Genomic DNA, 49,399 nt, shown 5'->3' with positions numbered 1-49,399 from the left:
TATACCTTGAAAAATGTAGTTTCAAGACTACACTTTTTTAGCTTGAATAAATATTAAAAACCAGGAAAAATATATTTACATATAATTCCTGGCTAAAATTTTATCATCTTAACTTAATGACATTGGTATCTGACTCGTTCTTTCAAACCATTTAAATTTAATCATGAATACGATCAGGAATTACCCTATTCATCTTGCAATGATTTAGGCTTATATGTCCATATTCCTTTTTGTAAACAGCTATGCAGTTTTTGTCCTTATTGTAAGGTTAGATATGAAGAAAGTATCTACCAAAACTATATCAGCGCTTTAATCAAAGAAATTGAATTAGTCGGTAAACAAAGCCAATCAAAAAAATCGGTTACTAGTCTCTATTTTGGTGGTGGTACTCCAGCATTAGCCCTTGATGATTTTAGCCAAATCATTAATATGATCAACCAATATTTTATTATTAATGAAGGAATCGGAATTGAATTACATCCTGATAATGTTACAATTCCTGTTTTAAAACGATTAAAAGAATTAGGGGTTACTAAAATCAGTATTGGCATTCAATCATTTCAAGATAAATATCAAACAATTTTAGAGCGAAAAGAATTTGATGTTGAAAAAATTAAAACCAGTTTGCAAACAGTTCCGTTTGAAACTATTTCAATGGATTTTATCTTTGCTTTACCAAATCAAACTTTCAAAGATTTAAAAAACGATATTGATCTTGCTTTTTCAATTGGGGCTAATCATGTGGCAATCTATCCATTTATTGATTTTACTTTCACTAACAGTAAGATCAAAACGATGGATAAAAAAGCTAAAAGGGAGCTGCTTGATAATATTACCATATATTGTTTAAATAAAGGATATTCAAGAACTTCAATCTGGACTTTTTCTAATTCTAAACAGGCCCAATATTCTTCAATGACTAGAACTAATTATCTAGGATTTGGCTGTTCTAGTGTAACATTATTAAAAGATCAATTTAAAATTAATACTTTTTCACTGGAATCTTATTGTCAAAGAATCAATAATGACAAATTACCGACTGCTTTGACGCTACGTTTTAGCCAAAGACAAAGAATGCTTTATTATTTATTTTGGATGGCTTATAGTACTAAGATCAACAGTTATGAATTTGAGCGCTTCTTCCAAGTACCTTTAAATAGAGCATTCAAACTAGAACTATTTTTAGCCAAAAAATTAAATTATTTAAATGAAGATAATGGAATTTATAGTATGACTTTAAAAGGCGCATTTTACTATCATTATTATGAAAACTATTATACTTTATCTTATATTGATAAGATGTGGAATCTTTTAAGAAACGAAGCTTTCCCAAAAAAGATGACATTATAAAAAGGATGCCTTCTATAGCATCCTTTACTTTTTATTATCACCACCAAGACTGTCGATAATAGTAATAACCAATCCTTTGATTCGGTTTTCAGTTGTTCGATACGGTGCAATACGTAAAGTATAATAACGTCCATTCATGGCCGTAACTTCACGATCAACCGGTACTAACGTTCTTAAAACACTATTAGCATCTTCGACAATATCTTCTTGAGGAAAACTATGAGCGAAAATTTGAATTGAACGGCCAATATCTGGCTCCATCAATTGAAATTCGCGACCAATATATTCAGTGAACTTACGAATATTTAAATTTCCATCAACAAATAAAATACCAATCATTGTTGAAGATAAAAAGTTAGATAAGTCATTAGTCATGATTGTCATTTCATCTAATTTTTGCTGATACTCGGCATTAACAGTATATAATTCTTCATTAACTGATTGTAATTCCTCATTAGAACTCTGCAGTTCTTCATTGGCAGTCAATAATTCTTCGTTAGCAGCCTGTAATTCTTCATTGACCGTCTCTAATTCACCAATCGTTGATTTTAAATCATTTTGTGATTCATGAAGCTCTTGTTCCAAATCAGAAATACGTCGAGCCGCCGAAGCATCAATATCATATTTTTCTTTAATTCCATCAGTTTCAATATTACGTTTATCAACAAATATAACTACAATTAATTCATATTCATCTTTATGTTCCCAATCAATTGGCTCAATAATCAAATCAATCTGTTTAACCCCATCAACATTAGAAACCGGTATACCAGTATAAGTCACTGATCGATGTTCTTCACGACAACGATTCAATGCTGTAGAAGCGGCTAAACCAATATTTTTATCCAACATACTAAATAAATTAAAGGTTGCTTTACCAGGTGCAATCGTTAAATAATCAGAATAATTCCCAAAAAAATGAATGACATTATCTTGATTATCGATAACTACTGAAGCTGGCAAAAATCTTTCAAGATATTGGGTATAGATATTTTCTAGTGAATAATTTATATGTTGCTGCTGATTGATATGACTAGTTTTTCTAAGATGCGGTTGAATATTAGGAACATTATATGATGAAGGTGACCAGGTTTCTAATTTTGCGCCCCCTTTATGAATATAAATTTTTTCTTCACCATGATATGGACGGAAAACATTGGAACATTCATTAGCTGTTTCACTCTTACCCAAAAATAAATATCCGCCGTCTTTTAAAGCTGAATGGAAAATTGCAAACAACCCTCTTTGTAAGACCGGCTGAAAATAAATCATCACATTACGACAACTGATTAAATCCAATTTACCAAAAGGTGGATCAGAAAGCATATTGTGTGGAGCGAAAATAATCATGCGCCGAATACTTTTAGAAATATGATAAGAATCATTTTTCTTAGTAAAATACTTCGCTAACCGCTCAGAAGAAACATCATCTAAGATACTTTCTGAAAAAATACCCTTACCAGCTTTTTCAATAGCACTTACATCGACATCAGTAGCAAATATCTTAATATTTCGTTCTACCTGCAATTCTTCCATTACCTCTTGAAATAAGATGGCAATCGAATATGCTTCTTCACCTGTAGAACAACCTGCACTCCAGACTCTAATCGATTCATTTTCTTTAGTATTTTCTACTAAACGCCGAATTACTGCTTGTTTTAGTTTTTCAAAGGCTGAGGCATCACGGAAAAAATTAGTTACCCCAATCAATATTTCCTTAACTAATATTTTTGCTTCTTCAACATTAGTGTCTAATGAATGGGCATAATCATGAAAACTAGCACTGTGATTAACGACCATTCTTCTTTCAATTCGTCTCAAAACCGTAGTTCGTTTATAGTTAGTAAAATCAATTCCGCTAACTTTCTTTAATACATTACAAATATGTGAGAAGATTTCTTCATCTGAAAAAAATTCTTCTGATTCATGATTTTTAAAAATTGTTGGATAGCTGGAAAAATTTAAAATCTCTTCAGCTATTTCTTTCGGACTTAAGATCCAATCGACAATACCGGTACTAATAGCGCTTTTAGGCATTCCATCAAATTTAGCACATGATGGATCTTGAACAATTACCAGCCCACCATTTTCTTTAATTGATTTAATTCCCTTAGTTCCATCAGTTCCGGTTCCCGAAAGTACTACTGCTGCCGAACGTTCTTTTCTTACCTTAGCTAATGATGTAAAGAAAATATCAATCGGATGATTTAAAATTCCATGAACATACTCGGTCAAAATCAGCTTATTGCCCTGTAACGTCATATTATTTTTAGGTGGTATTAAATAAACAGTATTCGGTTCAATATTCATCTCATTTTCAGCTTGAATAACTTCCATGTCAGTATGTTTACTTAAAATATCTGCCATCAAACTTTTATAATCTGGTGATAGATGTTGGACTACGACAAAACTTAACCCACTATTTCCTGGCATGGCTTCAAAAAACTGCTGCAAAGCTTCCAAACCACCAGCCGATGCTCCAATTCCAATAATCATCGGATAATGTTTAGATGCAACTACCTTTTTTTGTTCATTTGACTCTTCACTATGTAAATTATTCATTTATCTTAATCTCCTCCTGTATTATCCAGCCACTTCTGTTCAAAATCGGTTGGACTAAGTGGCTTACTATAATAATATCCTTGGCAAATGGAACATCCCATCGCTAATAAAGCGCTTACTTGAGCCTTAGTTTCAACCCCTTCAGCTACACAAGTCATCTGTCCATTTTTGCAGATTTGAATAATATTTTTAACTAATAATCGATCAGCTTCATTACTAGCTAATTCATTTATTAAACTACGATCTAATTTAATCGTATCAAACTTGACGTTTGTAAAAATTGACATATTTGAATAATGGGAACCAAAATCATCCAAACCAAATTTCATTCCAAACTGTCTAAAATTATCCAGAATATGTCCTAAAGTTGCTTTTTCAATATCACATGCCGATTCTGTGATTTCCAGTTCAATTAGACCCGATAAAATATCAGGATACCGACTTTGAATTGCAAGGATCGATGCCGGTGCTGCTGAATCTAATAAAGTAACCCTAGAAATGTTAATCGATACATTAAGCGGATCATAACCTTTTAAATACCACTTTTCCAAATAAGCAAAAGTTTGATCTAAGACAAAGAAATCTAAATCTCTAATACTACCATTTTCTTCCATTACATCAATAAACTTGCCCGGTGGTATAATCTCGCCATTATCATCAATTCCACGAACCAGTGCTTCAGCACCAATGATCGTTTCCGTTGTCATATCAATTTTAGGCTGAAAATGAACTATGAACTTTCCCTTTTTTACCCCATTTGCAAAGTTGTCATGGCGCATGCCCCATAAAGAAAGATTTTCAGTAGCCGGAATAGATTTAATTTTTTCACAGCGCATGATTGCTTTTGCTTCTTTGACAAGTTTTTTAGCAAAAAATACCCCACTAGACCATGTATAACCAATGCGAATCTGTTTATAATAACAACGCTGTAAAATATCCCGAACCCAAGTACATTTATCAATAAATACTTCCAGTGTAGTATTAGGGCTTAATACCACAAATTCAGAATCCCAGGTCCTAAACAAATAGGAACGCCCAAATGTCTCAGATAATACTTCAGCAACATGTAAAATTAATTTGCTGCCATATTCAAATCCTTGTATACTATTAATAACTGATAAATCCGGGACATCTAAAGCAACAGCTCCTAGAGAGTTATACATATCAGAATTAATTGAATCAATAATATCAGTATATGAGCGTAGATTAGGAAGATTTGTTAGACTATCCCAAGATGATATTTCTGATTTATTAATGTTAGGTCGATTATGCGAAATATTGAAGATATATTTTATCATCATTGTCGGTAAAGCGATTCTTTCTTGATGAATTTTTGGATTTTCAATACAAAAGAATCCTAGATAAAAGTTTTTTTGAGTAACGATTGGTATTACTGTATAACACCAATCATCACTATTACCATTATTTAAATATAGACCACTTAATTCTTTTTTATTTTTAATAAATGCAGGCTTTTTATCTTGCAGGCAACGACATAAAAAAGGAAATTTTTCAATTCTCACTCCAGAAACAGCCCTTTGAATACTATATTTATTTTCATTCGTCCATTCATACATCATCGTTACAACATGATTATTTTCAGCTAATGCTAGAATATAAACACGATCAGCCTCGTAGTATTGTCCAATATTTTTTAAAATATTTTTGATTGAATTATGAGTTGAGTTAGACATAGCCATAAAAGCTAGACAATTTAAGGCAACATCTTTTTCTTTGCTAGTTAGTTCTTCTTCTAAAAGATTATCTTCACTAATAACTAATTCATCATCAACTCTATTGATACTATTCAAAAATTGTTCATGATTATCTTTATCTAAAAAAACAACGATATCAGACGCTGAGTTTTTCCATAAGCGGCAAATCTCTTCTAGTTGTAAAATAATACTTTCATAATCGCTTACTGGACCGGTCATACAATCCACCCCAGCAATAAATCGTAATAATCGCATAATTTTTGTTCCTGACATAGATGAACGAACGAAAGAAAAGGCATCTTCTAGGCGCTTTTTAACAGATGATGGTGATAATATATCTTTGAAAAATAAAATTAATGTTTCATCATCATAACGACCAATTAATGAATTAGCGCCAAAAGCCAGATTTAATACTGCTGCTATGTATGATTGTTTTTCTGCTGGAGTCCCATATACATCTTCTGTCATCTGCAAAAAGCCATTAATCCGTACTAAGGCAATAGCACATACACTATCACTTTCTAATAAGTTTTTAATTATCGCTAATACTGTAGTTCGTTGATAAAAACCAGTCAACGGATCTAAAACAATATCTACTCCATATTCCCAACGTTTCTTCTGTTCAATATCATTTAAATAATCAAAAAGATACACATCTTGACTAATAGGATCTTTAATTAAATTCACAGTATTCAAGACCCAATGAATCACTCCAGAAATATAAACCCGACGATATTTTAGCGATTTCCAGACAACCTCATGCTTTGCAGCTTGAAACAAAGACTCTAAACTAAGATTATCCATAAAGCTTTTACTGTCATCGCCCAAAAAAAGACGCTCTTTCTCAGCCTCTAAAATATCAGTATACTTTTGCATCTTGGCAAAATCAGTTTTTTCAGCTCCTTCTACCCATAATTCTTTGATTGAATCTTCAGTTAAATTTACTTTAATACAAAATACCAGTGTTGGATATACCGCATCAGGTAATGCTGGCGAGCTAATGATTTCTTGTTTACGCTGTGACGAGTCTGATAAATAATTTTTGACTCCAATTGCTTTTACCGGTGCTCCACTACTATCAAAAATCATCCGATAAGAAAGATTGGCCCAACCATAACTATCAGATGAACGATAACGTAATATAAAGCTGCCACTATCTTGAGTTTTACCATTTAAAAGTTCCGCACCAAATCGACGAAACTGAACAGCCGAATCAGGATGAACCCAGCCAGTAGAGATCAAGGATTCCGGAAAATCAGCTAAGGTATCTGATTGTGAATCAAAACCATTTTTATAATTAAAAAAAGTATATACTTTATTTTCAACATCTACTTCCCACATTGCTCTAGTAGTATTTTCAAAAGCAATCTTCAACATCTTTCCACTTTCAGATAAATACTGTTCTTGCTTTTTTGATTCAGTAATATCTCGAGATATCTCTAAAATGACTGGATATTCACTATCATGATAAGGAATTTTGATCATACGCAACCAGCGCCATTTCCAATCAATTCCATTATCTAATACCCGTAATTCATCTTCAACTGGTTCCATGGTTTCGATTGCTTGTTTAAGCATATTATCATAACGTGAACTATCATGAGGATGAATCTGAATTTCTAGTTTATTACCATCATTTAATTTTTGAGAAAATTTAGGACTTATATAAAGTTGTTTGATATTATTGCTTACTTCAAGTATTCGAATATCTTCATCGATATGATCCAGTAAAAAATTAATCGGTACCGGACTAAATTGCGGTGACATATATTTTTTTTGCTGGTTAATATCTTCTTTAGAAATATCTGATGTAAGATAAACTGGCTGCTTTTGTTGCTTAGCTATTTGCAAATTTGCATGAGTTTTTTGGTACAATTCTTCAAATGACAATGTTTTATTTGTGGTCATATAAATTCCAACCCGAATAGTTAAATTTAATTTAGCAACATTTTCTAATAATTTTATTCTTGTAATACTTTCGCCTTTATTTAAAACCGTTTTTTCACCCAATAAGGGATTAGTAATAAAAACAAGAAACTCATTCGTATCTGTTTGACCAATTACATCAATTGCCCGGAACATATTAGATAACTGGTTGGTAACCGTCATAATTATTTCCGTCTCTACTTGAGTCCCCATTGTATATTTAACCAAATCAATATTATCAATTCCTACCACGAATAACACATAAACACTATTTGAATGAACATGTTTAAAGTATTGATCAACATAAGAAGCTACCAATTGATAATTTAATAAACCTGTTGTTTGCTTTTTACCTAATCCAATAGTTTTTAACGACGTATCTGTGCGATTTTTCAGTTTTCTTTTTTGATTAGAAATATCGATCACCCTCTTACCAAAATCACAAAATTATAACAAAAAGCACCTTTTAATTACATTATATCCTTAACCTATTTAAAAGTGTACAATTAATTTTAAAAATTATGGAAAAAAATCGAAAAATACTGCTATTTGCTTTCAAAATTAAAAGATAAAATTATTCTTTAAATAAAAAAACATCAGTAAAAATAATCTACTGATGTTTAAATTAAACAAACTATTTTTCTAAACGAAACTTTCTTGATAATTGCTGATAAGCTTCATCTAACCATTGATGAACCATTAAAAAACAATGATGATCAAATTGATATTTTAAATAGATGTAGCAGGCGTAATCTAAAGATATTTTTAAAGCCTGACAGACTTTATCATAATATGGTGGCACACCTGCTTGATCCCAGGCTAGTTTATCTGCCAAAAATACTACTTTATCATAATCACTGGCTTGTTTTTTCAATGTTGTATGACATTCAATTGCTGATAAAATCTTTTCATCATCAATTTTAAAATATTCTTTGGCAATAATCCGTGAAATTCTTTGATGTAATAAAAAATGATATTTTTCTTCGGCTGGATCAATTTTTAACTGTCTATGTCTAGCAATTTGATACATTTGATCAGGAGTAATGATAGCACTAATATCGTGCAATAAACTAGCTAGATAACATTTTTTGGTATCTAGCTGATACTTTTTTGCCAGTTTACTAGCAACAATAGCTACTTTAACAACATGGTCATACGTCGCTTGACAGCGATGCTTTAAATATAATTCTTTAATTTCTTTCATTTTATAATAATATCATGTTTAAAAAACTGTTCTTGAAACATAACTGCCTGTTCAATTTCTGATTTTGTCTTGATCGTTCCCGCTCTAGCGACGACCCATTTATTTTCATCATCATCAAAGCGACGAACAATTGCAATAACTTCTCCAGTAAATTTGGTAAGGGGCTCATTAACTCCGATAATATAGGCGTCTTGCATCTCATTATCACCTGCAATAATATTATCAATATAACCATAATTAATTGGATAATATAAATCTGGATGTTTAGGATGAAAAGTCCCTAAAGGACGATCAACAATGACCGTAACCTGTTGACCTAATATTTTTAAATATCCTTGCTTAATAAAATCAACTATATCCTTAGAGTTATTAAATTGATCATAATCACCTAAATGCTTATTTGGATAATGATATAAAATCCCCTGCTGACTATTATTTAAAAGAAACTTTGACAGAGCATCTTCACCATATTCTTTAATAAACTGACAAAATGTTCGAACTCTTAATTTCTTTAAAATACTATCAAAACAGGGAAATTGGGGACATTCAAAACAATATTGATAGCCATTAGTATGGCAGCATTGATAATTTTTACATTCATCCTTTGCCAGGCAGCCACCTGCTTTACAGCCCGGACAGTCACTACCATCATGACAATAATCACAAGCCAAACCACAATAGCCAAAACCTTTTACACGATTTTCACTCAAAAATTTATTAGCCCCTTTGATAAACATTTCATATCTTCTTTTTGTAATTTGACGATTTTCATTTTTCCAGATTAAATAAATATATTCTGGATGTTTAGCGTAGATTTGACATAATTCCTTAGCAGTATAGCTAACAGCCGTCAACTGATATAATTCAATGATTTTTTGATCTAAATAACGATTATATTCATCTTTACTGATTCGATGATCAATTGTATCAACACATACAGTTCGATACTTAAGACATGGTCGACAAATATCATCACCACCAGTAGTTAATTTCAAAATTGTCGCTGGATTATGAATGATCATATTTGCCACTCGATAAAAATCATGTTGCATTTTTAAATCCGGAACAAACTCATTTATTCCCGAACCATAAAGCTTGATAATATCCATAAAATGATGCGGCTTGATTACAACTTCCATTTTCTTCCCTCCACATTTTTTTATTTATTATAATATAATTTGGTTTTTAATTTATGACAAAATTATTACATCTTTCTAACAAAAAACGGATAATTCGATAAATTATCCGTTAAGGCCATTATGGTAATGGTTTCCCACTAGCTAAATACAAATCATACCATTGTTGTCTTGTAAGCTCTACATCAATTGCCGCCACTGTCTCTTGAAGATGTTTTGGTGAAGTAGTACCAACAATCGGCTGCATAATAGCTGGATGTCGTAATAACCAAGCAATAGCAATAGCCGTCTTATTAACCTGATATTCTTGAGCCAGTTCATCTAATTTTTCATTTAACTTAGCATAATCAGGATTATCAATAAATGTTCCTTCAGCCCATGATGCTTGTAAAACACTCCATGGCTGAATCGTAATATCATGCAAACGACAATAATCTAGGACACCACCATCTTTATCTTGTGCCCAGGCTTCTTTCATATTCATATTCAATCCTGAATCAATCATCACTGAATGGACAATTGATAATTGTAATTGATTAATAATGATTGGATATTTACTATATTTTTGTAATAATTCTATTTGTAATGGTGTATGGTTAGAAACTCCAAAATATCTAACCTTCTTACTTTCATATAATTCATCAAACGCCGCAGCTACTTCTTGATAATTAGCCAAAGCATCGGGACGATGCAATAACAAAATATCAATATAATCACAATTTAATCTTTTAAGTGATTGTTCAACACTACTTATAATATGTTCCTTAGAAAAATCATATCGTTTCCCAGGTACAATACCACATTTGGTTTGAATGACCATCTTTTTACGATATTCCGGGTGTTGCTTTAATACCTCACCGAATAATTCTTCAGATTTACCGCCACCATAGATATCAGCATGATCAAAAAAATTAATTCCTAAATTTAAAGCTGTCTCTACTAATTTAGCTACTTCTTCGACTGATTTATCAGCGATTCGCATACATCCAAGAGCAATTCGCGACACCGTCAAATCAGTCTTTGGCAACTTAAAATACTTCATTTTAAATTCCTCCTATCCCAAATATCTATCTGTTCATTAGTTTTACCACCATTATCATTTCAATAAAAGCTACTTAATTTAGAAATTAGCAGCATTTAAAAATACTATTGTCATTAAGCCAAAAAAGATTCCAATATAAAAAGATGCCAGTGGCATCTTTTAACCCAGCTGTAAAGAGTGCTATTATAGGTAAGCGTTATGTGATTTAGAATTTTATCTTTTATTTTATGAATTATTTACTGCTCATATTAATAATTCTATTAAAATATGGATGCACTCTTCACGACAAAAAATATTATAAACTTGTACGTATATGTTGTCAAGTTAAAAGAGATGATTTATTAGTAAAATCATCTCTTATTATTTTATTAGTTAATTTCTAAGATATCACGATCAACTTGATTTACTTCTTTGATATCTTTTAAAGTAATATGTTGTCCACCAGTGAAGACAACTGGAGAAACCACTGATTTTCCATTTTCAACTACATAATCTAAATCAACTTTAGCAATAGTTTGACCAGCTTTTACTTGATCGCCAACTTCAACAAAACTTTCAAAACCTTTACCTTCTAATTGTACAGTATCCATACCGATATGAATCAAGATTTCAACTCCATCTCCAGCTCTTTTTAAACCATAAGCATGTTTAGTTGGGAATGTCATGATAACTTCACCATCAAATGGGGCAACAACTTTACCATCAGTTAATTCAACTGCAAAACCTTCACCCATCATTCCTTGAGAAAATACTTGATCTTCTACTTCACTTAAAGGCATGAATCTACCTTTCATTGGACTAACGAAAACATTTTCACCGTTAGTTTCAATAACCATTTCATTATTTTCAGCCACTTTTGCTTCTTCTTCTTTTTGAGCAGCTCCTAATTTCTTTTTACCAACAATTAAAGTTAAAACAAATGGAATTACGATTGCAACTACCATGGCCATGATAAATGGTGCCCAGTATTCTGGTTTAATTGAAATAATTCCTGGTAAACCGCCAACACCAATACTAAATGCTTCAACCCAAATCCAACTGAGATAACTGCAGCCACACATGAACCGATCATACCACAAACTAGTGGGAAACCATATTTTAAGTTAACCCCGAACAATGCTGGTTCTGTAACCCCTAAATAACATGAAATACATGCTGGTACGTTAACTTGTTGTGCTTTTTCATTATGTTTTTGTAAGATAGTCATAGCAAGAACACTTGAACCTTGCGCAATATTTGATAAAGCAATCATTGGCCATAAGATTGTTCCACCAAACATATTCGACAAAGTAGTATCAATAGCGTTAGTCATATGATGTAAACCAGTCATAACGATTGGCGCATAAACTAAACCAAAGATTGCAGCAAATAATACACCATAGTTAGATGTTAAGCCACCATAAACAACATCAGCAATGAAATTTCCAATTGCCCATCCAATTGGACCAACAACTACGTGAGCGATAATAACAGCTGGTACTAATGAGCAAAATGGAACAACGATCATATTAACGATTGCTGGAGTAATCTTAGTAAAGAATTTTTCTAAATATACTAAGACAAATCCGGCCATCATTGCGGCAATTACTTGACCTTGATAACCAATCATCTGTACTTGAGCAAAACCAAAATCCCATACTGGAATTTCAGATGCTGGAGTAGAGGCAACACTGAAACCATTTAATAATTGTGGCGATACTAATGTTAACCCTAAGATAATTCCTAAGATTTGAGTAGTACCCATTTTCTTAGTAATTGACCAAACAATACCTACTGGTAATAAGTGGAATACTGCTTCACCAATTAACCACAAGAAATTATAAGTTCCTTCCCAGAATTGAGAAATATCAGCTAAACTTTGAGTTCCATTATTGAAGAAATTAATTTCACCAATAACATTTCTAAACCCTAAAATCAACCCACCACAAATCAATGCTGGAATTAACGGTGCGAAGATTTCACCTAAATTAGACATAATTCTTTGAATTAAATTTTGTTGCCCTTTTGAAGCATCTTTAACGGCATCCTTGCTGACTCCTTCGATACCGCTTACAGCAACAAAATCATCATAGAATTCAGTAACTTCATTTCCGATAATAACCTGGAATTGTCCAGATTGTGTAAAAGTTCCTTTAGCAGATGGTAGCGCTTCAATTTTGTCGATATCCGCTTTTTTTGGATTAGCCAAAACAAAACGCATTCTAGTAACACAATGAGTAACGGCATTAATGTTTTCTTTTCCGCCAACATATTCTAACAAATCTTTGGCGTCTTTTTCAAATTTCCCCATTTTTTATCCTCCTGTTATATTTGTTTTATCTAACTAAACCAACCTAATCAATAATCACTCTCTTCGAATATAGATTAAAATGTGTAAAAGGAAATATATATGATAAGAGATATTAATATATGAACAATTGTAAGGTTATTATTGCTCGAAGAGAGTAATTATTTTGTCATTATTATTTATACATTCATTAATTCTTGAATATTTAATTCTTCAAAACTTTTAATTGTCATATCAGCTTGAGTTAATGGTTCGCTTCCTTCAACTCCTACTGCATACATTCCAGCTTCTTTAATACCAGCAATTCCTGCTTGAGCATCTTCGAATCCGATAGCTTCAAATGGCTCTAAATTAATTAATTGGGCTGCTTTAATAAAGATTTCTGGATCAGGTTTTCCCTTCTTTAATGACGCTGGATCAACAATAGCATCAAAGTAATCATAAACACCTAATTTTTTTAGGATGAATGGTGCATTTTTTGATGCTGAAGCTAAAGAGCAAGGAATATTAAGTTCTTTAGCTTGATCTAGAAAATTTTTCACCCCTGGTAATAAATCATCAGGTGTTAAAGCATCTAACAATTTGACATAATTAGCATTTTTATCAGCTGCCATTGCTTCTTTTTCAGCTGCTGAATAGTCGTTTTCTTTACCACCATGAACTAAGATACGATCTAAAGAGTCCATGCGACTAATTCCTTTTAATTGTTCGTTAAATTGTAAATCAATAGCAATACCAATTGAGTCAGCTAATGCTTTCCATGCCTGATAATGGAATTTTGCTGTATCAGTAATTACGCCATCTAAATCAAATACTAAACCCTTTTTCATGACCATTATTTCTCCTTTTTAATAATCCATACTTTTTGTTTCGTTAGCTAATAATTGACATTCTTGATTCATGAAATCTATTACTGTATCTTGACTGGCAGTAATCTTGCAGTTATTAGCTGTAATTTCAAATTGATAATTAATATTATTTACATCGATGTTAAACTTAATTGAATCCCATTTTTCTGGTAAGTTTGGACAAACGTGTAATCTTGATTCCCTAATATCGATCCCCGCAAATGTACTTAAGGTAATATAAATTGTTGCTGCCATTACACCAGCATGAATTCCCTCAGCAGTAGTTCCACCTTGAATATCTTGATAATCTGAATATAAAGCTTCTTGATATAACTTCCATGCCATATCTTGGTTACCAACCATTGCTGCTAATTGGCAATGAACAACTCTTGACAAAGTTGAACCATGTGAAGTTCTATCTAGGTAATACATTAAGTTTTTAGTCAAATAATCTTCTGGTAACTGATAATTTAAATCTGATAAAATCTGATCAACTTTTTCTTTAGCAAAATTGTAGAAGATCATTAATGTATCCGCTTGTTTAGCAACTTTGTAATCATCAGCAGATTTTCCTTCAGCTCTTAAAATACGATCCATTCGGTAAATGTTTCCGTATTTTTCCCGATAATAATCAAAGTCAACTTCTTTTAATTTAAAATATCCTTCATATTGCCCAATGATTCCATCTTGATCAATTTCTAAACCTAATTTAGATTTAATCTCATCCATTGTGGCTAATTCATCTTTAGTTAAAGCAACTTTAGCAACAATAGCAGATAATTTATCTTCATCAACAATTTCTTTAATTTGACTGACGAATTCAAATAACCAGACAACCATCATATTAGTGTAAGCATTATTTTTGAATCCACCTTCTTCGCTACCTGGATAAGTTTCATGGAATTCATCTGGTCCCATCACTTTATCAATATAATAACGGCCAGTCGTTTCATCATATGTAGCAGCACTTTGCCAGAAATGAGCAATTTCTAATAACAATTCCACTCCATATTTTTCCATGAAATCCTGATCATGAGTATTATTCCAATATAACCAGACATTATAAGCAACCGCTAATGATACGTGGCGTTGTAAACGGCTATAATCTTTATCCCATTTTCCACTCATAGGATTTAAATGGATTTCTTGTGATTGTTCTGTCCCCTCTAAACCAGATTGCCATGGGAACATTGCTCCTTGATATCCAGCTTCTTTAGCAGCAACTTTTGCAGCTGGTAAACGATCATAACGATACATTAATAACTGTCTTGCTGTTTGAGGAAAATGCATGATATAAAATGGCAAGATGAAAATTTCATCCCAGAAAATATGACCGCGATAGGCTTCCCCATGTAATCCTCTAGCTGTAATTGAAGCATCTAAATCTTTATTACCATTTGGTGATCCAGATACTAATAAGTGATACGTATGCAAGTGCAATAATTTTTGTGACATTAAATCACCACTTACTTCAATATCAGTTTTAATCCATAATTCTTGCCAGGCATTGGCAGATTCTTCTAAGATTGAAGCAAAACGTTTAGCCAAAATTTCACTATTTTTTACAGTGTCAGTCTGATCAATTTGTTTATTGGTCAAACATAATACATGAACATATTTTTCAATTGAAATTGTTTCATTTTCTTTAGCTGCAACTTCAATTGTTTGTCTTACTTTATTAGCTTGAACATCATTTACTACTTCATTATTAGCTACTACATCCCCCATTAATTCTGTTTGTTGGATAATTGTAAACTTAGATTGTTTTGTTCTTGCAACTAATACTGCTTTACTATCAAGTCCATTAGTTTCTAAGATGTCTAAATGATGTTGTTCCAGACTACGATAACGGGCTACGTTATAGTTATAAACATCACCATCAATTTCAGAAACTAAAGTGATATTGCCACTAAAATTTAAAGGAGTAACTTTATATTCAATAGCATATTCATGAGTATCTTTCATATTGGCAACTTTAGCCGTTTCAACTAATAATTGTTTTTTATTGTTGAATTCAACTACCATTTTTGATTCAAATAACCCATTTTTTAAATTTAAAGTTCTTGTAAGTGATAAGATATTTTGTGAAGTAATATCTAATAACTCACCATCAACAATTACACTTAAATATTGTCCGTTAGGAGCATTAATAAAATCTTCATTAGTAACTGTTGCATCACCAATTTGTGATTTTGCCTGATTGTATAACCCAGCAAAATAAGTAGCTGGATAATGATCATCAGAAATTCTCATTTCTGGAAGAGTTCCCCGTAATCCAAAATATCCATTACCAACTGTTAAAAGCGATTCCACAGAATATTCATCTTTACCAGGATGATATCCTACATATTTCAAATTCCAGATAACTTCTTCTTGAACAGTGCTTAATAATTTTTCAGCATCATCGTTATCATTTTTTAATGCAAATGGTTTATTTAGTGCTTCAATCATTAATTGCACTAAATCAAAAGTATTTTCGCCATCTTTAAAGACAGCATTTTTTAAGCCAATAATTAGCCCTCCATCAAATTCACTGATGTCTTTTAATTTTCCAATAAGTTCATCAGCTGATTTTTTATCAAAGGGACTAGTTATCGTCACTGTATCTTTCTTGATATCTTGATCAAAAATGTCGACTGCTTGATCGTTAAATACCAAATTTAAGATATTCATTTTATCGCCTCTCTTCCTTCCTTGCAACTTGTACGTATACGTATCTTTGACGGCTATTATATTACGCTTGTACGTATATGTTGTCAATATAAATTTTAAATTTTTGTATTTTTCTTTAAAAAAAAGCAAGTGATTAATTTTTACGCATTATCACTTGCTTTTTTAATTAATTGTTACAAATAAAAAAGAACTATATAAAATAGTTCTCTATCATGGCGTTCTTCTGGCAAAATCCACAAATCTAAATTTGTCAGGTCGATGCTTAGATTCCGTATATTGAAATAACGTCGCATCATCTAAATAAGTATATGATTTTACACAAACCAGTAAATCATATTCATGCATATCTAATAATGCTTTTTCCTCGTCACTTGCCGGTACAACAACAATCTCTTTTTTAGCAAAACTAACTTTTAACCCCAATGTACCTTCAATATACTCGTATAATGAGTTTTGAGCATGTTTTAATTCTAATCCTGGTATAACTTGAGCATTTAAATAATCAGTATCTAAAATAACTTTTTCCCCATTAAACTCACGGATTCGAACAACTTCATAAATATCGCCCTCGTCCATATACAATTCTTTTTTCATCTTTGGTGTTACAGGATACTTAACAAACTTATGAACATAAGTCACTACTTTTTCATTCATCGTTGCTTGTAATTCTTTAAAACTCATGACTCCAGAGACCGGAAAATTTATTTTATTTACATCTAATACTAGTGAACCTTTACCTTTTTCTTTTTGAATATAACCATTTCTAAGTAATAAATCCAATGCTTTTCTAATTGTATCTCGAGAAGCATTAAATTCTTTTTGTAATTCACTTTCACTAGGCAAATATGTATTGGCTTCAATCGTGCCGTTCAATATTTCGTCTCGAATATGCTGAAAAATTGACTGATATTTGCTCATAAATTATCCTCCCTCATGTCAACATTATAACTAAAACAAAAAAAATTATCAATAATTGATAATTTTTTGTCAGCTAAAAAAAGCAAATTTTTACTTTTTTTATACCAATAAATTTTATTTAGAATTAACAACTGCCCATAATTTACCAATTTTATTAACTAAACGAGATTTTTTTGATCGATAATGGGCAAATATTTGAGATTAGTTTTTAGATTTTTAATCAATCAATTACTCACCTTTTAAATATTGACTCACTTTATCTAAATCCTCACGAATTGCCAAATGTTGTGGACATAATGTTTCACATTTACCGCACTTACGACAATTAGCCGCCTGTTTCTTTTCGTCCATTGCCAGTAATTTCTTTTTAAACTGTTCGTGACTATCATAAACATAGGCATTATTCCAATATTTAAAATTACTTGGAATATCCACTCCAAATGGGCAAGGCATACAATAGCTGCATCCAGTACAACCATTTTGGGTTCTTGCCTTTAAAGCATCGCAAACGTCTTGAATTAAGTGCAATTCTTCTTCATTTAAATATTCAAAATTTTCAAAAGTCTTTAAATTATCAAGAACCTGATCGTAAGTAGACATCCCACTAAGAACAACTTTAACATTAGATAAGCTCGCCACATATCTTAAAGCCCATGATGAAATACTGCGACTAGGATCGTAGTCTAAAAATTTTTGAGCAATATCTTGTGGTAAGTTTGCCAAAGAACCACCTTTAATTGGTTCCATAACCACAATAGGAACTCCTCTTTTTTCGGCCAACTGATATCCTTTCATACCAGCCTGGATATCCATATCCATGTAATTTAGCTGCAATTGGCAAAAATCCCATGGATAATATTCAAGAATTTCTTGAAAAACATCAAATTCATCATGGAAACTAAAACCAAAATAACGGATTTTTCCTTCTTCTTTTAGTTTTTCAGCCATTAATAGTAAATCATAATCTAATACTTTCTGCCATTTTTCACTATCTAAAGCATGCAATAAATAAAAATCAATATAATCGACATCCAGCCGTTTCAACTGTTCTTCAAAGATATCCAAAGCATCTTGTTGACTGTTAACCTGCCAGACTGGTAGTTTAGTTGCCAGATAAAAACTATCTCGAGGATATTCTTTTAATACTTTTCCTACAAATGGTTCACTATCCCCATTATGATAAGGATAAGCAGTATCAATATATGTAACCCCGGCACTTATAGCTTTATCAATCATTTTTTTAGCCTCAGCCTCATCTATTTTACCATTTGCATCCAATGGAAAACGCATACACCCAAACCCTAATAATGAAGGTTCAATTCCTAATTTTTCAAATCTTTTTGTTTTCATAATCTTCCTCCTACAACGTATCTTTATTATATAATAAGTTAAATTGTGATTGCAATTTAATTAATATTAAGAAATATTTATTATTTTTTATGATAGAATAAAAAAAAAGGAGTTTGTATGAATAGAAATTGTTTGATTTTTGACTATATTTTAATAGGATTAGGTACAATTTCTTTAATTTATTTTATTATTGTAACTATGTCCTCGCGCTTTATTAGTGCTTATTTTATTTATCCAATTTTTACAATTATTTTGTGGTTTTATAGCTATTATGAGCTTAGATATCATATCAGTATTTTATCTAGCTTACCTAAAGGATTAAATTATGGTCTCAAAACTTTAATAACAATCATAGCTGTTCTATTTATTGTTTTAGAGGGGCTAATCATCCATCAAAGCAAAAATCAATATCATCAGCCAAGTGATTTTGTCATTGTTTTAGGAGCACGGCTAAATGGTTCAACGCCATCTGCATTGCTGCGTTATCGATTAGAAGCCACAGTTGATTATCATGAGCAATATCCAGATAGCTATATTATCGTTAGCGGGGGTCAAGGCGATGGTGAAGATATTAGTGAAGCTAAAGCCATGAAAGACTATTTAGTAAATCATGGGATTGATGAAAATTTAATCATTGAAGAAGATCAAAGTACCAATACTAACGAAAATATTCTCTATAGTAAAAAAATAATTGATTCAATGACTAGTGATGATTATGATGTCGTTATTATCACTAATGGATTCCATTGCTACCGCAGTTTAATATTAGCTCATAAACATAATCTATCAGCCCATACATATGGTGCCAGAGAAAGATTAGATACAGCACCACATTACTATATTAGAGAATTTTTTGGCTGTTTAAAAGATATTTTAATATCTTAAATTTCCATATTTTTCCCACATTTATCTAAAAAATATTTGCTATACTAAATTTATGGAGGAATGAATAAATGTTCAGTAATTTATATATTACAATTAGAGCCAATGATGTACTAGATGATAGTATTATCGACCCAATTTCATTTATTTTGATTGACTGGGGAGTCGATGATCGATTAATTGATTGGGATATTTATCCAAATAGAGCTAAAATAGAAATAGTTACCAAAGATGATAATTATTGTCATTATGATATCACTTATCAAGGATTACAAAATATTATGGAATTATGCTATGAATATGAATTTGTAATGACATTAATTGATAATGATGATAATAATGAAACTTATACGACTTATTTTAGTCACCATAACACTACTAACTTTGAAACCGAAGTATCGGAATTAATTATCTAATCTATAACTGAATTAAAAAGCTGACAAACTTAGTTTAGTTTCTCAGCTTTTTAATTTGTTGACTTCTTAAATATTTACTATTCAATAAAAATAAAAAAACATATCTAATAATTAGATATGTTCATTCGCTTACCACTTTACTACCACTTTTGATAAAGTTTAATAATTCTATAGTGTGTATTTCTTAAAAAATGGGGCGGACGATGAGAATCGAACTCACGAATGCCGGAGCCACAATCCGGTGCGTTAACCACTTCGCCACGTCCGCCAGGTTTCTTAGCTAAGAGTTATTTAACTCTCAACGCAAGAATGATTATATATAATATTTTATCAAATGTAAAGAGAAAAATGAAAAAAAATTAAATTTTTTTCATTCCCGTCTTTTTTTCTATAAATCACCATCATTTTAAAAGAATTTGCTTTATTTCTTTGATTATGTTAAAATAAAAGTGCAAAAGTAGCAATATAATTTTCATAGTATCACAAGTATTAGAAGATTGTATTACCTTTATGTACCACCACAATCCGATATTTGTGATTACGAGTTACATAGAGTATTTCCTTTTTGCACATATTTCAAGGAGGTACCAATATGAGTACAGGAAAAGTTAAATGGTTTAATCAAGAAAAAGGTTACGGTTTTATTACTAACGATGAAGACGGAAAAGACGTTTTCGTTCATTATTCAGCTATTAATGCTGAAGGATTCAAAACATTAGAAGAAGGTCAAGTTGTTGAATTTGATATTAACCAATCTGATCGTGGACCTCAAGCTCAAAACGTTACAGTTGTAGGGTAAAAGAAACCGAATAATCGGTTTCTTTTTTTATTTTTAGAAAGGAAATTTTGAAATGAAAAAACAGCGCGAAGAATATCTAAAAAAAGTTACTATCGGTGAAGTTGAAAATATCAACAACAATATTACTTTAGAATCTTATAATCCTAATTGGCCTAAACTGTTTAAAAAATTAAAGCAAACAATATTAAAAGTATTACCTGACGCAACAGTCGAACATGTTGGTTCAACATCAATACCTGGTTTAACCGCTAAACCAATTATAGATATAATATTATTAGTTAAAGATTCTGATGATGAAGCCAGTTATCTGCCCCAATTAGAATCAATTGATTATTATTTAAGAATTAGAGAACCTGATTGGTACCAGCATCGCTTATTTAAACATCACCAATATGCAGTTAATTTACATGTTTTTTCTTTTGGATGTCTAGAAGCTAAGCGGATGCTTGATTTTCGCGATATACTAAGAAATGATCCAAATGCCTTTAAACTCTACGCTGATACTAAAAAGAAACTTGCTAGTCAAAAATGGAAATATGTTCAAGAATATGCTGATGCTAAAACTGAAGTTATAAAAATGATTTTAAATTTAAAACAACACCCTTAATCAACCAAAAACAACTAAGTTAAAAATATTAATCTAAAGAGTTTTAAAATAGATTATTAGATTAGAAAATTTATTTTAAAATATTTGTCACTTTCTTAACCTTATAAACATTTTAATATACACCAAGTCAAACACGTTATTAATTGATTTTGTATTTACAAGGCTGTGATTAAAAATAATCGATCCAAAAGATTATCCAACTTGATGGTGTTGAAGAATTTGAAGAGTATATAAGATTATGGAAAGAAGCAACTCCATGGATGGAGAGCGCATTAAGGATTTATTAAAAGCCGAAGAACAAGCTGGTGTAAGTATGTCCATGTGGACAAATCCATACATGCTGTAAACTAAAAGTATTTTTAACAAAAAATGTTGTGAAAACACAAGATAAACAAAAAGCCCTCAACTAGAATTGGCTCTAGAATGAGGGTTTTAAAAGACTTCTTTAACTAAACTAATGTACCTTGTTTGCCCCAATTAGGATATTCATCAAACGAAACATAAATATTATCTATTTCAATATTAGTAGTTTCTTTGATCATTACTACTAACTTTTCAGCAAACTCTTTTTTAGCTTCAAGAGTTGCCTGATTATACAATTTTACTGCTATCATCATGCAAGGAATATCTTCACCACGGAAATACATAATTTGATTGTCTTCTAAGTGTAACATCAAATTTTCTTCTTTTTTACCAGGTAAGATGCTAATCAATTCACCAGTACGTCTTGCAATTTCATTTTCTTGGCGCAGTGTCAGCTTATGATTAGTTGTAAATGAAACAAAAGGCATTCTCATCCCTCCTTACTTTTTTATTCTATGATAATATTTTACCATTATTTTACATTAATGTTAATACTCTAAACACTTATCAAGTAGATAATATTTTTCTAATAAAAAATCATCAAAAATGATGATTTTTTTATACTCGATATACTACTTGCATTCGTTGAATGCGATTTTTTATTTTATCTTTCAATTCAATTGGTTTTAACACTTCGATATTACTTGATAACCGGATTAACCATTCTATTAAGTTTTCATCATTTGCTACATCCTTGATTGATATTTCAACAAATTGATGAAAAGATTCAACTTTAACAATATTATCTTTAAAACGACTTTTAAGTTTATCTAAAATATAACTATTACTAGAATAAATTCTTAATTCTAAATTAATATTATTTTTAGTTGCAATTTGCAGTGGATCATTACTTTTCCAAATTTCATTTCTAAACGATTCCATCTTGTTTTGAATATTTTTAGGACAATAACATATTTTCAAATCACTAATACGATCTATTCGATAATACTTCAGCTCAATGTCTTCATCCTTAGTAAACTGATATCCAACTACATAAATCATATCGTCAATTATATCAATGTTGGTTGGATATAACAAAATTGATTGAGAATTGACGGTATCAATTATCTCGTTGTTGACTACATTATATTCCAAACACTTAAAATCTAGGCATGAATATTCATTGATAGCCTCAATGATCATCTGTAAGCTGAAAAAAATAGAACTCTCATCACTTTTACCATCAATATCATCTAGTAAATGATAATGATTAATTCGATGAATCGAGCTATCAGCTAAGACCTTTTCAATTAATTTAGGATCATTTTGGCCTTCAAGATGAATTATTCTTTTTAATAGTCGCGCTAACAAAATTAAATGGACATCACTATAAAACGGCGTTTTTACAAACGACCCCTTTTTTTGTTTAGTAACATAATCAATCTTACCACCACGGCTGCATTTATAAGGCTGAACTAAAATATCATGACATTCGTTAATTAAACTATCAAATGTTTTAATCGATTCAATATCAGACTTAATAGTATTTCCGGAAACAGAAGCGCTGATATAACTAATTCTGGAAATAAGTTCTTCGCGTGATAACGCATGTTCTTGATCCGTTAAACGTTTCAATAAATATTGTATTAATAGAATTCTTGTTCCATTGCTTATATCTCCCATTTTCTTCCCTCCAGCCTTTATTTTACTTGATTACGCAAAATATGTAAAATTTCAAATAGAAAATAAGATTAATTATTTGTGGTTTTAATAATTTTATTTAAATTATTTTTTTATTTTTTGGCTTATCAAGCGAAAATACAACCATTTCAAAGTTAATTAAAAGGTTTTAAAAGATTATTTTTAGTATTTAAACTGCTTTTCATCCTTGATTATAAAAGGCTCTTAACTTGAATTTTTTGATATTTCCAGTATACTTTTAAATAAAGAAAACAATCATTTTTATCGAGGAAGAAAGTATGACACTATATCAAACAGTTCAAATCAATCCCCATAGTTATTACATTAATGATGAAGATTTAGATTCTTGTTATTTAATTATCGGCAGTCAAAAAGCCCTTTTAATTGATTTGGGTTTATTTAAAAAACCCATCCTACCAACAATTAGATCATTAACTAATTTACCAGTTGTTGCAGCTTGTACTCACGGACACTTAGATCATACCGGGGCTATGAAAGAGTTTGATGAGATTTATTTATCTTATTTAGATAAACAAGTTTATTTGGATAACCAAAAATTGATGCCCGATTTTCCATTGATCGATTTTAGTCAAATTAAAGATATCCAAGATCATCAGCTATTTGACATTGGTAACCATCATATCGAAGCCATCTTGCTAGCTGGACATACTCCTGGTTCGATGATTTTTTTAGATTATGAGCATCATTGTCTCTATAGTGGTGATGCTATCGGATCTGGTTGTGGTGTCTGGATGCAGCTGTATCATAGTTTGCCTATAAAAGATTATTTAGCCAATTTAGACAAAGTTATTGCCTATCTAGAAAGTAAAGGGGTTGATAATACCTGGAAATTCTGGGGTGGCCACAATCAGCAAGAAACGATGTCAAAAGTAAGTTCATATAATCAATTAGATTTAAATTTAATGAAAGACTTGTCATCTCTTTGTAAACAGTTACTTGATGGTAAAATTGAAGGGGTTGAAAATAGTGCTCCAACTTTTGATGACCAGCAAGCTTATTATGTTGCTTATCGTAAAGCAGAAATGATTTATCAAAAAAATAGTTTAAAGTGAAATCAATAATTTCACTTTTATTTATTTTAACTATAATAACGGAGGAATTTCATGAAAACTATCTGTAATCTAAATTATACCACTAATATAAAAAAACTGATTCAAACAACTATCAAACAAGCTCAAAACAACATTTTTGATACTTACTATTTGATTGTTGATGATCCTTTATTTTTTGAAGAAGCTTGTTTCAATTACATTGATACTCTATTCAATATTCAAATAATCACTTATAAACAGTTAATCACAAAATTGCTTAGTATTTATCATATCAATATTCAAGAATATAGTAAATTAGATAAAATTTTAATCATTAAATTACTAATTGAAAGCGATGATAATCTATTTAATACTCCCAATAAAATCGACTTAATTAGTGAATTATTAGATATCTATGATCTATTTTATTTAGAAGAACTTGATAAAAACGTCCTAAACAATATTCCAGCTATGTCTAAAACAAAGATGGAAACTATAATTGAACTATATTTTCAAATTAAAGAATCAAATTTAAATGATAAAGTATTCAAAGTTGCTGATTTATTGTTGGAGCAACTGGATGATCAAATTGCCAACAATCATTATTATTTCATTACTGAAAAAGTCTTAACCAAACATCATTATCATTTTGTTAAACAATTATCAAAATACAGCGATGTTATTGTTTTATTAACATGTAATAATGATGCTCGTGATTTAAATCAGCCATATCTAAGTTATCTGACTTCAGAAACCATTAATGATAATCATGATAGCGGCTATTTAAACCATTTAAACCAATATACTTTTTCTTTACAGGCACCAAAATATCCAGGAAATAATCCATTATATACGATTATTCAGACAACTCCAAAAGCAGAAATTGAAAGTGTTGTGTTAAATATTTATCGTGATTTAGTGGATAATCAAGGACATTATCATGATTATGCTATTTATTATCCTAATCAAGAATATCAAACATTACTTTTAGAAACCTTGGCTAATTTTAATATTCCCCATAACTTAACGCAAAATCGAGTCTTTAAAGAATTAGAAGCCTGTTTATTATTGCTTAAATATCAATTAAATCACCAAAATGATGATTTGATTGATTTAATTGATACTAAAGTTCTTAAAAAATACAGTGATTATAATTTTGTTGATAAAATTAAAAAAATCTATATTGAAACTAAAAGAATTCCTGATTCGTTTAATAATTATTGTTTTGATAATTGTCGTAGTTTAACTGATTTTTCTAAAGTGATGATTGATTTTATTAATCAAGAAATGATAACTAATGAAAATTCTTTACTGCTAATAAATTTCTTTAAAGATCTAACTAGTGATCAAAGTTTTACTTTAAATGACTTTAATTTATTAGTTAATCAATTAAAACCGCAATTAAAAGAAGATAAAATCCTATACCAAGATCATATATACTTATTAAATTATCATCAGCCTTATAGCGGAATTATCAACTGTAAGCAAATCTATTTAACTGGAGTTAATGAAACCGTTGTTCCTGAACAATTTAAAGATACGGGAATATTATTAGATCATGATTATCAATGTTTGAAATTACCTGATTTAAACTTTAAAATTGCTGTCAACCAAAATAATATTCTAAAGGTTTTAAACAGCAATGATAATTTTGTTGTTATCAGTTTTGCTAATGGCACCATTGATGGACAACCGCTATTAAAATCATCATTATATACCCAATTAAAACAGCTGTTTGATATTAAAAATCTTGATATATCCAAAGATTATCTTCATGCCAGCTTACTTAAAAATCTGTATTTAAAAGGTGGTCAAACTACTCAAAAAGAAGCGATAAATCAAATGATTGCTTATTATAAACAAAATAAAAATCAGCCAGTTACTTTATCAGTTCCTTTATTTTCTAACTATCTATCAGCTAGTAAATTAGAAACATATAATGGCTGTCCTTATAAGTATTATCATCAATACGGCTTAAAAATATATCCATTTAAACAAGTAATCTTTCAAACCAACGAAATCGGTTCGATCGTTCATTATGTCTTAGAACAAAGCAAAGATTTGTTCAGTCAAAAAGAATTAGATCTTAATAATTTAAAAACGATGATTCACCAGACAATCAATCAATATCTAAGTGACAATCAATTATTAGACCGTCTAACCAACTATAATAATCATTATATTATTAGAATGATCAGTCAAGATTTGATTAATACGATCATTGTTTTAAACCAGCAATTACAGGCATCTGATTTTAATATTATTGAAAGTGAATTAGAAATCAACCGTCAATATCCAGATTTTAAATTTACCGGAATCGTTGATCGCGTTGATCAATATGAAAATTATTTGAAAATCATTGACTATAAATCCAGCAACAAAGATTTAGATATTTCACTGGCTATTCAAGGTTTTAATATTCAAATGCTGCTATATTTAGATACTTTAGCCAGTAAATATCAATTAGATTTAGGAGCTTTATTATACTTTAATACTAAAAGAAGAATTTTAAGCAGTACTAAAAAAATTAATGAAGCAGAATTAAGCGAAAACTATTTTAAACAATATCGAATGAATGGTTATGTTAATGAAAAAATCGTAACTAACATCGATAATGATTTTGATACAAGTTCTAATATTATCAAAGCTCGTTATGTCAAAAAGGATGATAGTTATAAAGGTAATATTTTAAGTAGTTTTGCTTTAAAGCGATTAATTGACTATGTCACTGGTCATATTGAAACACTTTACCAGCAACTTGAAAGTGGTAATATTGCCATTGCCCCTAAAGGCAGCAATGATCCAGCTATTTTTACCAAGGTCAATCCTTGTACATATTGTAACTATCGTGCTATTTGTAATTTTGATGTATTTTATAATGAATATACATTAGTAAATGACGAAAATTTAGAATACTTAATTAAGGAAGGTGAAGAAAATGCCGGTTAGTTCGTTAAATAGTGGCCAACAAGAAGCAGTAGAAACTCGTAATTGTTCCATTTTAGTTTCAGCTCCTGCTGGTTCTGGAAAAACAAAAATCTTAGTTAACCGTATCATGTCACTAATTGAAGATGATGGTTATAATGTTGATTCCCTGTTAGTTTTAACCTTTACTAATGCTGCAGCCTTAGAAATGAAACAGCGCTTAGAGGCCACTTTACAACAACGTTTACAAGAAGATATTTCGACTGAATTAAAAGACCACTTACTTAAACAAAAACAGTTATTACCGAAAGCTTATATTACAAACTTCCATGGATTTTGTAGTACTTTGTTAAAACAATACGGATACTTAATTAATTTAAATAGTAATTTTGAAATTTGTAGTGATCCGACTTTAATCAAGCATCAAGTTTTAGATCAATGTTTAGCTAAATGGTGTCAAGATGATCAGTTTAATGACTTTGTTGGTACCTACTTTGCGGATTATTATTTTCAAAAATTTAAAGGCGCAATCTTTAAATTTGAAAACTTAAGCAATACTATTTATAATTTCGACCAGTATCTTGAAGAAATCAAAACTAATATTTACCAGCATATCCTAACTGATCAGTCATATCAAACCTGGCCTATTACCCCACAGGTCATTAAATTATTAAAGCAACAGGCAATCATGGGATTAAATAAAGTTTATGAGTTAGCTAACTATGCTGCTACCCATCAATTAAGTTTTTATTATCAAAATCCATTTGATGATAATCCTAAAAAAGCTAATTTACCATCACCATATGATGCGCATTTAAAATATTATTTTGATTTACTAAAAGCACTTGACAATAATGACATTGAACAAATCATTTTTGCCAGTAAAGCTAAATTAATCAAAAGCTATGATAGTCGTGGGTTATTTAATGAAAATAATGAAGAATACAAAGCTGAATATAATCGTCGAAAAAATAACATCGTCAAGTTTTATCAAAGCAAGTTTAATGATTTAGTTTATGATGATCTTGAAGAATTTAAACAGGTTTTACAAACGTCCTTGGAACCAATTGAACAGCTGGTAACTTATTTAAATGAATTCAAAGCAGCCTATAAACAATATAAACAAGCTAATAACATTTTAGACTTCAATGATCTAGAAGCCTATGCGTTAGAACTTTTAGAGCCCCAATACCAGGTAGTTGACTTGCTCTATCATCAGTTAAAAGAAATTATGATTGATGAATATCAAGATACTAATCAGATTCAAGAAACTTTAATTAATAAAATTGCTAATTATCAAGAGCCAAAGATCAATCGCTTTATGGTTGGTGATATGAAACAATCGATCTATCGTTTCCGTGAAGCTGATCCCGAAATCTTTAATCAAAAATATTTAACTTTCAATCAGCTACCAGGTACAAAGCGAATCGATTTACGCTATAATTATCGTTCCAACAAGATTGTCTTAGATAGCGTCAACTATATTTTCAATCAAATTATGGACAAAGATATTGGCGGTTTGGATTATTATTTAGATGACAGTGCTAAGTTAAATTATGATTATTTACGAAAAGAAGGCGCTAAGGAAATCGAAGAAAAAGAAATGGTTACTAAAAAGGCTAATCAGCGCATTGAATCACAAAATCAATTTACTAGTGAAATTTTATTATCATATCAAACTGGTAGTAATAATACTGATGCTGAAATCGAAGCCAAGATGGTTGCCAAACGAATTCAGGATATCGTTGGTAAGCTGGAATTAGAAAATTATGATCATAGTTTACGTTTAACGAATTATCGTGATATTGTTGTCTTGATGCGTAATACCCGTAGCTTTATTGCTTTTAAAAAGATCTTTAATCGTTATGCTATTCCTAGTCATATTGTTTTATCGCAGGGATTTTTACAGGAAATTGAAATTATTGATTTAATTCATGTCTTAAAAGCTTTTAATAATCATTTAGATGATATTGCAATGACTAGTTTAATGATGGGTAATTATTTGATCAGTAATTTTGATGAAAATCTTATGGCCAGTATCCGTCAAGATGATAGTATTTCAATTTATGATAATATTATCAATTATATTGCAGCAAAAGGAACTGATTTTCAAAGATTACAAGCTTTTTTAGATTATTATCAGCAAATGCGTGAATATTTTAATACTCATACTGTAAAAGAGGGACTGTTAAAATTTTTAGACGACAGCCAATATTTACCATTTTTAGCTTCTTTGATCAACGGCGGACAAAGAGTGGCTAACGTGGAGCTGTTTATTCAAAAATTAGAAGAACAAAAAGATGAATCATTAAATAAAATCACAACCAGCTTTACTAATTTGTTAGATAATGGTATAGGCATGTCACCAGCAACAGTTTCCAGCCATGATGATAATGTCGTTTCGTTTATGACCATTCATAAATCCAAAGGATTAGAATTCCCTATTGTTTTTGTCTCTAATCTGCATAATAAATTTAACCAGCAAGATGCCAGAGAACAAATTATCAGTGATAAACAGTTAGGTATTGCCATGAAGCCAAGAATTAAAACTGATCTAGAGCCATATCATGATGCTATTATTGAATATGATAATAAATATCGTAAAATTATTGGCAACTACCAAACCAATGAAGCAATTAATGAAGAAATGCGTATTTTCTATGTGGCATTAACTCGAGCTTCGCAAAAATTAATTTTAACCGGATTAATTAAAGATGTTAATGATCTGGCTCGATGGCAAGATTATGTAATAAATAATGGAACTGATTTTATCAAAAATCCTCGTGATCAAGATAAAGTAATCCTATATCATAATGCCCGTCGTCAAAACAGTTATCTTGACTGGCTGATGATAGCTATCATGTCCCATGATGATATCATTGCTCAAGGAATTAATAAAACCTTATTAGATGATAACTATGATGATGAAACAGTTGACTTGATCAAACATAATTTTCAAACTATCATGATTCATCAAAACAAACAGTTAATCCAAGATAACACTAAACATAGTCGTTTTTCTATTAATATTTTTAGTCACGATGATATCGATCAGCAAATCATCATCACCAATGATGATGAAACCAAAGTTGATCTAGCATTATATGACCATTATCAAAACTATCATTATCCTTTTGATAATCCTGGAGATAAAACTATTGCCGTTACTAAAAAAATAGCTGACGGTGATCGCGAGTTCATCCCAGCAAGCTATGATTTAAATGATGAAAATATCGAAGCTTCTTCAAGGGGTACGATAATTCATAGTTTTTTAGAACAATTAAATATTAGTAATGATCTTGATCTATCTAAAGAAATACAACGCATCAAAAGCTATCAACTTTTTGATAACCAGGCTTGGCAGGTTATTGAACGTTATTTGCCACATATTGAAAAATTTATAACTAGCGATGTATTTACCTTAATGGCTAATAGTTTACATCTTTATAAAGAAAAAGAGTTTTCAATGCTTGAAGACGGTCAGATCATTCATGGAATTTTCGATGCTGTTTGTATTAACGAAGATAAAATAACCGTGATTGATTATAAAACTGATCGGTTGAAAGCTAATGTTGATGAAGCAACTTTAATCAGTTTACATCAGATGCAATTAGAATATTACAAAAAAATCTTAGCTCGAGTTTTTCCTCAAACTAAGATTGAAGCTTTAGTATATTATTTATATATTGACCGTTATGTCATCTTTTAAAAATAAACCTGGTTCACCAGGTTTATTATTTTACGATAATATCTTGAATATTTGATAAAATAATCCGTGATTTACCATCAGGATCAACCTGCTTTTCAATATCGACACCCTCTAGATAATCTTCGACATTTAATTCGATTACGCGATCATCATCTAAAACCAGTTTACAACGTGACATCCGTTCTAAAGAAATTGGAACATTAATGATTTCATCATCTTCTTCAATTCCCATATCTTTCATATTAACTTCTACTTCTTCACTGGCATTATAATCATCACCCATAACTTTTTTAGCTACTTCCATTGGTTTAACTGGACGATGAGATTTAACTAGATCTACTAGTTCTTTTTTAACTAATGGTAATGGATCGCCATCAACAACATTATATTGACTATCAACTTTTTTAACTACTTTATTGATGATACTCATTTTTTGTTTATCGGTTAACTTTGGTTCACCTTTGATATATTGTTCATTCAAATAATATCCAGGTTTTCCATCAATCATAAATCGTTTTTCAATGATAGAAATAACTTTTTCTTCGACATTAATAATAATTGCTTCTTCAACTGCTGATGTTTTATTTGGCAAAATTTGTTGATTGACAAAACGAATGCTTTGTTTTCCATCAATTTCTTCAATTACGCTCATTGGCATCATTTTATAGTTTAATTTAATTATTAAAATATATTTGACCCCATTTAGTTTTAATTCTACAAACATCAAATTAGCATTAGGCATTTCTTCAATTTTTTTACATAAGTCAAATAAATCCTGAGTTATTTTAATTGATTCTTCTTTAAAAGCTTCATCGCTTTCTAACATTTTAGTAGCTGCCGTAATTAAATGATGTTCACTTCCAACTACCAATTCTTTGATCCCGGTATTACTAAAGCATTTTTGAATTTTTTTATCGTAATATTCAGTTGTTCCTTCAACTAGATTAATAAAGGTATCCGAATAGATAACTTTACTATGTTCTAAATCTAGCATGTGGATTAATATTTTATCAATTATAATTGTATTATTCACTTTCATCACCAACAAAAGTATATCATATTTTTTTTAATTACGATATAATTATCTTGGTGATTGAAATGAAAATAATTGTAGCTCCGGCTAAAACAATGAAACCTAAATTAAATGCTGTTAAACCAACAGAGTTACTATTTGAATCAAAAACTGATAAATTACATCAATATTTAAGTAAATTTTCAATTGAAGAGTTACATGACTTAATGAAAATATCTTTTAAATTATCCAGTCAAGTTTATGATTATTATCATGACGATAATCCTTTGATGACCCCGGCATTATATTGTTATCAGGGAACTGTTTTTAAACAGCTCTCATTAAACAGTTATCAAAAAGATGACTTTGACTACCTGGACGAGCATTTAGCAATCCTATCAGCTTATTATGGGGTTTTAAAATATCATACGGGTATCTATCCTTATCGTTTAGATATGACGATGAAACTAGATTTTGATTTATATTCATTCTGGCATGATCCAGTTAAAGAGTATTTTTCTAATGATGACTACATCATTTCCTTAGCTTCAAAAGAATTTAATAAAATGGTTGAACATCCTAATATTATTAACATTGATTTTGTCGAAAGAAAAAGTGATCGTCTAGTTCGTAATTCGATGCGTGTTAAACAAGCTCGTGGCAAGATGTTAGAGGCAATGGTCAAACAAAAGATTACTACTTTCGAACAGTTAAAAGCCTTAATTGTTGATGATTATATTTACCAAGAAGAACTTTCAACTAAAAATAATTTAGTATTTCTTCGTGATAGTTTAAAAGTTTATCAAAAATTATAACCAGATCGATCGATCTGGTTATTTTTGTAAATATTTTTTTAAAAAACTGATTAGTCGTTTCATTTGTTCATCAGTTCCAATACTAATTCGTAAATACTCTTCGATTCGTGGTTGATTCCAGTGACGAACAATAATACCAACTTTTCTTAACGCTAAAAACAATTCTTCTCCAGAAATATCGGGATGTTTGACAAAGACAAAGTTAGCATAACTATCAGGGACGATAAAACCTAACTGTTTTAATTTCTCTTTGACCCACTCTCTAGTTTTAATTACTTTAGCACATTTAGTTTTTGTATCTTGATCATCTAAGATACTCGCTAAGCAAACCTGTTGTGCCAGATAATCAATTGGGTAAGAATTAAAAGAGTTTTTAACATCATAAAGATGTTTGATAGCTTCTTTACTTCCTAGAGCAATTCCTAAACGAATTCCAGCTAATGAGCGTGATTTTGAATATGTTTGAGTGACGATAAGGTTATCATATTTATTAATTAAAGGTACACAGCTGGTTCCGCCAAAATCAATATAAGCCTCATCAATAACAACAATACTATCTTGGTTGTTTTGTAAAATTGTTTCAATAAATTCTAAATCAACTAATAAACCGGTTGGAGCATTGGGATTAGGAAAAATAATACCACTATTAGGTTGATTAAAAGCCGCTAAATTAATTTTAAAATCAGCATCTAAAGGAATCTGTTGATATTTCATCTGATATAAATCACAGTAAACCGGATAGAATGAATAAGTTATATCCGGAAATAAAACCGGATCAGTTCCATTAAAAAACGTTAAAAAAGTTAACGCTAAAACCTCATCAGAACCATTTCCTAGAAAAACCTGATCTTCATTTAGATGATAATAATTAGCTAAAGCTTTTTTTAAATCATCGGCATCACTGCTTGGATATAATCTTAGTTTATCGATATCAATATTTTTTAAAACTTCCTTAATTGTTTCACTTGGTCCATATGGATTTTCATTCGTGTTCAATTTAATCATGTCCACGATTTTAGGCTGTTCCCCCGCTACATATGGCTCAACTGGTCGTAATTTATCTTGCCAGCTCATCTTTATTTCCCCCTTCTAGTATCTTGGTAATTAACTTTGCAACATTGGTTACTTGAACATTAGCATATTTAGCTATTTCGTTGTTGACATGATTAAAAGTACAGCCGTAATCAACATATTCAAACATACTAATATCATTATATGAATCACCAATGGCATAACTAATCATCTTTTCGGCCAGTAAGTCTAATAATTTTTTAATTCCAGTACCTTTACTACAATTTCCTGGTGTAATATCTAAATAAAAATTATTTAATGTTCCTTGAACATCATATCTATAATTTTCTTTTAGAAATGCCTGAATTTTTAATAAATCATCGATTTGCTGGTCATCTTGATGTAAAGCAATTATATCAAATTCCTTGATCTTAGAATATGTTTTTTTAAAATCATCATCATTAGTTATCATTAATTTACCATGATCATCATATTTATAAGTATTACCTTGAAAATAGGCTAGAGTCTTTTTACCATCATAAAAATAAATCCACAAGTTTGCAAATTGTAAACAATGATCAATGATTTCAATCCCAATATCACGAGCAATAACTTTTTTAAATAATTCATTCCCACTTTGATCAACTATTTGGGCCCCATTATTTAAAATCAAATAGTCATAATAAAAATTGAATTGTTTAATGGCATTTTGAGCTTCTTGAAAATTGCGTCCAGTATTAAAGACAACAAGATTACCCATTTGACTAAACTTATCTAATAGTAATTTATCATCTTGATTAATTAACTGATCACCATCAATCACCGTACCATCCATATCACTAAATAAAATCTTCTTCATGGTCCCTCCCAGTTTTTAAACTAAATCTTCAAATAACTGATATAATCTTTGATTATTTTTATTATCTTCATTTAGGGCTGTTTCAATTTCTTTAGCTACAATATGGCCATCTTCTAAACAAACACATTTACCATTTTCACCTTCTTCAATTAGTGAAATAGCTTTATTAGCCATTCTAGATGCTAAAATTCGATCCTCAGGTACCGGTGAACCACCACGTTGAATATGCCCTAAAACTATCGAACGTCCTGAAAAACCAGTTTGATCACTAATTCGCTTAGCTAATTTTTCCACGTCAAAAATTCGTTCACTGGCAATAACTATTGCATGACGTTTATGGTAAACTTCCTCATTTTTTATTAATTCATTAATAATATAATCTTCATCATATCCGGTTTTTTTAGTAATAACTAATTCGCTGCCACAGGCAATCGCTGAATATAAAGCAAGATTATCAGCATTATTTCCCATTACTTCAACAACAAAACAACGATGATGACTACTTGAAGTATCCCGAAGCTTATTAACCGCATCAATAATATTATACAAAGCGGTATGGAAACCAATGGTTTCATCGGTCCCATTAATATCATTATCAATTGTTCCTGGAATGGCAATACAATTAATGCCTTTTTTTGATAATGCTAAAGCTCCACGATAGCTACCATCGCCACCAATTACAACTAAATTTTCTATTTTATATTTTTGTAACTGAGCAATCGCCTGTTCTTGAACCCAATCTTCAATAAATTCTGGCAGTCTTGATGACTCCAAAATCGTACCCCCTCGAGCTAAGATTTCTGAAACATCACTATACCCTAATTTTTTTATTTTTCCTTGTACTAGTCCTTGATAACCTTCATAAACTCCATAAACTTCAAACCCGTGTTTAATTCCTACCCGGACGATAGCCCGAATAGCGCCATTCATCCCTGGAGCATCACCACCTGAAGTTAAAACTGCAATTCTTGGCATTTTTTCACTCCTTTATTCTTTGATCTAACCACTCTTTTACAAACGCTAGTTGTGTTTCACTATGAAAATAGTGTTCACCATCTTTCATAACTGTCAATTGTCCTTGAAATTGGTGACAAAAATCATTAATATCTGCAAATGATACCGTATCATCATTTTCACCATATAATACCGCTGTTAAACTTTTCCATTTAGAAACCGGATGTTCTTTGACAAAACTATAATAATCATAATATAAAGTCTCATCGATCGGTAAACTGATAATTTGTTTTTCTTTTAACGTTTCTTCACTGATGTTAAACCATCTCATCATATTATCTAAAATAGCTAACATATTAACAACCGGCGATACAAATATAACCTGTTTAAAAATAATCTCTGGATAAGCCATCAAACTAAAATAAGCACCTAAACTGCAACCAAATAGACTAATGGTCCGATAGTTTTTTAAAGCATAATTAAAAATATTTTTTAATTCAATAATACAGTTTTGAACCTTGCATTGTGTTGCTTCTTCTTTTCGTTGTCCATGCTCTGGCAGATCAAAACTAATAACTTGATAACCCTTTTTATCAGCCAAGGTGGCTAAAAGTTCTATTATTGAATCTTCTTTATTTGATTTATTGCCATGAACTGCAATGAATACTTGATCACTTTCATGGCCCCAAATGATTGCTGGAATACCGGCAATCATTATTTTCCTTTTTTCCATAAATTCACCTACTTTTTATCTATGATTATAACATGTTTAACCAAAATATTAAATCTAATTACCGTTATCTCTTATTTTCTTTAAAGAAACTTTTGTGTTAAATAAACGGTTAATTAACACCTATTGTATACATTATTTAATTTTTTAGTCTATTTTGTGTACTTTTTAATAAAATTAACTTTATTAACCTATAATACAAAAGAGGTGAAAACAATGTCTAGATTAACTGGTGAACGAATCGCATATTTACGAGATGAACATAATCTAAAACGACCAGAGTTAGCCAAGATTTTAGGAGTTAAACCTAGAACTTTAGCTGCCTATGAACAAGGAACTAGAGATCCTAGCACTAAAGTTTTAAGAGCAATGGTCGAATATTTTAATGTAACTTCTGACTATATTTTAGGTTATACTAATAAGCCTATTAATTTAGATGAAATTCGTGATCAAGAAAATACCTATGTCGATTTACCAACAACTATTCAAGTCTCTGATTATAAATGTAAGATGGTAAGAGATTTTATTGCTTTTCTAGCTCAACAAAAAGATGAACAATAATTAAATAATTCTAGACATTAAAAAAGGCACTTGATTAAGTGCCTAAACTAATTTATCCATGTTAATTTCACTACGATAAGTCAAACGGAATCGATAATCTTGTTCATATCCAAGGATTCGCATTGCTACCTTAGTTTCATCTTGACTTTCATTTACCCCTAAACCATAGTTACCTAAACTTTGATTATTAATACTTCCTTCTAAACCATTAAACTCTTCGCCAACTTGATTAAAGCAACTAAATTCAGTTTCATCAGTGAATAAAGTAACTATTTCCTTGGCTAGCAGACAGCTTTGATCATTTATCTTCATAGCCTCAAAAGTTTCAAAACCACTCATATTATCAATCAATTCAAACTCGTTAGTTTTTCCAGATAAATCATAATTTAATGAAATTTGAATATTTTCCTGATCATTAACAGTAATCTGATATGTAATATCACTATAAACATTATTTTGATTAGTAACATAGAAATTATAATCTTTATTAATTGAAACATCTTCATTATATTTTTTAGCAATTGTTTCTAAATCATTTTCCACTGCTTTAATTTTATCAACATAAGTACCACTATTAGTAACTAAATCACTAAAATCATCTAATGAATTAAACTGATATTCAATTATTTCTGATGAAGCATCAACATTGCCAAGTGGCCCTAACGTAATGGTATTTTCCGGTGTCGTTGGAGCATTCTCACCTGTTGTAACACTATCATTTAAAAAGCTTCCAAACATGATAGTAGTAAGAATTGGTGAAAAGACCAAAATCAAAGCTAAGATCATATAAATATAGTTAGGAAAAGAATTAGTTCTTTTCATGGGCTGATAGCCTTTTTCTAAACGATTACCACAATGAGGGCAAACTTTAGCGCTATCTGGGATATTCTTTTTACAATATGGACATTTCTTCATTAAATCACCTACTCATAAATATTGCTCATCCAGGTTTCAAATTCATCAATATATTCTTGTTTAGCCTGGGCGCGTTTTTCTTCATCTTCGATTTCATAGTATTCACTACTTAAATAAGTATACTCATCAATTGTTTCACCATTATTAACTAATTTTAACGTAGGTGTCCAATCAAAATCAAGTTCTTCGCGCATATTATCATAAAATGCAATTTCGTCATCACTAGCATCTTCTTGCATCGCAGCATCACGAAAAGCCTGGATATTTAAATAATAAAGATAAACTCCTTCATTTTCTTGTAAATATGCCGTCAATATTGGATAGAATTCTTGACAATCCCCACAATCAGGTCGACCAATATATAAAACAAACAAATCGTCACTGTTTAATTTTTCTTCTAATTCCTGATAATTTAGCTCATGAATTCCTGATAAACTAGTATCTTTTTGAATATGATTAATGGATGCAAACTGGCATCCACTAATCAATAATATCATTATAATGAAAGTAATTATTTTTTTCATTATTTAAGTAAAGATTGTCCATCCATTTCTTCAGGAATTTCTAATCCTAATAATTGTAACATTGTTGGTGCTAAATCACCTAATTTTCCACCTTCTTTTAATTCCAAGTGGCTGTTAGTTACAATTAATGGTACGTCATTAGTTGTATGGGCAGTAAATGGATTACCTTCTTCATCTAATAACATTTCACTGTTACCATGATCAGCAGTAATTAACATTGTCCCACCTAATTCAAAGACTTTATCATAAACAGCTCCTACACATTCATCAACAACACTTACAGCTTTGATGGCAGCTGGAATTACCCCAGTGTGTCCTACCATGTCACAGTTAGCAAAGTTTACGATAACAACATCATGAATATCTTTATCTAATTCTTCGATTAATTTATCTTTAACTTCATAAGCAGACATTTCTGGTTGTAAATCATAAGTAGCTACTTTTGGAGAATTGATCAATACTCGAGTAGCACCTTTGATTTCTTTGTCTACACCACCATCAAAGAAGAAAGTTACGTGAGCATACTTTTCAGTTTCAGCAATACGTAATTGAGTCAATCCTTTTTCAGCAATATAATCACCAAAAGTATTTGTTAATTTAGCTAATGAAAAAGCAATGCTTCCATTAACACTATCAGCATATTTCATCATGCAGACAAATGTAATATCTTTTGGTACGTTTTTGAATTCATAATCATAGAATCCATCATTAGTAATAACTGTAGATAATTGAATTGCTCTATCTGGTCTAAAGTTAGCAAAGATAATTGAATCTCCGTCTTCAACTTGTCCATCAACGCTTTTGTTGTAACCTGGTACTACGAATTCATCATATACTTCTTTTTCGTATGAATCTTTAACATATTGAACCGGATCATCAAAGTTTTCACCTTCATGATTAACAATAGCATTGAAAGCTAATTCAACACGATCAAATCTTTTATCACGGTCCATAGCATAGTATCTACCAGCTACAGTAGCAATTTCACCAACTCCGATTTCAGCGATTTTGTCAACTAATTCTTGAACAAAATCAACACCGCTATCAGGAGCAACGTCACGTCCATCTAAGAAAGCATGAACATAAACTTTTTCTAATCCTTCTTGTTTAGCTAATTTTAATAATGCATACATATGTTCATTTGATGAATGCACCCCACCATTTGATAATAATCCCCAAATATGTAATTTTTTATTATTATCTTTGGCATTTTTAATTGCTTTTAAAAATTCTTCATTTTGATAAAATGTTCCATCATTTAAAGCTTTATTAATTAAAGTTAATGATTGGTAAACAGTTCTACCAGCTCCGATGTTCATATGTCCAACTTCACTATTACCCATTTGTCCATCAGGTAAACCAACTGGCATTCCTGAAGCCTTAATTGTAGTTGTTGGATAAATAGCCATCAGGTCATCTAAATTTGGTGTATTGGCAAGTCTAACTGCATTACCATCAATTCGTTCACTTAATCCGTATCCGTCCAAGATACATAATACTATAGGTCTTTTTTTCATTTATACATCCTCCGTTATCACGTACAATTATAACTTGTTTAGGGTTAATAATCAATAAATTAAAACAACTATTGATAGTTTAATCAATAGTTGTTGTTCACTTTTTCTTTTTAGGAGAACTTAAAATATAAATCCCAAAAAAACAAAGAATTAACGGCCAATATCCTTTAATATAATATGCAATTGTACTGACAATTCCCTGAAAATCCTGGGTACGATCCATCGTTAAAATGATCCCCAGCATAATTAAGACAATTCCCGCATTCTTCCTAAAATCCATTTTAACCACCAATGATATTATAGCAATGGTCATCTAATGAATTTGTCGATTAGAGAAAGGAACGGGCAAACTGTAATAAACGATTTAATTCGATTGGCTCTTTGCCTTTTTTAGAATAAACATAAATCTTTTCATGATCATGATACTCAAATTTATTTGAATGGATGATACTGTTAATATCTCGCCGGATATCTTCATCAATATAAATAAACATATTTTCTGACATTTTTCTAAGTAAGATACAAAGTGATGCTAAGGCTAATTCTAAATCAAAGTATGAACGGATCAAATCCTTTTGAATTACTTCATCATCAAAAACTCCAACTTTCTTTTTGACTTTGTCAATATAATTCAAAACTGATTCCACGCTATTAACTTCATCTTCAAGCATATCCAGATAACATTCTTCTTTAACTGTTCTTTTGTTCATTGCGTAATTTTTCCTTATTTTTAACCATTTCTCTTAATTCCTTAGCATATAATATAAATGATAAAAACATCAAAGCACTACTTGAAAAAATCATCACCTGACTGGCAAAAGTATTTGGAATATGTAAACCAATCAATAAAATAACTACGACATAAAAATAAGCTGTAGCAATTTTTCCCCACCAGGAAGCTCCTTTTATTTTTAAACCATAATCAAATAAATACAAACCAACTAGACCAAGCATTCCATCTTTAATTACAATAATAATTAGCAAGATCCATGCTAAGGGATAACTAAATAATAACGTAATAGCAATCGTAAACTGCGTTAATTTATCAGCTATAGGATCAATCAATTTACCAAAATCTGTAATCATATTAAATTTACGGGCAATAAATCCATCTAAAAAATCACTGAGTCCTGATAAAACTAGAATTAAAGCCGCTACTAGATAATGATACTTAAATTCTGCGTAAAAATATACTAATAGAAAAACCGGTATTAAAAAGATTCGAAAATAACACAGACAGTTTGGTATATTAAAAAAATTTGTTTTATCTTTCATTTTTTCCATTTCAATCCCTCTTTTTACTTAATTATATTATACTGTCATAATAAGTCAATTAAAGTAATGTTAAAGTTGTTTTGACATGGAAACATGGGGACACCATTCATCATAATAAACATCACCATAAGAAATATAGCCTAGTTTTTGATAAAATGACATTGCCTGCTGTTGCGCTGATAATTCAGTTTTCATATAGCCCAATTCACGAGCTTTATCTTCCAATCCGATAACTATTTTAGAACCTAAATGATGTTTACGATATGGTTTTAAAACTGCAATTCTTCCTAAAATCATCGTTTGATCATCTTTAGGATACATTCTCCCAGTGGCCAGTGGTAAATTATCTTGATAAATAACTAGATGATAAGCTTTATCATCAATTTCATCAAATTCATTAGAAAAGCCCTGCTCTTCTACAAAAACTTTTTGTCGAATCATTTTTGCCGCATCAAAATCTTTTTTTCCATAATTATACTGATAATTAAATTCACTCATTAATCTTTCCCCCTATATCATTAGTCCAACGATTTAAATAATTAACAATCGTAGTATATACTTCTTCTTTATTAGTTTCATTTAAGATTTCATGTCGCATATCATCAAACAAAATTGATACGACATTTAAATATCCGCGATGTCTAAACTGATTCACTGCTTTGATAAAGCTTTCAGGATTAACTATACAAGGATCTTGACGTCCAGAAATAAATAAAACTGGTAAATCACTATTAATTCCATCTAATCGTTTACGATAAGTACGAATCATTAAATCCAATAAATTATAATAACCGTTAACAGTAAAATTAAAATTACATAATTCATCTTGGTTAAATTGATTAACAATCCGGCTATCACTACAAATCCATTCATTAGGTATAGTGAAATTACGATTATATAAACCAATTGACATTTTAGCAATCATTTGACTTCGATAGTGGTCTCCCTTGATCTTTTGCATTAATAAACAAATCAGTTTTCCTAGTTTAGCTAATCGATTATAACTAGGACTCCCACAAACAAGTAAACCATCAATCGCATGTTTATAACGATCTAAATAACACCTGACAACAAATGATCCCATCGAATGTCCCATTAAAAATAATGGCAAATCATTAAATCTGGCTTTAATCAATTGTGTTAATTGATAAGTATCTTCAATCATCACCGTAGCCCCATCTTGATAAAAATAACCTAAATCATCTTTTGATAAAACACTTTGACCATGACCACGTTGGTCATGAATAATAACAGCAAAACCAGCACCGACTAAATAATCCATAAAAGCAAAATAACGTTCTTTATGTTCACACATGCCATGAACAATTTGAACAATAGCTTTAGGTTGTTTAGGAGTAGCAATGGCCACTGATAATGGTAATTGATCAAAATTTGATTTAACTGTTAGTATCTCCATGTTACACCCCCATCGTTATTGATTAAAAGAAAAACCTGATAATCAGGTTAATCATTTTTTTGTTCAATTGTATCAAGCGTAATTACTAATTTTCTTCTTTTTAATACCTTATTAACTACTTCTTTGACCAAAGTATAAATACAAGCACTAGAAGGAACTGCGATAATTGTGCCAAACACCCCGAAAAGATTGCTGAAAATAAAGATTGATAATAATACCCAGATTCCTGGTAATCCCACCGAACTACCAACAACTCGAGGATAAATTAAATTATCTTCTATTTGCGATAAAACCTGAAAATAAATCATGAATAATAACGCAGTAATAGCATTTTCTGATAAAATCAAAACTGCCCCAACAAACATTGCTGCAATGGGACCAAAAAATGGAACAAACGAAAAAACAGCAATTATCGTAGCAATCAACTCAGGATATGGAAAACCAAATAGATGCATAGTTGTAAAATATAATACCCATAAAATACAGGCCTCTAGCAATTGACCAGTAATAAAACTAGAAAAAATGACATTAGTTTTATGCGCATATTTAAATAATGCTTTAGATATCTTATAACCAAAAATAGCTCCTATCAATTTACGAAACTGACATAAAAACTTTTCTTTGTTTCCTAGTAAATATAATGAAAAAATAAAACTAGTAAACATGACCCCAACGGTACCCAAAAAATTTGTAGCATTAGCCATCAAACCATCAGCATTTTTAGTTAAAAACTCTAAAAGTCCTCGAACGATATTTTGCCAAGGCATATTAATTAGCTCATTAACACTTTCAATATCATGAGTTCGAAAATCACTATTAAAATAAATAAATATTTTATCAATATTATCAAATATCGAATTCAATAAATTAGAAATATTACTCATAACAGAAATCAAACTTTGAATAATACTAGGAATAACAATGCTGGCAATCGTCACTAATAATACAACAAACAAAATAAGCGTAAGTAACATCGCCAAACCACGTTTCTTTTTATACCAGAAAGTATTTGGTTTATTATTTCTTTCAATAAACCCTTCAATTAACTTCATTGGCTGGTTTAAAACATAGGCAATTACAGTACCAAAAATCAAATATTCTAACAGCCCTAAAAACCGAGCAATTATATTTACAATATTTCCTAAATTAAATAATATATAAATCAGAAAAACTGTAAACCCAGCAATAATCAAACCTGGTTTAATTTGTTTTTTTAGTTCATCATCTAAATCAAATAACTTCATCTAATCACTCCTGGTTTGTTTAACTTCTTAAACGGTATTATACCACAGCCGGCTAAAAATAAAACCCCATTACCAAGGTAACAGAGTTTAAAATGCTATTCATTTTCAACTAATTCAACTAATCTTTCTACCAGTTCATAATTTACAGCATCATAATCATCACCATGATAGCCAAAATCAGCATTATTTAAATGAGTAGTAGGATCTAAAAGCCATTCTTTGCAGGAACTATGAACTTGCTGGACACCAGTAAATTTAATCAAATCTAAAACATTTTGATCGTTAATTCCACTACCAGCTAATATCTCGATACTTTTACCGTAAGCATCTTGTAAATATTTAATCATACGACGTCCTTGATAAGCTTTTTCTTGCATGCCACTGGTCAAGATTCGATCAACTCCAATAGTTATTAAAATATTTATTGATTCATCAATATCCATTACACAATCAATTGCCCGATGGAAAACAGCTGTTTTATGATAAGACTTAATAATATCAACCATTTCCCTGGTCTGTTTAATATTAATATCCCCTTCAGCCGTTAGACAACCAAATGCGATTCCATCAGCACCATTATCTAATAATATTTCAGCATCTAACTTCATTGTTTCAAACTCTTCTTCATTATAACAAAATCCCGCTCCACGAGGTCTAACCATACATATAACTTCTAAGTTAGTATTTTCTTTGACTTTCAACAATGTTGCCATTGATGGTGTCAAACCTCCCATCTGTAAAGCACTATTTAATTCAATTCTACGTGCTCCACCATTTTCAGCCTGTATAGCATCATAATAACTACCACAACACACTTCTAAAATCTTACTCATTTTTCCACCTCACCTTTTTAACCATTATAGCATTTTTTCAACCATAGTTATAATAATTTGCTTTTTAACTCAAGTGATGTTAAAATCATTAAGAATAAATTATGTCCACGTAGCTCAGCTGGATAGAGCACATGCCTCCTAAGCATGGGGTCGGAGGTTCAAATCCTCTCGTGGACGCCAGAAATTACTAACAAATAGCAGTTTTGAAGTACTAAATTACGTAATAACTTCATTTAAAACTGCTATTTTTATTAAATTTAAATCTTTGAGTATTAATATTATTACTATTATGCAAAATATCATAAATCGTTAAACTTGAATCTGACATTTAGTTATTTACATCTTAAATAAAGTTTCCAATAGATATATCATTAACTCAAAACATAGATCTACAAATTAAATTGTTAAATACAGTAACTTCTAGCTATTCGAATTCTCTAGAAGACTGATTTTTAAAAGATAACTTTAAGATGATAAACTTATTGATTAAAAATAAAACAACAGTTATTTTTCATAACCGTTGTTTTACAGCTCACTTTATCATGGGCATTGGCTAGATAATCATGGAAAGGAGCTATATACATAATGATATCGTTAATCTGTTAAATATTGAAGATAAGGACATTATAATCATATTTAATTATGCTGTTTAATTTTTTATATATTGATAAATAAAGCACAAATGTAATAACAATATAATCTAGCATTTTCTTCTTATATGATTAAATCAATTCCAATCATTCTATTTTCTCATAATTCTAATCGTTTAGTAGCATATTTTAATAACTGCTCATCATGAGTTACCATTACAATAGTTTTTCCATCACGATTAAGTTCTAATAGAATATTGATAATTTCTTCCTTAGTTTGTGGATCTAAACTGCCAGTCGGTTCATCGGCTAAGATTAATTCACATGGTTTTATCAATAATCTTGCTAAAGCAATTCTTTGTTGCTGGCCACCAGAACATTCATATATTTTTTTATCCTCATAACCTTCCAGTTTTACTTGTTTTAATGCTTCTTGAATTTTTTTGATTTTAGTTTTTTTCTGACCATCCATAATTATTTCTAAATTATATTTAACAGTTTCATTTTCAACTAAAGCAAAATTTTGAAACAAGTATCCAATTTTATTTTTTAATAACTTCTCGGCTTTTCTGGAAAATGGTTTTGGGATATTCTGATCAAATATTTTGATACTGCCACTGTCATATGTATCTAACATACCAATAATATTGAGCAGGGTTGATTTCCCACAACCTGATGGACCAGTAATAATGAAGAAATCTTGTTTAGCAACTTCAAAATTAATATCTTTTAATACATGATGTTTACCAAAATATTTATTTAAATCTTTTACTTCTAAGATATTTTTCATAGTCCACTTTCCCCTTTCAATATAATACTTGTATTATGTCTTTCAATTTTATGTATCATTAAATACATTACCAAAATTTCACCAATATATGTAATTGAATATAACTTAAGCAAATCAGCTATATTATTTCTTAGAATAATGCAACAAAATAGTGGTATAAAATAGCTTAATAAATTCAAAACAAAAATGTCTCCATATCGTTGTAACCGTGTTTTACCAAATAAATACTCAATTATTAACAATTTTTTAAATTCGTCGATAAAAAGATACAAAGTTTGATAAATAATACTGATATAAATGATCAGATATAAAACAAATAGAATTCCATTATCAATTAAGGTATTTTTAATATTATACATTTCCAACTCTAATTGATTTTGATTACTTTCAATTTGAGCCTTCTTATCTGTCAATTCTAATACCTGAGCAGTAATTTCTTCCCTACTTATTTTATCTAGTGGAACGGTTAAATATTGATTAGATAATAAATCAGATTTTGTAATTATATAGATGATTGGATCTTCTAATACTACTTCATAAGCAGTATTAAACGTATAATCAATATATGCCCCTGGATTTTTGATCTTGATAACCTCGATATTCTCATCAATGCCATTACTGTACTTTGAAAAATCATCTAATCGGCATTTTTCAGGTACCAACATTATATTTTCATCAATTTTGCTTAAATCTATTTCAGTTCCATCGGTCTTGTAGATAGGCCGATTAAATGAATCAATATAGTCTGTATTAGCATAAATAACTGGATATTCTAATGCTGAAGCTTGTAATTCTTCTTCATCCATATCATCACCAAATGTTTCCTGTAAAAATTCATATGTATTAGTTTCATAAGTATCAAAATCAGCATAATAACCACCATGATTAAAATAATATTCAAATACTGTATGTGAATCTGAAACTGATGGATAAAGAACACCTACTGTAGCTAGATTTTCTAGTACATCATAATATTTATTAAAGAATAAATAGAGTTTTACTTGTTTTACTGTTTGACCAGTTATATTGATAAAGCTAGTAGATACTGCAATCAAGAAAACAATTTTAACTGCCAACATGATAAATAAATTTTTGGTAGATTGTTCTGATTTTTTGATGTTATTAATTCTAAGCATTGTTTTTAATAAAAAATATATTATCAAGATGGCAAAAATATAGCCAAATCCAACCAACTTAATTATCTCAATTATTTGATTTATCAAATCTTTTTCATCAAAAACTTTCCCTGAAGTCAATAGATTTGTACCAGCTAAAATACCAAAAACAAAAATAATAAAATGAAATATAAAAGTTTTTACCAAATCTTTAGACAAGATATTAGCTAGTGAAATCCCATGAATATTTTGAATCAATATTGTTTTACGCTTTTTATAAATTAAGATTACAAAAAACAAAACATAAATTATTAATACACATAGAGTAATAATTCTTATATCCCTCATTCCATCCATCATCAAATCATTGATTGCAACTCCTGAGTATCCTTCATAAAAATTAGAAAAACTAATCTGATTTCTAAGACCTGTTGTTTCTAAAAAATCTGCAAATTCTTTTTCTAACGTTACTGGATCATCATCAAAAAAGAACAACATAAAACCATTACTATCAGCTAAAATTTCTTTACCAGTATTTAAAGTCATAATTCTAACTTGTTCATGATAAGTATCAAATAATTGATTATCAATTATTTCCAGGTAATCGGTAGCATTTTCATCATAAAAATCACTGCTGTAGTAACCTTCATCATTATTATCAAAAGATAATCCCTTTGCCTTTCTTAAAGCCAGATCTTTAATCAAATCTTCATTATTACTATATAGAATAGTATTATAGATATTTCGATCTTGTTCATCTTTATCAACTGATGTGATTACAAAGGTTCTATCGTCAAAAGATTCTTTTAATTTTTCAATAAATAAATCTGCCTGAAAATTGTCTTTAGTAACGATACTTAGTGGTACTACTGCTTTATTTTCAACAATACTGACATAATCTTGATAAGAATGATATCTAACTACCAAATTAAAATTATAGTTTTTTACCAGATAATAACTGACCGTAAGAGATAATAAAACAGCTATTATTATTAAGAATTTTTTTATTTTCATAATAAAAACTTCCATTTATAAATAAAAGGCTATATAGCCTTTTATTGTATTAAATTAACTGTGTAATGATGTACATGATAATAAGCATTATATGCTGTGCCTACATTTTGACTATGACTTCCATTTCTTCTTCCAGCATTTACACCAACAAGATATTTATAATCATTACCACTTACACCTATATAATTATTTACATGATATCTTTCGCTAGAATCACTCTAATAACATGTCATTCTTAGAGAATTACCACTACAATTTGCCTGATAATATCCATGTCCAGTTTGTTTTTTCTGTTGACAAGTAACAAATGTTTGAGCTGATACAACTGAAACGCTTAGAATCATTAATACTAAAATACCTGCAATATATTTTCTCATTCTTCTTAACATTTTTTTCACCCCTTTGTTTTTTATGAGAATCCCTTAAATATATGATATCTCAAAATATTTTATTATATCCTCCTTTCCTCAATACTTTTTTATTTTAATATTTTGAATATTTATTATTTATATTGTTTGATTAACTATCCCTTTACCAAAATTTAACATATTGTCAATAAATTCTCTACGTTTTATGCACAAAATGCAATTTTACTTCGTAGAATACTAATATTGATGTATTCTATAGGATAACATATATTCAATACCTTATAACTTTCTTTCGGTATGTAAATTGGAAGGGGGTATTAGGGGTATAAAAGTCAAGATAATTTGACCAATTTGTTGCAATTAAGTGTTCTCAGTTTTTTTAGGATTTAATTTATCTTTGATTCGATAAGATGGACCTGTGATATTAAATAAATATGAATAATGAAGAAT

41 protein-coding genes and 2 tRNA genes are annotated in these 49,399 nt (G+C 30.1%); 11 read left to right on the top strand and 32 right to left on the bottom strand.

The annotated features are described in order from the left end of the window. The first annotated feature begins 129 nt into the window (after positions 1-129). Positions 130-1,350 carry a radical SAM protein gene (locus Q0K54_RS04295; protein WP_308698940.1) on the top strand — a complete coding sequence of 407 codons (1,221 nt, stop codon included), beginning with the start codon at positions 130-132 and terminating at the stop codon, positions 1,348-1,350. A 24-nt stretch (positions 1,351-1,374) separates the two neighbouring features. Here the strand turns inward: Q0K54_RS04295 and Q0K54_RS04290 are convergent, their stop codons facing one another. From Q0K54_RS04290 to Q0K54_RS04240, 11 genes are all read right to left on the bottom strand, one after another. After that, positions 1,375-3,912 (bottom strand): CheR family methyltransferase, encoded by a 2,538-nt coding sequence (locus tag Q0K54_RS04290; RefSeq protein WP_294578627.1) that lies wholly within the window; start codon positions 3,910-3,912, stop codon positions 1,375-1,377. Positions 3,913-3,917: 5 nt separating this feature from the next. Beyond that, complete coding sequence (locus Q0K54_RS04285; protein WP_294578626.1) at positions 3,918-7,979, bottom strand: EAL domain-containing protein; 4,062 nt, start codon at positions 7,977-7,979, stop codon at positions 3,918-3,920. Between the two features lie 208 nt (positions 7,980-8,187). After that, positions 8,188-8,757 (bottom strand): bis(5'-nucleosyl)-tetraphosphatase (symmetrical) YqeK, encoded by a 570-nt coding sequence (gene yqeK, locus Q0K54_RS04280; protein WP_294578625.1) that lies wholly within the window; start codon positions 8,755-8,757, stop codon positions 8,188-8,190. After that, positions 8,754-9,896: a DUF3795 domain-containing protein gene (locus tag Q0K54_RS04275; RefSeq protein WP_294578624.1), complete on the bottom strand. Its 1,143-nt coding sequence runs from the start codon at positions 9,894-9,896 to the stop codon at positions 8,754-8,756. The genes yqeK and Q0K54_RS04275 overlap by 4 nt, the downstream gene beginning before the upstream one ends. 118 nt (positions 9,897-10,014) lie before the next feature. Beyond that, entirely contained in the window at positions 10,015-10,935 is a 921-nt protein-coding gene (locus Q0K54_RS04270) for an aldo/keto reductase family oxidoreductase (protein WP_294578623.1), read from the bottom strand. A 368-nt stretch (positions 10,936-11,303) separates the two neighbouring features. After that, positions 11,304-11,885 (bottom strand): PTS glucose transporter subunit IIA, encoded by a 582-nt coding sequence (locus tag Q0K54_RS04265; RefSeq protein ID WP_294578622.1) that lies wholly within the window; start codon positions 11,883-11,885, stop codon positions 11,304-11,306. Next, positions 11,873-13,225, bottom strand: coding sequence for a PTS trehalose transporter subunit IIBC (gene treB / locus Q0K54_RS04260; protein WP_294578621.1), 1,353 nt, complete (start codon positions 13,223-13,225; stop codon positions 11,873-11,875). The genes Q0K54_RS04265 and treB overlap by 13 nt, the downstream gene beginning before the upstream one ends. Positions 13,226-13,401: 176 nt before the next feature. Further along, entirely contained in the window at positions 13,402-14,052 is a 651-nt protein-coding gene (gene pgmB, locus Q0K54_RS04255) for a beta-phosphoglucomutase (protein ID WP_294578620.1), read from the bottom strand. A gap of 18 nt (positions 14,053-14,070) precedes the next feature. Further along, positions 14,071-16,743 (bottom strand): glycoside hydrolase family 65 protein, encoded by a 2,673-nt coding sequence (locus tag Q0K54_RS04250; RefSeq protein ID WP_294578619.1) that lies wholly within the window; start codon positions 16,741-16,743, stop codon positions 14,071-14,073. 210 nt (positions 16,744-16,953) lie between these two features. Next, positions 16,954-17,661 carry a trehalose operon repressor gene (treR, locus tag Q0K54_RS04245; protein ID WP_294578618.1) on the bottom strand — a complete coding sequence of 236 codons (708 nt, stop codon included), beginning with the start codon at positions 17,659-17,661 and terminating at the stop codon, positions 16,954-16,956. A 228-nt stretch (positions 17,662-17,889) separates the two neighbouring features. Continuing rightward, the gene (locus Q0K54_RS04240) at positions 17,890-19,011 is read right to left on the bottom strand and encodes an aldo/keto reductase (protein ID WP_294578617.1); all 1,122 of its coding nucleotides are present in this window, start codon (positions 19,009-19,011) and stop codon (positions 17,890-17,892) included. Positions 19,012-19,128: 117 nt separating this feature from the next. Between Q0K54_RS04240 and Q0K54_RS04235 the strand changes: the two genes are divergently transcribed. Both Q0K54_RS04235 and Q0K54_RS04230 read left to right on the top strand, forming a co-directional pair. Then, positions 19,129-19,896 carry a YdcF family protein gene (locus Q0K54_RS04235; protein ID WP_294578616.1) on the top strand — a complete coding sequence of 256 codons (768 nt, stop codon included), beginning with the start codon at positions 19,129-19,131 and terminating at the stop codon, positions 19,894-19,896. A 68-nt stretch (positions 19,897-19,964) separates the two neighbouring features. Then, a complete protein-coding gene (locus tag Q0K54_RS04230; RefSeq protein ID WP_294578615.1) occupies positions 19,965-20,309 on the top strand; it encodes a hypothetical protein in 345 nt (114 codons plus the stop codon). A gap of 192 nt (positions 20,310-20,501) precedes the next feature. Here the strand turns inward: Q0K54_RS04230 and Q0K54_RS04225 are convergent. Then, positions 20,502-20,577 (bottom strand) — tRNA-His (locus tag Q0K54_RS04225). Positions 20,578-20,901: 324 nt separating this feature from the next. Between Q0K54_RS04225 and Q0K54_RS04220 the strand changes: the two genes are divergently transcribed. Together Q0K54_RS04220 and Q0K54_RS04215 are read left to right on the top strand one after the other, a co-directional pair. Further along, the gene (locus tag Q0K54_RS04220; protein ID WP_294578614.1) at positions 20,902-21,108 is read left to right on the top strand and encodes a cold-shock protein; all 207 of its coding nucleotides are present in this window, start codon (positions 20,902-20,904) and stop codon (positions 21,106-21,108) included. Between the two features lie 52 nt (positions 21,109-21,160). Next, on the top strand, positions 21,161-21,715 hold the full coding sequence (locus Q0K54_RS04215) for a GrpB family protein (RefSeq protein ID WP_294578613.1): 555 nt from the start codon (positions 21,161-21,163) through the stop codon (positions 21,713-21,715). Between the two features lie 449 nt (positions 21,716-22,164). Here the strand turns inward: Q0K54_RS04215 and Q0K54_RS04210 are convergent, their stop codons facing one another. Together Q0K54_RS04210 and Q0K54_RS04205 are read right to left on the bottom strand one after the other, a co-directional pair. Beyond that, complete coding sequence (locus tag Q0K54_RS04210) at positions 22,165-22,506, bottom strand: phenylpyruvate tautomerase MIF-related protein (protein ID WP_294578612.1); 342 nt, start codon at positions 22,504-22,506, stop codon at positions 22,165-22,167. Between the two features lie 130 nt (positions 22,507-22,636). Further along, positions 22,637-23,701 carry a WYL domain-containing protein gene (locus Q0K54_RS04205; RefSeq protein WP_294578611.1) on the bottom strand — a complete coding sequence of 355 codons (1,065 nt, stop codon included), beginning with the start codon at positions 23,699-23,701 and terminating at the stop codon, positions 22,637-22,639. Between the two features lie 296 nt (positions 23,702-23,997). Here Q0K54_RS04205 and Q0K54_RS04200 point away from each other — a divergent pair, with 296 nt between their 5' ends. The 3 genes from Q0K54_RS04200 to Q0K54_RS04190 are packed head-to-tail and all read left to right on the top strand — an operon-like array spanning position 23,998 to position 31,405. Next, the gene (locus Q0K54_RS04200; protein ID WP_294578610.1) at positions 23,998-24,792 is read left to right on the top strand and encodes an MBL fold metallo-hydrolase; all 795 of its coding nucleotides are present in this window, start codon (positions 23,998-24,000) and stop codon (positions 24,790-24,792) included. A gap of 51 nt (positions 24,793-24,843) precedes the next feature. Next, entirely contained in the window at positions 24,844-27,720 is a 2,877-nt protein-coding gene (locus Q0K54_RS04195) for a PD-(D/E)XK nuclease family protein (RefSeq protein ID WP_294578609.1), read from the top strand. Further along, a complete protein-coding gene (locus Q0K54_RS04190) occupies positions 27,710-31,405 on the top strand; it encodes a UvrD-helicase domain-containing protein (RefSeq protein ID WP_294578608.1) in 3,696 nt (1,231 codons plus the stop codon). The genes Q0K54_RS04195 and Q0K54_RS04190 overlap by 11 nt, the downstream gene beginning before the upstream one ends. A 25-nt stretch (positions 31,406-31,430) precedes the next feature. Here the strand turns inward: Q0K54_RS04190 and Q0K54_RS04185 are convergent, their stop codons facing one another. Continuing rightward, complete coding sequence (locus tag Q0K54_RS04185; RefSeq protein WP_294578607.1) at positions 31,431-32,444, bottom strand: nucleoid-associated protein; 1,014 nt, start codon at positions 32,442-32,444, stop codon at positions 31,431-31,433. 59 nt (positions 32,445-32,503) lie between these two features. On the opposite strand from Q0K54_RS04185, the gene Q0K54_RS04180 reads away from it, so the two are divergent. Further along, complete coding sequence (locus tag Q0K54_RS04180; protein WP_294578606.1) at positions 32,504-33,232, top strand: YaaA family protein; 729 nt, start codon at positions 32,504-32,506, stop codon at positions 33,230-33,232. An 18-nt stretch (positions 33,233-33,250) separates the two neighbouring features. Here the strand turns inward: Q0K54_RS04180 and hisC are convergent, their stop codons facing one another. Genes hisC through Q0K54_RS04160 form a run of 4 tightly spaced genes read right to left on the bottom strand, consistent with a single transcriptional unit; the run spans position 33,251 to position 36,789 of the window. Then, positions 33,251-34,306 (bottom strand): histidinol-phosphate transaminase, encoded by a 1,056-nt coding sequence (gene hisC, locus Q0K54_RS04175; RefSeq protein ID WP_294578605.1) that lies wholly within the window; start codon positions 34,304-34,306, stop codon positions 33,251-33,253. Continuing rightward, positions 34,290-35,102: an HAD-IIB family hydrolase gene (locus tag Q0K54_RS04170; RefSeq protein WP_294578604.1), complete on the bottom strand. Its 813-nt coding sequence runs from the start codon at positions 35,100-35,102 to the stop codon at positions 34,290-34,292. Before Q0K54_RS04170 ends, hisC begins: the two co-directional genes overlap by 17 nt. 15 nt (positions 35,103-35,117) lie before the next feature. Then, a complete protein-coding gene (gene pfkA, locus Q0K54_RS04165) occupies positions 35,118-36,077 on the bottom strand; it encodes a 6-phosphofructokinase (RefSeq protein WP_294578603.1) in 960 nt (319 codons plus the stop codon). Positions 36,078-36,081: 4 nt separating this feature from the next. After that, positions 36,082-36,789, bottom strand: a complete 708-nt coding sequence (locus Q0K54_RS04160) for a carboxylesterase (protein ID WP_294578602.1) — start codon at positions 36,787-36,789, stop codon at positions 36,082-36,084. Positions 36,790-37,002: 213 nt separating this feature from the next. Here Q0K54_RS04160 and Q0K54_RS04155 point away from each other — a divergent pair, with 213 nt between their 5' ends. Then, positions 37,003-37,347, top strand: a complete 345-nt coding sequence (locus tag Q0K54_RS04155) for a helix-turn-helix domain-containing protein (RefSeq protein WP_294578601.1) — start codon at positions 37,003-37,005, stop codon at positions 37,345-37,347. A gap of 42 nt (positions 37,348-37,389) precedes the next feature. Here Q0K54_RS04155 and Q0K54_RS04150 read toward each other — a convergent pair whose 3' ends face one another. The 10 genes from Q0K54_RS04150 to Q0K54_RS04105 all read right to left on the bottom strand — a co-directional run bounded on the left by Q0K54_RS04150 (position 37,390) and on the right by Q0K54_RS04105 (position 45,072). After that, the gene (locus tag Q0K54_RS04150; RefSeq protein ID WP_294578600.1) at positions 37,390-38,262 is read right to left on the bottom strand and encodes a zinc ribbon domain-containing protein; all 873 of its coding nucleotides are present in this window, start codon (positions 38,260-38,262) and stop codon (positions 37,390-37,392) included. Positions 38,263-38,270: 8 nt separating this feature from the next. Beyond that, the gene (locus Q0K54_RS04145) at positions 38,271-38,786 is read right to left on the bottom strand and encodes a thioredoxin family protein (protein ID WP_294578599.1); all 516 of its coding nucleotides are present in this window, start codon (positions 38,784-38,786) and stop codon (positions 38,271-38,273) included. After that, on the bottom strand, positions 38,786-40,303 hold the full coding sequence (gene gpmI, locus Q0K54_RS04140) for a 2,3-bisphosphoglycerate-independent phosphoglycerate mutase (protein WP_294578598.1): 1,518 nt from the start codon (positions 40,301-40,303) through the stop codon (positions 38,786-38,788). Before gpmI ends, Q0K54_RS04145 begins: the two co-directional genes overlap by 1 nt. A 97-nt stretch (positions 40,304-40,400) precedes the next feature. Then, the gene (locus Q0K54_RS04135; RefSeq protein ID WP_294578597.1) at positions 40,401-40,583 is read right to left on the bottom strand and encodes a DUF5668 domain-containing protein; all 183 of its coding nucleotides are present in this window, start codon (positions 40,581-40,583) and stop codon (positions 40,401-40,403) included. 49 nt (positions 40,584-40,632) lie between these two features. Continuing rightward, the gene (locus tag Q0K54_RS04130) at positions 40,633-41,013 is read right to left on the bottom strand and encodes a hypothetical protein (protein WP_294578596.1); all 381 of its coding nucleotides are present in this window, start codon (positions 41,011-41,013) and stop codon (positions 40,633-40,635) included. Then, complete coding sequence (locus Q0K54_RS04125) at positions 40,994-41,587, bottom strand: CDP-alcohol phosphatidyltransferase family protein (RefSeq protein ID WP_294578595.1); 594 nt, start codon at positions 41,585-41,587, stop codon at positions 40,994-40,996. Before Q0K54_RS04125 ends, Q0K54_RS04130 begins: the two co-directional genes overlap by 20 nt. A 60-nt stretch (positions 41,588-41,647) precedes the next feature. Continuing rightward, on the bottom strand, positions 41,648-42,076 hold the full coding sequence (locus Q0K54_RS04120) for a GNAT family N-acetyltransferase (RefSeq protein WP_294578594.1): 429 nt from the start codon (positions 42,074-42,076) through the stop codon (positions 41,648-41,650). After that, positions 42,069-42,995, bottom strand: coding sequence for an alpha/beta fold hydrolase (locus tag Q0K54_RS04115; protein WP_294578593.1), 927 nt, complete (start codon positions 42,993-42,995; stop codon positions 42,069-42,071). The genes Q0K54_RS04120 and Q0K54_RS04115 overlap by 8 nt, the downstream gene beginning before the upstream one ends. A gap of 47 nt (positions 42,996-43,042) precedes the next feature. After that, positions 43,043-44,239: an AI-2E family transporter gene (locus Q0K54_RS04110; RefSeq protein WP_294578592.1), complete on the bottom strand. Its 1,197-nt coding sequence runs from the start codon at positions 44,237-44,239 to the stop codon at positions 43,043-43,045. 95 nt (positions 44,240-44,334) lie between these two features. Then, entirely contained in the window at positions 44,335-45,072 is a 738-nt protein-coding gene (locus Q0K54_RS04105; RefSeq protein ID WP_294578591.1) for a copper homeostasis protein CutC, read from the bottom strand. Positions 45,073-45,175: 103 nt separating this feature from the next. Here Q0K54_RS04105 and Q0K54_RS04100 point away from each other — a divergent pair. Beyond that, positions 45,176-45,252: transfer RNA gene (locus tag Q0K54_RS04100), tRNA-Arg, on the top strand. A 570-nt stretch (positions 45,253-45,822) separates the two neighbouring features. On the opposite strand, the gene Q0K54_RS04095 is transcribed toward Q0K54_RS04100, so the two are convergent. The 3 genes from Q0K54_RS04095 to Q0K54_RS04085 all read right to left on the bottom strand — a co-directional run bounded on the left by Q0K54_RS04095 (position 45,823) and on the right by Q0K54_RS04085 (position 48,970). Then, entirely contained in the window at positions 45,823-46,452 is a 630-nt protein-coding gene (locus Q0K54_RS04095) for an ABC transporter ATP-binding protein (RefSeq protein ID WP_294578590.1), read from the bottom strand. Further along, positions 46,449-48,581: a DUF1430 domain-containing protein gene (locus tag Q0K54_RS04090; RefSeq protein WP_294578589.1), complete on the bottom strand. Its 2,133-nt coding sequence runs from the start codon at positions 48,579-48,581 to the stop codon at positions 46,449-46,451. Before Q0K54_RS04090 ends, Q0K54_RS04095 begins: the two co-directional genes overlap by 4 nt. Before the next feature lie 218 nt (positions 48,582-48,799). Continuing rightward, the gene (locus Q0K54_RS04085; RefSeq protein WP_294578588.1) at positions 48,800-48,970 is read right to left on the bottom strand and encodes a hypothetical protein; all 171 of its coding nucleotides are present in this window, start codon (positions 48,968-48,970) and stop codon (positions 48,800-48,802) included. Positions 48,971-49,399: the final 429 nt, after the last annotated feature.

It is taken from the genome of uncultured Thomasclavelia sp. (assembly GCF_944324745.1).
Lineage (GTDB): Bacteria > Bacillota_I > Bacilli_A > Erysipelotrichales > Coprobacillaceae > Thomasclavelia.
The sequence above is the reverse complement of the archived record's forward strand: the minus strand, read 5'-3'. Positions and strand labels throughout refer to the sequence as shown.

Bases quoted from the DNA above. Each gene is read 5' to 3' on its own strand.
- Q0K54_RS04290 (WP_294578627.1), bottom strand. From the start codon at position 3,912: ATGAATAATTTACATAGTGAAGAGTCAAATGAACAAAAAAAGGTAGTT.
- yqeK (WP_294578625.1), bottom strand. From the start codon at position 8,757: ATGAAAGAAATTAAAGAATTATATTTAAAGCATCGCTGTCAAGCGACG.
- Q0K54_RS04275 (WP_294578624.1), bottom strand. From the start codon at position 9,896: ATGGAAGTTGTAATCAAGCCGCATCATTTTATGGATATTATCAAGCTT.
- Q0K54_RS04270 (WP_294578623.1), bottom strand. From the start codon at position 10,935: ATGAAGTATTTTAAGTTGCCAAAGACTGATTTGACGGTGTCGCGAATT.
- Q0K54_RS04265 (WP_294578622.1), bottom strand. From the start codon at position 11,885: ATGGCCATGGTAGTTGCAATCGTAATTCCATTTGTTTTAACTTTAATT.
- treB (WP_294578621.1), bottom strand. From the start codon at position 13,225: ATGGGGAAATTTGAAAAAGACGCCAAAGATTTGTTAGAATATGTTGGC.
- pgmB (WP_294578620.1), bottom strand. From the start codon at position 14,052: ATGAAAAAGGGTTTAGTATTTGATTTAGATGGCGTAATTACTGATACA.
- Q0K54_RS04250 (WP_294578619.1), bottom strand. From the start codon at position 16,743: ATGAATATCTTAAATTTGGTATTTAACGATCAAGCAGTCGACATTTTT.
- treR (WP_294578618.1), bottom strand. From the start codon at position 17,661: ATGAGCAAATATCAGTCAATTTTTCAGCATATTCGAGACGAAATATTG.
- Q0K54_RS04240 (WP_294578617.1), bottom strand. From the start codon at position 19,011: ATGAAAACAAAAAGATTTGAAAAATTAGGAATTGAACCTTCATTATTA.
- Q0K54_RS04235 (WP_294578616.1), top strand. From the start codon at position 19,129: ATGAATAGAAATTGTTTGATTTTTGACTATATTTTAATAGGATTAGGT.
- Q0K54_RS04230 (WP_294578615.1), top strand. From the start codon at position 19,965: ATGTTCAGTAATTTATATATTACAATTAGAGCCAATGATGTACTAGAT.
- Q0K54_RS04220 (WP_294578614.1), top strand. From the start codon at position 20,902: ATGAGTACAGGAAAAGTTAAATGGTTTAATCAAGAAAAAGGTTACGGT.
- Q0K54_RS04215 (WP_294578613.1), top strand. From the start codon at position 21,161: ATGAAAAAACAGCGCGAAGAATATCTAAAAAAAGTTACTATCGGTGAA.
- Q0K54_RS04210 (WP_294578612.1), bottom strand. From the start codon at position 22,506: ATGCCTTTTGTTTCATTTACAACTAATCATAAGCTGACACTGCGCCAA.
- Q0K54_RS04205 (WP_294578611.1), bottom strand. From the start codon at position 23,701: ATGGGAGATATAAGCAATGGAACAAGAATTCTATTAATACAATATTTA.
- Q0K54_RS04200 (WP_294578610.1), top strand. From the start codon at position 23,998: ATGACACTATATCAAACAGTTCAAATCAATCCCCATAGTTATTACATT.
- Q0K54_RS04195 (WP_294578609.1), top strand. From the start codon at position 24,844: ATGAAAACTATCTGTAATCTAAATTATACCACTAATATAAAAAAACTG.
- Q0K54_RS04190 (WP_294578608.1), top strand. From the start codon at position 27,710: ATGCCGGTTAGTTCGTTAAATAGTGGCCAACAAGAAGCAGTAGAAACT.
- Q0K54_RS04185 (WP_294578607.1), bottom strand. From the start codon at position 32,444: ATGAAAGTGAATAATACAATTATAATTGATAAAATATTAATCCACATG.
- Q0K54_RS04180 (WP_294578606.1), top strand. From the start codon at position 32,504: ATGAAAATAATTGTAGCTCCGGCTAAAACAATGAAACCTAAATTAAAT.
- hisC (WP_294578605.1), bottom strand. From the start codon at position 34,306: ATGAGCTGGCAAGATAAATTACGACCAGTTGAGCCATATGTAGCGGGG.
- Q0K54_RS04170 (WP_294578604.1), bottom strand. From the start codon at position 35,102: ATGAAGAAGATTTTATTTAGTGATATGGATGGTACGGTGATTGATGGT.
- pfkA (WP_294578603.1), bottom strand. From the start codon at position 36,077: ATGCCAAGAATTGCAGTTTTAACTTCAGGTGGTGATGCTCCAGGGATG.
- Q0K54_RS04160 (WP_294578602.1), bottom strand. From the start codon at position 36,789: ATGGAAAAAAGGAAAATAATGATTGCCGGTATTCCAGCAATCATTTGG.
- Q0K54_RS04155 (WP_294578601.1), top strand. From the start codon at position 37,003: ATGTCTAGATTAACTGGTGAACGAATCGCATATTTACGAGATGAACAT.
- Q0K54_RS04150 (WP_294578600.1), bottom strand. From the start codon at position 38,262: ATGAAGAAATGTCCATATTGTAAAAAGAATATCCCAGATAGCGCTAAA.
- Q0K54_RS04145 (WP_294578599.1), bottom strand. From the start codon at position 38,786: ATGAAAAAAATAATTACTTTCATTATAATGATATTATTGATTAGTGGA.
- gpmI (WP_294578598.1), bottom strand. From the start codon at position 40,303: ATGAAAAAAAGACCTATAGTATTATGTATCTTGGACGGATACGGATTA.
- Q0K54_RS04135 (WP_294578597.1), bottom strand. From the start codon at position 40,583: ATGGATTTTAGGAAGAATGCGGGAATTGTCTTAATTATGCTGGGGATC.
- Q0K54_RS04130 (WP_294578596.1), bottom strand. From the start codon at position 41,013: ATGAACAAAAGAACAGTTAAAGAAGAATGTTATCTGGATATGCTTGAA.
- Q0K54_RS04125 (WP_294578595.1), bottom strand. From the start codon at position 41,587: ATGGAAAAAATGAAAGATAAAACAAATTTTTTTAATATACCAAACTGT.
- Q0K54_RS04120 (WP_294578594.1), bottom strand. From the start codon at position 42,076: ATGAGTGAATTTAATTATCAGTATAATTATGGAAAAAAAGATTTTGAT.
- Q0K54_RS04115 (WP_294578593.1), bottom strand. From the start codon at position 42,995: ATGGAGATACTAACAGTTAAATCAAATTTTGATCAATTACCATTATCA.
- Q0K54_RS04110 (WP_294578592.1), bottom strand. From the start codon at position 44,239: ATGAAGTTATTTGATTTAGATGATGAACTAAAAAAACAAATTAAACCA.
- Q0K54_RS04105 (WP_294578591.1), bottom strand. From the start codon at position 45,072: ATGAGTAAGATTTTAGAAGTGTGTTGTGGTAGTTATTATGATGCTATA.
- Q0K54_RS04095 (WP_294578590.1), bottom strand. From the start codon at position 46,452: ATGAAAAATATCTTAGAAGTAAAAGATTTAAATAAATATTTTGGTAAA.
- Q0K54_RS04090 (WP_294578589.1), bottom strand. From the start codon at position 48,581: ATGAAAATAAAAAAATTCTTAATAATAATAGCTGTTTTATTATCTCTT.
- Q0K54_RS04085 (WP_294578588.1), bottom strand. From the start codon at position 48,970: ATGTTAAGAAGAATGAGAAAATATATTGCAGGTATTTTAGTATTAATG.